The 54,633-nt window shown below is 69.1% G+C and carries 57 protein-coding genes (1 of these 57 only partly in view); 25 read left to right on the top strand and 32 right to left on the bottom strand.

What is annotated here, in order from left to right; genetic code table 11:
- The 3 genes from AB0L97_RS24480 to AB0L97_RS24470 form a co-directional block, all read right to left on the bottom strand.
- Positions 1 to 555: the start of a transcriptional regulator gene (locus AB0L97_RS24480; protein ID WP_364433460.1), read on the bottom strand. Its footprint begins 648 nt before the window's first position; 555 of the gene's 1,203 nt are visible here — the first part of the coding sequence; it begins with the start codon at positions 553 to 555; the stop codon falls past the left edge of the window.
- A 238-nt stretch (positions 556 to 793) separates the two neighbouring features.
- Positions 794 to 1,348, bottom strand: a complete 555-nt coding sequence (locus AB0L97_RS24475; protein ID WP_364433457.1) for a hypothetical protein — start codon at positions 1,346 to 1,348, stop codon at positions 794 to 796.
- A gap of 553 nt (positions 1,349 to 1,901) precedes the next feature.
- A complete protein-coding gene (locus tag AB0L97_RS24470; RefSeq protein WP_364433454.1) occupies positions 1,902 to 2,246 on the bottom strand; it encodes a hypothetical protein in 345 nt (114 codons plus the stop codon).
- A gap of 213 nt (positions 2,247 to 2,459) precedes the next feature.
- On the opposite strand from AB0L97_RS24470, the gene AB0L97_RS24465 reads away from it, so the two are divergent.
- Positions 2,460 to 2,972, top strand: coding sequence for a DUF664 domain-containing protein (locus AB0L97_RS24465; protein WP_355076339.1), 513 nt, complete (start codon positions 2,460 to 2,462; stop codon positions 2,970 to 2,972).
- Between the two features lie 938 nt (positions 2,973 to 3,910).
- Complete coding sequence (locus AB0L97_RS24460; protein WP_364433450.1) at positions 3,911 to 4,735, top strand: metallophosphoesterase; 825 nt, start codon at positions 3,911 to 3,913, stop codon at positions 4,733 to 4,735.
- Positions 4,736 to 4,751: 16 nt separating this feature from the next.
- On the opposite strand, the gene AB0L97_RS24455 is transcribed toward AB0L97_RS24460, so the two are convergent.
- Both AB0L97_RS24455 and AB0L97_RS24450 read right to left on the bottom strand, forming a co-directional pair.
- Positions 4,752 to 6,182: an AIM24 family protein gene (locus AB0L97_RS24455; protein WP_355076335.1), complete on the bottom strand. Its 1,431-nt coding sequence runs from the start codon at positions 6,180 to 6,182 to the stop codon at positions 4,752 to 4,754.
- A gap of 430 nt (positions 6,183 to 6,612) precedes the next feature.
- Positions 6,613 to 6,909, bottom strand: a complete 297-nt coding sequence (locus AB0L97_RS24450) for a hypothetical protein (RefSeq protein ID WP_355076333.1) — start codon at positions 6,907 to 6,909, stop codon at positions 6,613 to 6,615.
- Between the two features lie 407 nt (positions 6,910 to 7,316).
- Here AB0L97_RS24450 and AB0L97_RS24445 point away from each other — a divergent pair, with 407 nt between their 5' ends.
- The gene (locus AB0L97_RS24445; protein WP_356965312.1) at positions 7,317 to 7,511 is read left to right on the top strand and encodes a hypothetical protein; all 195 of its coding nucleotides are present in this window, start codon (positions 7,317 to 7,319) and stop codon (positions 7,509 to 7,511) included.
- Positions 7,512 to 7,617: 106 nt separating this feature from the next.
- Here AB0L97_RS24445 and AB0L97_RS24440 read toward each other — a convergent pair whose 3' ends face one another.
- From AB0L97_RS24440 to AB0L97_RS24425, 4 genes are all read right to left on the bottom strand, one after another.
- Positions 7,618 to 8,322 carry a DUF6081 family protein gene (locus tag AB0L97_RS24440; protein WP_364433444.1) on the bottom strand — a complete coding sequence of 235 codons (705 nt, stop codon included), beginning with the start codon at positions 8,320 to 8,322 and terminating at the stop codon, positions 7,618 to 7,620.
- Positions 8,323 to 8,337: 15 nt separating this feature from the next.
- Entirely contained in the window at positions 8,338 to 9,258 is a 921-nt protein-coding gene (locus AB0L97_RS24435; protein ID WP_356965310.1) for an SAM-dependent methyltransferase, read from the bottom strand.
- A 173-nt stretch (positions 9,259 to 9,431) separates the two neighbouring features.
- The gene (locus tag AB0L97_RS24430; protein WP_364433440.1) at positions 9,432 to 9,899 is read right to left on the bottom strand and encodes a hypothetical protein; all 468 of its coding nucleotides are present in this window, start codon (positions 9,897 to 9,899) and stop codon (positions 9,432 to 9,434) included.
- A 27-nt stretch (positions 9,900 to 9,926) separates the two neighbouring features.
- Positions 9,927 to 10,760: an SAM-dependent methyltransferase gene (locus AB0L97_RS24425; protein WP_355080513.1), complete on the bottom strand. Its 834-nt coding sequence runs from the start codon at positions 10,758 to 10,760 to the stop codon at positions 9,927 to 9,929.
- A gap of 254 nt (positions 10,761 to 11,014) precedes the next feature.
- On the opposite strand from AB0L97_RS24425, the gene AB0L97_RS24420 reads away from it, so the two are divergent.
- Entirely contained in the window at positions 11,015 to 11,911 is an 897-nt protein-coding gene (locus AB0L97_RS24420) for a helix-turn-helix transcriptional regulator (protein WP_355080511.1), read from the top strand.
- Positions 11,912 to 12,476: 565 nt separating this feature from the next.
- Here AB0L97_RS24420 and AB0L97_RS24415 read toward each other — a convergent pair.
- From AB0L97_RS24415 to AB0L97_RS24405, 3 genes are all read right to left on the bottom strand, one after another.
- Positions 12,477 to 13,487 carry a zinc-binding dehydrogenase gene (locus AB0L97_RS24415; protein WP_355080509.1) on the bottom strand — a complete coding sequence of 337 codons (1,011 nt, stop codon included), beginning with the start codon at positions 13,485 to 13,487 and terminating at the stop codon, positions 12,477 to 12,479.
- Between the two features lie 58 nt (positions 13,488 to 13,545).
- Positions 13,546 to 14,295 carry a hypothetical protein gene (locus AB0L97_RS24410; protein ID WP_355080507.1) on the bottom strand — a complete coding sequence of 250 codons (750 nt, stop codon included), beginning with the start codon at positions 14,293 to 14,295 and terminating at the stop codon, positions 13,546 to 13,548.
- A 304-nt stretch (positions 14,296 to 14,599) separates the two neighbouring features.
- On the bottom strand, positions 14,600 to 15,481 hold the full coding sequence (locus AB0L97_RS24405) for a LysR family transcriptional regulator ArgP (RefSeq protein ID WP_355080505.1): 882 nt from the start codon (positions 15,479 to 15,481) through the stop codon (positions 14,600 to 14,602).
- Between the two features lie 74 nt (positions 15,482 to 15,555).
- On the opposite strand from AB0L97_RS24405, the gene AB0L97_RS24400 reads away from it, so the two are divergent.
- Positions 15,556 to 16,179 carry a LysE/ArgO family amino acid transporter gene (locus AB0L97_RS24400; RefSeq protein ID WP_364433433.1) on the top strand — a complete coding sequence of 208 codons (624 nt, stop codon included), beginning with the start codon at positions 15,556 to 15,558 and terminating at the stop codon, positions 16,177 to 16,179.
- 9 nt (positions 16,180 to 16,188) lie between these two features.
- Here AB0L97_RS24400 and AB0L97_RS24395 read toward each other — a convergent pair whose 3' ends face one another.
- Positions 16,189 to 16,995, bottom strand: coding sequence for an LLM class flavin-dependent oxidoreductase (locus AB0L97_RS24395; RefSeq protein ID WP_356965300.1), 807 nt, complete (start codon positions 16,993 to 16,995; stop codon positions 16,189 to 16,191).
- 470 nt (positions 16,996 to 17,465) lie between these two features.
- Between AB0L97_RS24395 and AB0L97_RS24390 the strand changes: the two genes are divergently transcribed.
- Positions 17,466 to 18,482 (top strand): NADP-dependent oxidoreductase, encoded by a 1,017-nt coding sequence (locus AB0L97_RS24390; protein ID WP_364433429.1) that lies wholly within the window; start codon positions 17,466 to 17,468, stop codon positions 18,480 to 18,482.
- Here the strand turns inward: AB0L97_RS24390 and AB0L97_RS24385 are convergent, their stop codons facing one another.
- From AB0L97_RS24385 to AB0L97_RS24375, 3 genes are all read right to left on the bottom strand, one after another.
- Positions 18,483 to 18,836 (bottom strand): hypothetical protein, encoded by a 354-nt coding sequence (locus AB0L97_RS24385; RefSeq protein ID WP_355080497.1) that lies wholly within the window; start codon positions 18,834 to 18,836, stop codon positions 18,483 to 18,485.
- Positions 18,837 to 18,909: 73 nt separating this feature from the next.
- Positions 18,910 to 19,737, bottom strand: a complete 828-nt coding sequence (locus AB0L97_RS24380; RefSeq protein WP_364433425.1) for an SAM-dependent methyltransferase — start codon at positions 19,735 to 19,737, stop codon at positions 18,910 to 18,912.
- A gap of 145 nt (positions 19,738 to 19,882) precedes the next feature.
- The gene (locus tag AB0L97_RS24375) at positions 19,883 to 20,632 is read right to left on the bottom strand and encodes an IclR family transcriptional regulator (RefSeq protein ID WP_355080493.1); all 750 of its coding nucleotides are present in this window, start codon (positions 20,630 to 20,632) and stop codon (positions 19,883 to 19,885) included.
- Between the two features lie 257 nt (positions 20,633 to 20,889).
- On the opposite strand from AB0L97_RS24375, the gene AB0L97_RS24370 reads away from it, so the two are divergent.
- Genes AB0L97_RS24370 through AB0L97_RS24335 form a run of 8 tightly spaced genes read left to right on the top strand, consistent with a single transcriptional unit; the run spans position 20,890 to position 28,522 of the window.
- A complete protein-coding gene (locus AB0L97_RS24370) occupies positions 20,890 to 21,924 on the top strand; it encodes an NrtA/SsuA/CpmA family ABC transporter substrate-binding protein (protein WP_364433421.1) in 1,035 nt (344 codons plus the stop codon).
- A 1-nt stretch (position 21,925) separates the two neighbouring features.
- On the top strand, positions 21,926 to 22,765 hold the full coding sequence (locus tag AB0L97_RS24365) for an ABC transporter permease subunit (protein ID WP_356965292.1): 840 nt from the start codon (positions 21,926 to 21,928) through the stop codon (positions 22,763 to 22,765).
- Positions 22,762 to 23,541 carry an ATP-binding cassette domain-containing protein gene (locus AB0L97_RS24360; RefSeq protein ID WP_364433417.1) on the top strand — a complete coding sequence of 260 codons (780 nt, stop codon included), beginning with the start codon at positions 22,762 to 22,764 and terminating at the stop codon, positions 23,539 to 23,541. Before AB0L97_RS24365 ends, AB0L97_RS24360 begins: the two co-directional genes overlap by 4 nt.
- Entirely contained in the window at positions 23,538 to 24,563 is a 1,026-nt protein-coding gene (locus AB0L97_RS24355; RefSeq protein WP_364433414.1) for an ABC transporter substrate-binding protein, read from the top strand. The genes AB0L97_RS24360 and AB0L97_RS24355 overlap by 4 nt, the downstream gene beginning before the upstream one ends.
- A complete protein-coding gene (locus tag AB0L97_RS24350; protein ID WP_364433411.1) occupies positions 24,560 to 25,660 on the top strand; it encodes an LLM class flavin-dependent oxidoreductase in 1,101 nt (366 codons plus the stop codon). The genes AB0L97_RS24355 and AB0L97_RS24350 overlap by 4 nt, the downstream gene beginning before the upstream one ends.
- Positions 25,657 to 26,826 carry an LLM class flavin-dependent oxidoreductase gene (locus AB0L97_RS24345; protein WP_364433407.1) on the top strand — a complete coding sequence of 390 codons (1,170 nt, stop codon included), beginning with the start codon at positions 25,657 to 25,659 and terminating at the stop codon, positions 26,824 to 26,826. Before AB0L97_RS24350 ends, AB0L97_RS24345 begins: the two co-directional genes overlap by 4 nt.
- Before the next feature lie 14 nt (positions 26,827 to 26,840).
- The gene (locus AB0L97_RS24340; RefSeq protein WP_355080481.1) at positions 26,841 to 27,548 is read left to right on the top strand and encodes a class II aldolase/adducin family protein; all 708 of its coding nucleotides are present in this window, start codon (positions 26,841 to 26,843) and stop codon (positions 27,546 to 27,548) included.
- Positions 27,549 to 27,580: 32 nt separating this feature from the next.
- On the top strand, positions 27,581 to 28,522 hold the full coding sequence (locus tag AB0L97_RS24335) for an ABC transporter substrate-binding protein (RefSeq protein WP_364433403.1): 942 nt from the start codon (positions 27,581 to 27,583) through the stop codon (positions 28,520 to 28,522).
- A 65-nt stretch (positions 28,523 to 28,587) separates the two neighbouring features.
- Here AB0L97_RS24335 and AB0L97_RS24330 read toward each other — a convergent pair whose 3' ends face one another.
- A complete protein-coding gene (locus AB0L97_RS24330; RefSeq protein WP_355080477.1) occupies positions 28,588 to 28,743 on the bottom strand; it encodes a hypothetical protein in 156 nt (51 codons plus the stop codon).
- A 377-nt stretch (positions 28,744 to 29,120) separates the two neighbouring features.
- On the opposite strand from AB0L97_RS24330, the gene AB0L97_RS24325 reads away from it, so the two are divergent.
- Positions 29,121 to 29,402: a hypothetical protein gene (locus AB0L97_RS24325; protein ID WP_355080518.1), complete on the top strand. Its 282-nt coding sequence runs from the start codon at positions 29,121 to 29,123 to the stop codon at positions 29,400 to 29,402.
- On the opposite strand, the gene AB0L97_RS24320 is transcribed toward AB0L97_RS24325, so the two are convergent.
- Positions 29,380 to 32,610, bottom strand: coding sequence for a BTAD domain-containing putative transcriptional regulator (locus AB0L97_RS24320; RefSeq protein WP_364433399.1), 3,231 nt, complete (start codon positions 32,608 to 32,610; stop codon positions 29,380 to 29,382). The genes AB0L97_RS24325 and AB0L97_RS24320 overlap by 23 nt on opposite strands.
- 299 nt (positions 32,611 to 32,909) lie before the next feature.
- Here AB0L97_RS24320 and AB0L97_RS24315 point away from each other — a divergent pair, with 299 nt between their 5' ends.
- Together AB0L97_RS24315 and AB0L97_RS24310 are read left to right on the top strand one after the other, a co-directional pair.
- Positions 32,910 to 33,497: an NAD(P)H-dependent oxidoreductase gene (locus tag AB0L97_RS24315; RefSeq protein WP_356965285.1), complete on the top strand. Its 588-nt coding sequence runs from the start codon at positions 32,910 to 32,912 to the stop codon at positions 33,495 to 33,497.
- A 138-nt stretch (positions 33,498 to 33,635) separates the two neighbouring features.
- Positions 33,636 to 34,187 (top strand): dihydrofolate reductase family protein, encoded by a 552-nt coding sequence (locus tag AB0L97_RS24310; protein WP_355080473.1) that lies wholly within the window; start codon positions 33,636 to 33,638, stop codon positions 34,185 to 34,187.
- A 64-nt stretch (positions 34,188 to 34,251) separates the two neighbouring features.
- Here AB0L97_RS24310 and AB0L97_RS24305 read toward each other — a convergent pair whose 3' ends face one another.
- The 8 genes from AB0L97_RS24305 to AB0L97_RS24270 form a co-directional block, all read right to left on the bottom strand.
- Positions 34,252 to 34,494, bottom strand: a complete 243-nt coding sequence (locus tag AB0L97_RS24305; protein ID WP_355080471.1) for a hypothetical protein — start codon at positions 34,492 to 34,494, stop codon at positions 34,252 to 34,254.
- Between the two features lie 299 nt (positions 34,495 to 34,793).
- Complete coding sequence (locus AB0L97_RS24300; protein ID WP_364433393.1) at positions 34,794 to 35,774, bottom strand: DUF5996 family protein; 981 nt, start codon at positions 35,772 to 35,774, stop codon at positions 34,794 to 34,796.
- Positions 35,775 to 35,991: 217 nt separating this feature from the next.
- Positions 35,992 to 36,186: a hypothetical protein gene (locus AB0L97_RS24295; RefSeq protein WP_355080467.1), complete on the bottom strand. Its 195-nt coding sequence runs from the start codon at positions 36,184 to 36,186 to the stop codon at positions 35,992 to 35,994.
- Between the two features lie 249 nt (positions 36,187 to 36,435).
- Positions 36,436 to 37,563: a TIGR03364 family FAD-dependent oxidoreductase gene (locus AB0L97_RS24290; RefSeq protein WP_364433389.1), complete on the bottom strand. Its 1,128-nt coding sequence runs from the start codon at positions 37,561 to 37,563 to the stop codon at positions 36,436 to 36,438.
- Between the two features lie 469 nt (positions 37,564 to 38,032).
- The gene (lipB, locus tag AB0L97_RS24285; protein WP_364433386.1) at positions 38,033 to 38,668 is read right to left on the bottom strand and encodes a lipoyl(octanoyl) transferase LipB; all 636 of its coding nucleotides are present in this window, start codon (positions 38,666 to 38,668) and stop codon (positions 38,033 to 38,035) included.
- A 72-nt stretch (positions 38,669 to 38,740) separates the two neighbouring features.
- Positions 38,741 to 39,736 (bottom strand): sigma-70 family RNA polymerase sigma factor, encoded by a 996-nt coding sequence (locus AB0L97_RS24280; protein ID WP_364433383.1) that lies wholly within the window; start codon positions 39,734 to 39,736, stop codon positions 38,741 to 38,743.
- Between the two features lie 9 nt (positions 39,737 to 39,745).
- Entirely contained in the window at positions 39,746 to 41,152 is a 1,407-nt protein-coding gene (locus AB0L97_RS24275) for an MFS transporter (protein WP_364433380.1), read from the bottom strand.
- A gap of 201 nt (positions 41,153 to 41,353) precedes the next feature.
- On the bottom strand, positions 41,354 to 41,806 hold the full coding sequence (locus AB0L97_RS24270; RefSeq protein ID WP_355080459.1) for a hypothetical protein: 453 nt from the start codon (positions 41,804 to 41,806) through the stop codon (positions 41,354 to 41,356).
- Between the two features lie 151 nt (positions 41,807 to 41,957).
- Between AB0L97_RS24270 and AB0L97_RS24265 the strand changes: the two genes are divergently transcribed.
- Both AB0L97_RS24265 and AB0L97_RS24260 read left to right on the top strand, forming a co-directional pair.
- The gene (locus AB0L97_RS24265; protein WP_364433376.1) at positions 41,958 to 42,476 is read left to right on the top strand and encodes a MarR family transcriptional regulator; all 519 of its coding nucleotides are present in this window, start codon (positions 41,958 to 41,960) and stop codon (positions 42,474 to 42,476) included.
- Positions 42,477 to 42,478: 2 nt separating this feature from the next.
- Positions 42,479 to 43,330, top strand: coding sequence for a DMT family transporter (locus tag AB0L97_RS24260; protein WP_364433373.1), 852 nt, complete (start codon positions 42,479 to 42,481; stop codon positions 43,328 to 43,330).
- An 89-nt stretch (positions 43,331 to 43,419) separates the two neighbouring features.
- Here AB0L97_RS24260 and AB0L97_RS24255 read toward each other — a convergent pair whose 3' ends face one another.
- A complete protein-coding gene (locus tag AB0L97_RS24255) occupies positions 43,420 to 44,706 on the bottom strand; it encodes a helix-turn-helix domain-containing protein (protein WP_364433370.1) in 1,287 nt (428 codons plus the stop codon).
- 168 nt (positions 44,707 to 44,874) lie between these two features.
- Between AB0L97_RS24255 and AB0L97_RS24250 the strand changes: the two genes are divergently transcribed.
- Positions 44,875 to 45,801 (top strand): AMP-binding protein, encoded by a 927-nt coding sequence (locus tag AB0L97_RS24250; protein WP_364433367.1) that lies wholly within the window; start codon positions 44,875 to 44,877, stop codon positions 45,799 to 45,801.
- Between the two features lie 36 nt (positions 45,802 to 45,837).
- On the opposite strand, the gene AB0L97_RS24245 is transcribed toward AB0L97_RS24250, so the two are convergent.
- Positions 45,838 to 46,560: an SDR family NAD(P)-dependent oxidoreductase gene (locus AB0L97_RS24245; protein ID WP_364433364.1), complete on the bottom strand. Its 723-nt coding sequence runs from the start codon at positions 46,558 to 46,560 to the stop codon at positions 45,838 to 45,840.
- A 25-nt stretch (positions 46,561 to 46,585) separates the two neighbouring features.
- Between AB0L97_RS24245 and AB0L97_RS24240 the strand changes: the two genes are divergently transcribed.
- On the top strand, positions 46,586 to 47,041 hold the full coding sequence (locus tag AB0L97_RS24240; protein WP_364433361.1) for a MerR family transcriptional regulator: 456 nt from the start codon (positions 46,586 to 46,588) through the stop codon (positions 47,039 to 47,041).
- 32 nt (positions 47,042 to 47,073) lie between these two features.
- Here AB0L97_RS24240 and AB0L97_RS24235 read toward each other — a convergent pair whose 3' ends face one another.
- Positions 47,074 to 47,829, bottom strand: a complete 756-nt coding sequence (locus tag AB0L97_RS24235; RefSeq protein WP_355080446.1) for a ZIP family zinc transporter — start codon at positions 47,827 to 47,829, stop codon at positions 47,074 to 47,076.
- Positions 47,830 to 47,960: 131 nt separating this feature from the next.
- Positions 47,961 to 48,773: a class I SAM-dependent methyltransferase gene (locus AB0L97_RS24230; RefSeq protein ID WP_364433357.1), complete on the bottom strand. Its 813-nt coding sequence runs from the start codon at positions 48,771 to 48,773 to the stop codon at positions 47,961 to 47,963.
- 72 nt (positions 48,774 to 48,845) lie between these two features.
- Here AB0L97_RS24230 and AB0L97_RS24225 point away from each other — a divergent pair, with 72 nt between their 5' ends.
- On the top strand, positions 48,846 to 49,436 hold the full coding sequence (locus AB0L97_RS24225; protein WP_364433354.1) for a TetR/AcrR family transcriptional regulator: 591 nt from the start codon (positions 48,846 to 48,848) through the stop codon (positions 49,434 to 49,436).
- 51 nt (positions 49,437 to 49,487) lie between these two features.
- On the opposite strand, the gene AB0L97_RS24220 is transcribed toward AB0L97_RS24225, so the two are convergent.
- Entirely contained in the window at positions 49,488 to 50,414 is a 927-nt protein-coding gene (locus tag AB0L97_RS24220) for an alpha/beta hydrolase family protein (RefSeq protein ID WP_355080442.1), read from the bottom strand.
- Between the two features lie 492 nt (positions 50,415 to 50,906).
- Between AB0L97_RS24220 and AB0L97_RS24215 the strand changes: the two genes are divergently transcribed.
- Positions 50,907 to 51,311 (top strand): heme-binding protein, encoded by a 405-nt coding sequence (locus AB0L97_RS24215; protein WP_355080440.1) that lies wholly within the window; start codon positions 50,907 to 50,909, stop codon positions 51,309 to 51,311.
- Between the two features lie 126 nt (positions 51,312 to 51,437).
- Here AB0L97_RS24215 and AB0L97_RS24210 read toward each other — a convergent pair whose 3' ends face one another.
- A complete protein-coding gene (locus AB0L97_RS24210; protein WP_355080438.1) occupies positions 51,438 to 51,944 on the bottom strand; it encodes a phosphoribosyltransferase in 507 nt (168 codons plus the stop codon).
- Positions 51,945 to 52,102: 158 nt separating this feature from the next.
- On the opposite strand from AB0L97_RS24210, the gene AB0L97_RS24205 reads away from it, so the two are divergent.
- Positions 52,103 to 53,800 (top strand): GMC family oxidoreductase, encoded by a 1,698-nt coding sequence (locus AB0L97_RS24205; protein WP_364433347.1) that lies wholly within the window; start codon positions 52,103 to 52,105, stop codon positions 53,798 to 53,800.
- A 51-nt stretch (positions 53,801 to 53,851) separates the two neighbouring features.
- Entirely contained in the window at positions 53,852 to 54,340 is a 489-nt protein-coding gene (locus AB0L97_RS24200) for a GNAT family N-acetyltransferase (protein ID WP_356965253.1), read from the top strand.
- Positions 54,341 to 54,633: the final 293 nt, after the last annotated feature.

Here is a 54,633-nt window from a genome sequence, read left to right as displayed (position 1 = left end):
CCAGGTGGTGGACAGGTCGAGTACGCCGAGCTGGCGACCGTCCGCGCCACGGATGGGTGCGCAGTAGCAGACCCAGCCGTGCAGTGCGGCGACCAGGTGCTCGGCGGAGAACACCGTGTGCGGCTGTTCGGTGCGCAGCGCCAGCGAGAGCGCGTTCGTGCCCATGTGCGCCTCGTCCCAGCGACCGCCCGGCGCGAAGTTCACCTGTTCGGCGCGGCGGCGCATCACCGGACCACCGTGCGACCAGAGGATGGTTCCGGTCTCGTCGGTGATCGCCGCGACGTAGCCCGCGCCCTCGGTGATGTCGCGCAACTGATCGGTCAACTCGGATACCGGTGTGCGCAAAGAAGACGCGGCCCAGCGCGCGGTCACGTCGGCGTCGGCGACTGGCGCGTGCTCGCAGGACGGATCGACGGTGCGCAGCGACCGCAGCCATGATTGCGCCACCTCGCTGCGCAGCGCGGAATCACCCTGCGGTGTCCCGGCCGGTATCCATCGGGACCACTCTTGTTCCAGTGCAGCGCGCCGCTGCGAGAGGGAACTGCGCTGTGCCATCTCGCGGATCCTGTGTCTCGCTCCGATCGTCTCCGTGCCATCCCATCATGCCCCAGCGCGCGGCCGGGCATTTGGTTTTGGCTCGCGGTCCACGGGGCTGGACGGCAACCATCGACGGTCGGATCGCCGCGTCCCCCTCGGCGAGTGGCGCGCGAGCGCACGCGCCAGGGAATCCCGGCGGTTCGACCGGCGATCGGTGTGCGGTCGCCCTGCGGCGGCCGCACACCGAACCGGCCGACTACGGCGTGGAGAAACCGATCAGCGCACCGATGCCCGCGCCGATCGGGATGGTGACCAGCGCGCCGACCCCGCCGAGGAAGAAGCCGAGCACGGCGCCGATCCCCGCGCCGATGAGGGCGCCGATCCCGGCGTTGTACTGCTTGCGGGCGAGCGTCTCGTCCTCACCGACGAACTGGTTGAGGCGCTCGGTGGTGGCGGGCGAACCCACCGGTGTCACCGTGAGGGTGCGGCCCGCGTCGGTGATCGCGGGGGCCAGCCCGTGGGTCGCGCCGGAGGCCTGGAACGCCAGCGGCAGCGTCGCGACGACCTGTCCCGTTTCGCTCCGCAGCTCGACCGCCGCGGCGTCGGCCGTCAACGCGAAGGTGCCCGCGTCGAGGGTGGTGACCACCCCTGTCCCGTCGGCGGCTGGAGCCGAGGTGAAACCGAGGCCCTGCTCGACACCGTGCACACTGACCTGCGCGGGCGTCGCGGGCTGGGCGTGCGCGACGCCCGTCGCAATTCCGGTGGCCCCGACCGCGAGTAGGGCGGTTGCGGCGAATCTATTGACTCTCATCGTATTTCCCCACTTAGTCGTGTCGGCCACGAGTGCCGACGAATCCCCAAGATGCCGGTTCTCGGCCCCACCATTCTGGCCGCAGTGGATTCCCGAAGCAATCGTTCTGCGAATTCCGTGGAAAAATCCGTGCCGCGCTCGCGACGAATGCGCGCATGAATTATGCGGGGACACTGGTGGTTTCGTCGATACGATGCTGCCGATTGCCGAATATGTGCTATTGGCCTGCGGCGCAGCAAAATTGGTCAAGCGCGTGGGGCGATTTCAGCAAAAAGTCCTGGTTCCGAGAGTGATTCAGTCAATAGCGACAGCTGGGCGCTGCGGGGATGCTGCGTCAATGCCCCCACTGCACTCAGGTGAGCGGTGGCCGCGGCGCCGGTAGTGCGCCGGGTCCGGTGTCGTAGCCGGTGACCGGGTCCAGATGTGGTCGGCGAGATAGCGCCCGCGCTGCGGCCGCCAGCCGTCTCGCCCACGGCGGCAGATGATTCCGGTTCCGCGCTCGTGATGCCGCGCGGAGCCGGGATCACCTGGCCGACTGTGCGGATCGTTGGTCTCAGAACGCGCTACCGGAGCCGGGCAGCAGCCAGGCGATGCCGGGCCAGACGCCGAACGGGCTGCCCCAGTAGCCGAACGGGCTACCCCAGTAGCCGCCGTAGCCGCCCCATCCGCCGTAGCCACCCCAGCCGCCGTAGCCGCCGTGGCCCCACCCGCCGTGGCGGTGCCAGCCGCCGTGGATCTCGTCGGCCTGGGCCGTCTGTGTAACGGTCGGCTGCGCCACAGCGGGTGCGGCGACCGCGGGCACGGCGGCCGCGGCAACGGGGGTCAGTGCGAGCGCGGCGACCATCGCCACGCGGACAACCGCTCGCCGGGCGCGTCCGGTCTCGACGTCGTGAATCATCGGTACTTCCTCACTTCGGTACGTCATCGTCCGGTCGGTGACCGATTCGGAAGGTCATCGACCCAATCTCACCACCACGCATCGTACCGTTGAATAACGGTACGTTCAATGTGGTTCGGTCGTGCGAAAATTCGCGGCACGTATGTCGGCGCTCGTGCCGGGCGGTCACGCTGGGTACCGTCGGGTCAGCGGACACTCGAGAGGAGTCGACTGATGGCGACCAGTGCCGACGTGCTGACCGACGCTTACGAGCGGATCAGGGAGGTGGTGCACGAAGCGGTCGACGGACTGGGGGAGGACATCCTCGCTCACCGGATCGATGCCGGCGCCAACTCGATCGCGTGGTTGATCTGGCATCTGACTCGTGTGCAGGACGACCACATCGCGGATGTGGCCGGTATCGAGCAGGTCTGGACCGCCCATGGCTGGTACGACCGCTTCGGGCTACCCATCGACAAAGGCGCGACCGGCTACGGCGACCAGCCCGCCGACGTGGCGGCGGTCCGAGCGCCCGCCGAGTTGCTCACGGGGTATTACGACGCGGTGCACGAACAGACGCTGCGCTTCGTCCGGGGACTGGTGGACGGCGATCTGGACCGCGTCGTGGACACCCGATGGGATCCGCCGGTGACCCTGGGTGTGCGGCTGGTCAGCGTGATCTCGGACGATCTGCAGCATGCGGGTCAAGCGGCATTTCTGCGCGGCGTGCTGGAACGAACGAGATAACCGGCACCGGGAAGTCGCCGGCCCTGCGCGGCCCGCGCTGTGACGTAAGTTGATGCCGCGCAAGCCGAATGTTCACAGAGAGTGCCGCCGTGGTCGTGAAGAGTGTTCTGGTCGGTGTCGCCGTGCTCGTTCTCGTGGGAGTCGTCGTGCTCACGGTGGTCGGCGCGCACTGGTATATATGGCGGCGACTCGTGCGGGACACGACCACAGCGGGTTCCCGCACGCGTCGCGTCGGCACCGCCGTTGTTTTGGCAGGACCCTTGCTGCTGTTGGGCACGACGGTGGCGGAGTTGGCGTCCGCTCCGTTCGCGTTGATCCGGATCATCGCCTGGCCCGGCTACCTGTGGGGCGCGTTGTTCATATACCTGCTGCTCGCGCTGGTGGCCGGCGAGCCGATTCGAGCTTTGGCGCTGCGCTGGTCTGATCGAGGCCGGGTGCCACGCGAACCGAAGACACATGCGGAAACCGGGTTCGCGTCGGAGTCCGTGGCGGGAGCCGGGTTGGGACCGGGTTCCTCGGCGGGAGCCGTGCAGGAGTCGTTGGCGGGGGCCAGGTCTGAGCTGGAGTTCCCAGCGGGAGTCGGGCTGGGGCCCGAGTCGTCGGCGAGGCCGGAGTCGCTGGCGAGGGCCGGGTCGGAGCTGGAGTTCTCAGCGGGAGCGAGGCTCGGGCCCGAGTCGTCGGCGGGGGCAGGGTCTGGGGCGGAGGCCCCAGCGGGCCCGGAGTCGTTGGCGGGGACCAAGTCTGGGCTGAAGCCGTCAGTGGGAGCTGGGTCAGCGCCGGATTCGTCGGTTGGAGCTGGGGCTGGGCCGGAGTCGCTGGCGAGGGCCGGGTCTGAGCTGGAGTCTTCAGCGGAAAGCGGTTCCACCTCGGCGAGAACCGTCTCCGCTCCGGAGTCCCCGCGGGGCACGACCGCTCCGGCCGAGTCCCCGCTGACCCGGGTGCCGCGCCGTGTCTTCGTCGCGCGGGTGATGGGTGGCGCCGCCGTCGCGGCGGCCGCGACCACGGTCGGCATCGGCGCCCATGACGTGCTGGCCGGACCCAGTGTGAAGCGGGTCGCCGTGCCGCTGGCGAAGTTGCCGCGCCGAGCGGACGGGTTCCGCATCGCGGTGGTGAGCGACGTGCATCTCGGCCCGACCCTGGGACGCGGCTTCGCCGAACGCGTGGTGCGCACCGTCAACGACACCCGGCCCGACCTCATCGCGGTCGTCGGCGACCTGGTGGACGGCAGCGTCGAACACCTCCGCTCGGCCGTCGAGCCGCTGGCCGGACTGCGTGCCCGCCACGGTGCCTTCTTCGTGACCGGGAACCACGAGTACTTCTCCGGCGCCGAGCAGTGGGTGGAGCATGTTCAGGAACTCGGCATGCACCTGCTCGCGAACGCCCGTACCGAACTGCCCGGCTTCGACCTGGCGGGCGTGAACGACGTGCAGGGCGAGCGAACCGGACAGGGCCCGGACTTCGGCAAGGCGCTCGGCGACCGCGACCGCACGCGCACCGCCGTGCTGCTGGCGCACCAGCCCGTGCTGATCGAGGACGCGGTGGCGCACGGCGTCGACCTGCAGCTGTCCGGCCACACCCACGGCGGCCAGCTCTGGCCGGGCAATTACCTTGCGGGCCTGGCGAATCCGACCGTCGCCGGGCTGGAACGGTACGGCGACACCCAGCTGTACGTCACGAGAGGGGCCGGGGCGTGGGGCCCGCCGGTGCGGGTCGGCGCACCGTCGGACATCACCGTCGTGGAACTCGTATCGCTCCAGGCTTGAACGCCGAACTCGCGGGTCAGCCGAACAGGCCGCCCAGCACACCGCCGCTCTGGCCGGCCTCCTGCCCGCCGCCGGTGCCTCCGACGAAACCGCCCGGCGGCAGCTCCGACGGCTGCACGATGACGAAGCCGCGTCCGGAGAACGACAGCGTCATCCCCTCGCCGGTGCTGCGGCCCATCAGCCTGCCCAGCCCGAACGAATCATTGCGTTTGATGCCGGTCTGCAGGCTCGACGACCACGCCACCGCCGCCTGCGGATCGGCGTAGGTCGGCTGGTCGACGTTGAGCACCACGGGCGTACCGTGCGTGGTGATGGCGATGCGGCCGCGGCCGGTGAAGACGCAGTTGAACAACCCGGCGTTGCTCGCGAATCCGGCGGCGCCCTGCACCATCCGGATGTCGTAGCGCAGGCCGGAATCGAAGGCGAGCACATTGGCGCCGTTGATGGTGAGGCCGTCGGTGCCGTCCAAATCAATGGTGTGCACGTCGGCGGCGCCGTTGGCGACGAACAGGTCGCCGCGCCCGGACACCTTCATCAGCGGAACGCCCTCACCGGTCAACCGCTGCTGGATCGCCCGGCCGATCCCGCCCGCGCCGAGCGCCTGGAACTGCAGATCGCCCTGGTAGGCGACCATCGATCCGGCCCGAGCCATGACCTCGCCGTTGACGGCCACCTTGATCATCTTGCCGCCCTGCTTCTGGATGCCCGCGCCGGTGACTTCGGCGTGGCTGGGGGCGAACAGTTCGCTCTGCATCGGCAGCGCTCCTTGCTGAGGTGAGGGCATCGGTGGTGGCGGCACCGCGGCGGCCGGCGCGGAATAGGCCGGTTGCGGTGGATAGGCGGGCGGGGGCGCGGGCTGGTACGCGGGAGGTGGCGCAGGTTGTTGTGCCGGGGGCGGCGCAGGTCGGTATGCCGGTGCGGGAGCGGGTGACGAGGTCGGCTGGGCCGGTTCATCATCGATGTTCACACCGAAAGCCGTTGCGATACCAGCCAAACCGTTGTCGTACCCCTGGCCGACCGCACGCACTTTCCATCCGCCGCCGCGGCGGTAGATCTCCACGCACACCACGGCGGTCTCGGTGCTCAAACCCGTCATGGGAAAGGCGAGTGTGCTCGACGAAGACGCGATTGTCGCGCGCAGTGAGCCCGCGGCGGCGAAAGTCGGTGGCCCGCTGCCGTCGAGGCTCGCGGTGACCACGACGCGGTCCACGTCGCTGGGCAGCGCGCCGGTCTGGATGTCCACCACGTCGCCCGCGCCCTGGCCGTGCCGGTAGGTGACGCCCGGGGCGACCGGTTGATTGAAGAACACGAAATCGGCGTCGGAGCGCACGCGCCCCGCCGAGTTCAGCAAAAGCGCCGATACGTCGACGGGAGCCGAGCAGGTGACGGTCACCGCCAGCCGGTCGCCGGGCGCGGGGCGGTTCTCACCGCGGGCGAGATCGGTCACGGCAGGCCGTCCGATCCGCGGCGGTGCCGGGTTGACATGCGATTCACGGGCTCCAGTGTGTCGTGCGCCCGCAACCCGCGCCACACGCGTACCCGGAATGGGCAGCCACCAGGCGTTTTCTTGCCACGCAGCCCCATTCGCTCGGGCCGGGCTTGCTGGTCGGGTGCGGTACCGGCAACTGCTGCCGACCGGACCGAACAGGGACAACAGCGTCGCATGGCGCCCGCGTCGACGTGAGCCGGCGCGAGGTCGCCACGACGCGGGCGGATCGCCATCTGTGCGCGAGCGGCAGGGAACGTATCCGCGCCTTCATCGCGTGATGGGGGAGCGCGCGGTAGTGATCGAGCGGAGGTGCCGAATCCGCCTGGCTGCTACAGCGAATCCCCGTGACCCGGAAGAGCCCGGCCGGGTCTGCCGGGCTCGAGGCTGGTCAGAGGACTTCGGCGTACATGGTGCCGTCGAGGATGCCGAACTCGACCTGTCCGGGGAACAGGGGCAGCGCGCCGGTGGCGTGCTTGGTGTGGTTGAGGGCGATAGTTTCGGTGGCCCACCGGTGCAACGGCTCGGGTAGCCGCAGAACCCGGTGGTCGGTGCAGCGAACATAGGGATAGGTGATCTCGCCCGGCCGGGCGAGCGGGTTGTGGATGTCGAGCGCGGCGATGTCCAGGACCAGGCCGGTCTGCTTGGCGGAGGCGACGGTCGGTGGCTGCAGTTCGATGTCGTCCATGACCGAAGACGGTAGCTCGAAGGATGCCCAATGCGGGTGATTCCCACTGAATGTCCTTCGGATTTCATAGAAAATGGGGGACGGCGAGGTTCATCTATTCGGGTGAACCCCACCGCTACCACCAGCGATCGCGGCACGCTTGGGCGTGCGGTGCCGCGCCGGATGTCCCGGAGCCACCGGGACGGTGACGAGCCTAAGCGACGCTGAAGATTCGCGGAGGCGTTTCCGCGGATTCGGCAGGAGTTGCCGACCGGCCCGCATCCGGGGGCGACCGGTCGGTAACCGCCGTCGGAATGTCCGGTTTCCGGCAGCCAGGCTTACTATGCCAGCGGCGTGAAACAAGCTGTGCGCGTTGCTTATCCGGCACGGCTGCGTGCTGTTCGGTCTACTTCAGGAGGGTGGAAGACGTGCTCTATGTAGTCATCGCGGCCATTGTCGTGACCTTGTTGGCCGTGTCGGCCGTGGCGATGGTGTGGGATCCGCGCCGCCGTGCGGAGTCGGACGAATACGACTACGAGTACGACATGAACGAGGAGGACGCCCTGGCGGACGAGTACGCCCGCCCGCGCAATGTCGAATGGCCGCGCAAGGAGAGCGTCTGATCGGCGGCAGCGGCCGCCCCGCAGGCGGTGGCAACCCTGGCGCCCAGCCGAGTGTGGCTGGGCGCCATTCTTTTTCGGGGAACTCCGCGCGAAGGTTGGGATCCGGTCACGCCACGGTGAAGTCGCGCCACGACGCGTGCAGTCCCTGCCCGCGCAGCGACGTGCTGCGCCCGTCTTCGATCGGATGCAGGGTGATGATGCCGAAACCGATCTGCACCGTCTCCGGCAACTGCGGCGCGCGCGTGGTGTACACCGGGATGTCGTCGACGTACCAGCCTGCGGTGCCCGTGGCACGGTCGATGGTGACGCTGTAGCGGTGGAACTCGCCGGGTTTGATGTCGACCCCTGCCAAGGGAGCGTGCACGACGTGGGTGAACGCCTCCTCCGCGGGGACGACGCCCGGCACGAACAGCCGCTCGTGAATGGCGTACGCGTGCCTGCTCGTCGCGATGAGGTCGAAGACCTGGGCGCTGCTCATGTCGAGGACGTTGAACGCGGCGAAGCCGTCCCGGTAGTCCTCGCCGGTGACGCCGATGTTCTCCGCCGCCAGCTCGACCGCGAAGGTCCGTGGTCCGCCGGTGAGATCGAACGTTTCGGTCGACACCAGCAGATGCTTCGGGTTATCCAGAATCTGGACCTCGGCGTGGGATCGGGTGAAGGCGTCGATCCGGACCGATACCGCGCCCTCGCCGACCTCGCTGCGGGCGGCCGGGTCGGCGTAGCGCCACGTCTGGTCCGGTCCGAGGGGGACTTCGAGGAAGCGCCACCGGTCTTCGCGTAGATCCGGTCCGCTCAGGTCGTCGTATATCATCGCGGCAGTTACCTTTCAGCCGATTCGTTCGGGGGGATCCGATAGGTCGTCCTCGGTCGCCCGGCGGCGCAGGGGGGTCACGACGCCGTTCGACGATCCGGACTTGTAGCCGACGCCGCCGAGCAGCAGACGTTCCTCCGTCAGCCGCGGCCGCAGCGCGGGCCCCATCGGCCACCAGTCGTCGAGTTCGACCAGACCGGGCTCGATCAGTTCCAGATCGCCGAAGTACGAGGCGATCTGCTCCCGGGTGCGGTACCACCCGGAGCCCAGGCCCATTTCGGTGAAACGCCGTTGCAGCTCGATGGCCATCTCGTGCGCCTCGCCACCGTCGGCGGGATCGTAGAAATGCGTGATCGCGACGTAGGAGCCGGCGGGCAGCGCATCGATGTACTGACGCATGATCCCCGCCGGATCGAGATCGTCGTCGACGTGGTGCAGGATGCCACACAGGATCAGCGCCAGCGGTCGGGTGAGGTCGAGGTGCTGGGTCACCTCGGAGTTCGCCAGCAGGGTTTGCGGGGCGGTCAGATCCGCGGGCACGAAATGGGTGAACTCGTTGCGCTCGAGCAGTACGCGGCCGTGGATGTTGCACACCGGATCGTTGTCGACGTACACCACGCGCGCCGCGGGGTTCTGCTGTTGCGCGATCTCGTGTGTGTTGCCGACGGTGGGCAGACCCGCGCCGATGTCGAGGAATTGGCCGATGCCGACGGTCCCGGCCAGATAGCGCACGACGCGGTGCAGCCAGCGGCGATTCATGCGGGCCACGTCGCTCTGCCGCGGTGCGACTTCGGCGACTCGGTCGCGTACGTAGCGGTCTACTTCGTAGTTGTCCTTGCCACCGAGGGTGGCGTCGTAGACGCGGGCGATGCTCGCGCGAGTCGTGTCCACGCCTACCGGCGCGCGGACACCGGTCTGGGGAGCGGGATCGGACATGGAGACCTCTCTCTAGTTTCCGTCGCCTGGCTCACCAGCCTAGGGACCGCCGAATCGGGGAGCAATCCGTGCGGATGCATTCGGCCAGTGCTGCTTTCGTGAACCCATGGTGGTCTTGCCGAGCGCGACCGAGCATGGGAACCGGTCGGTATTCATCGGTTGCGGGCGATGACTCAGGACGCGCCGGGCCGGTACAGCACTCGTCCGGGCAGCCACCCGCCCTGGACATGCGTCACGCGCCACCAGTCGATGTGCACCTCCACCGCCTCGATGGGCGTGGACAAGAACGGTTCGATCTGTGGCTCCTTCCGTAACAGCGTCCGGAACGTCTCCTCCCGTTCGCTCGCGCCGGTGCGGACCACGGCCGTGCCGAGGCCTTGTGCGAACGGGTTGAGGAATCCGGCGGGGACGACCTTGACTCCGATGCTGGGATTGGCGCGCAAGCAGTCCAACGTCCGTCCGCCCGACTCGAGCACGAGCGTCAAGCGGAACGGATCGCCGTTCAGTTCGGCGAAGAACGCATTCGAGCACCAGCTCACGCCCGCTTTCGACGTGGCGAGGTCGATGCTGGTGAAGCCGAGGACACCGGTCAGCTTGTCCTGGATGTCCTGATCGGTGATCCGCACGTCGTTCGATGTCATGTCGGGCTCCGTGGTGGGGGGACGGGTTCAGGTTTTGCGGCCGACGCCGCCGAGCATGAGACGTTCATCCGGCCACGGCGTGCGCAGCGCTGGGCCGCCGGGCCACCATTCGTGCAACTCCACCAATCCCGGTGGAACCATCTCCAATCCGTCGAAGAAAGCCTGGATCTCCGCGCGGGTGCGCCAGCGTCCGGTGCCGAGGCCCCCGTCGTGCAGTGCTCGTTCGGCCAGTCTGGCCAGCGCGTGCAGTTGTTCGCTCTCGGCGGCCGGATCGAAGAAGTGGCTGATCATCACATAGGAACCAGGGGCGAGGCGATCGATATACCGCCGCATGATGCCCGCGGGGTCCCGATCGTCGTCGACGTGGTGCAAGGTGCCGCACTGCATCAGCAGCACCGGTCGGGTCAGATCGAGGTAGCCGTTGACCGCGGGGTCGTCGAGCACGTCGTCCGGCCGGGTCAGGTCCAGGTCGAGAAAGTGCGTGCGTTCGTTGGCTTCCAGCAGCTTGCGCCCGCGCGCGGCGCAGATCGGGTCGTTGTCCACGTAGACCACCGCGACTTCGGCGCCGAGTTCCTGGGCGACCTCGTGGGTGTTCTTCTGCGTGGGCAGCCCACTGCCCAGATCGAGAACCTGGTCGACGCCCGCCGACCGCGTGACGTACCGGACCACCCGCTCGAGCCAGCGCCGATTTGCGGCGCCGACGTCGTCCTGGTGCGGCACCGCCTTCTTCAAGCGCTGGTACACCTGCCGGTCGGACTCGAACCAGTCCGTCCCGCCGAGGGCATAGTCGTACACCCGCGCGATACTGGGTATCTCCGGGTCCACACCCGCTAGTCGGGTCGATCCCTCTGCCGACGTCATGGCGCTCCTCCTCCGCGTGGCCACCGTCGGGGGCGACTCTACGCACAGCCGTCTCGGCGCGCCGGGGAATCCGGCCCGGATATTGCGTTGGCGCTCTTGCGAATCCATTCGTGCGTATCCGATTCGCGGCGCGCGCTCGCGTCCGGGCCGGCGTTTGCGTGCGGCCGAGTAGGATCGTCAGCCGACGTTCCGACAGCTGTGATGGTGGAGGCACTACGCCGCGCGGTCTAACCCCCGATCGGCCGGAGGCATGCATGACCAACGACGAGGACAGTGGTGACAACGCCGAATTCCCTGCGGCAGAACGTGGTCCGACGGTACTGCGGATCGCGCTCGGCAGCCGGTTGCGTCAGCTGCGCGAGGGCTGCGGAATCAGCAGGGAGGCGGCGGGCGACGCGATCCGTGGATCGCATGCCAAGATCAGCAGGCTGGAGCTGGGCCGGACCGGGTTCAAGGAACGCGATCTGCACGACCTGCTGAACCTCTACGGAGTTGTCGAGCCCGCTGAACGCGAAACGTACTTCGAACTGGCTCGGCGGGCCAACGACCCGGGGTGGTGGCAGCACTACAGCGATCTGCTCCCGGCGTGGTTCGAGACCTACATCGGCCTCGAACAGGCCGCCACCACGATCCGCACCTACGAGGCGCAGTTCGTCCCCGGGCTGCTGCAGACCGCCGATTACGCACGGGCGGTGATCCAGCTGGGCAATACCGACGAGACCGAACGCCGCGTCGCCATCCGCATGCGCCGCCAGCAGATCCTCTACCGTGCCGCCGCTCCCACGCTATGGGCTGTCATCGACGAGAACGCGCTGCGCAGGCCGGTCGGCGGAGTGGAGGTGCTGCGCGAGCAGATCGAGCATCTGGTCGCGATGGCCGACCGTCCCAGCATCCGGATCCAGGTGCTGCCGTATGCGGCGGGTGGGCACTCCGCCGCGGGCGGCCCGTTCAGCATCCTCCGGTTTCCCGAGCCCGAGCTGCCCGACATCGTCTACACCGAGCAGCTCACCAGTTCCCTGTATTTCGACAAACAGCGCGATGTCGAGCTGTACATGTCGGTCATGAACCGGATCAGCGTGGAGGCGCTTTCCCCGGCCGAGAGCGTGCGCTTCCTGCGCGAGCTGCTCACCGAGCCGCAATCCGGCGAATAGGACTGACTCGATCGTCGTTTCCGAGTGCGGTATCCGTGCTCCACGTGTGTGCGCCCGGCTCGGCGCGGGAAGTTTGCCAAAAGGGTCGCGGGCGACCGAGGAGTCGCCGCGGCGTGCTGTCGATGGCGGGACGGCGTCGTGCGGTCGGAAACCGGTCGGTCGGCACGGAGCGGCGGAGAGCAAAGGCTCCGAATCGAATCCTCGCTGCGTGACGTGAAATCCGTTGTCGTCGGCGAGAACTCGGTGAAATGCGATCGGCGGAAGGTAACAGTTCGATATCGGCGCATTGCATCCGATACTGATTCGTTATCGATCAGCCTGCGTTCACCTCGATTTTCGCGGTTTTCGAGACCGGTGGCGCCAATGCACATGCACGCGCGCATGTACGTACCGATGGACGATCACCGATGCGACGCGGCCGCCGTGGTGTGGCAGTATCCCTGTCGAGGTCGGGGTCTGAGGATCGGCTCGGGCACTGGCTGGTTCGGCCACGGCGACCCCAACGCGAGTTGGGGTCGCCGGCGGAGCCGTCGCGAACCGCTCCGATGTCCGGATTGCCGATAGTTCACGGCGTCAGCACGATCCGGATCGGATTGCCCTCCTTGCTTTCCAACGCGTGTACCGCTTTGTCCGCTTCGGACAGGGGGAGCACGGCACTCACCGACTTGGCGAAATCGAGCCGATGCGCGCGGCGCAGGCGCACGAGTTCGAGCACATGGTCGGGCTCGGAGCCGTAATGCCCGCGCAGCTGCTGTTGCCGAAAACTGAAGATGGTGCCGTTGGTGATCGTGATCGGCTTGTCGGTGAGCCCGACCAGCACCAAGCGTCCCTCGTCGGCGAGACATCCGACGGCTTGTTCGCGCACGGGCGCGAAGCCGGCGAAGTCGAACGCGGCATCGAGTCCCGCTCCCGCGGTGGCGGCGTACACCTTTTTCGCCAGTTCCGGGTCGGACGGATCGAGTGCGAGGTCCGCCCCGAATTCGAGCGCGCGCTGCCGGGCGGCGGGCAAGGGATCGACCGCGATGATCGGCGCGGCGCCGATCAGCCGGAGCAACTGCACCCCGTGCGCGCCGAGCCCGCCCACGCCCCACACGCCGGCCGACTCCGCGGCCCGCACCTGACCGGTACGGGTGATGGCGGCCCACGGCGTCGATACCGCGTCGGGGATGAAACAGGCCTGCTCGAACGGTAGGTCGTCGGGAATCGGCACCAGGGTGTCCGCGGTGGCCAGCGCGTATTCCGCCCAGCCGCCGTCGTAGTCCACGCCGCGGGTGTAGGTTTTGCCGTCCCGGATCTCGCCCGCCTGCAACAACACCCGGTCGCCCGGCTGGGGACCCTGCACCTCGGGCCCGAGGGTGTGCACCGTACCCGCGACCTCGTGCCCGAGGGTGACCGCGTCGCCGGCCAGGTACATCGGCGACAGCACGCCCTCGATGAGGTGGACATCCGACAGGCAGACACCGGCGGCCGCCACCTCGATCAGTACCTGACCCCGGCCCGGGGTCGGCACCGGGACGTCCTCCAGGCGGAACCGATGCCCGTCGGCGGCACGCGGGAACAGTCGTCCAGCAAGCATGTTCAACTCCTCAGCAGGCCGATCGGTTGATGTGCGCCGCGCGTTCCGGGGCGATCGATCAGGGCGTCCATGTGAGGCGGCCGCCCTCGAAGTCCTGGGCTTTCCCGTTCTCGAAGTCGTACTCGTCGCTGGTGGGGTAGCCGTAACGCCCGGCTTCGCCCCCCGCGGCCTCCCAGTTCTCGCGGATGGATCCCCAGACGACATGGGCGCCGGTGCGCGGGGCGTAATAGATGGCGCCGCCGCCGAACAGGTTGTAGCGGCCGTTGCCCGCGCGGGCGGGGGATTCGTCGGTGATGGGGAACCCGAGCGGGCTGCTCTCCCAGCCGAAGGAACCCCACTTGTCGCGGATCACGCCGCCGATCTGATGCGCGGCGGTGCCGAGCGACCAATAGATCGACCCGTTCTGAAAGACGCTGTAGCTTCCCGGCTTCGATGGTGTCGCCACCTCCCGCGCCACGGGGTAGCCGAGCGCTCCGCCCTCGTAACCGAGATTGCCCCATTTGTCGCGGATGGCGCCACCGACCTGACGGGCGCCGGTGTCGGGGTGCCAGTAGATGGACGAGCCGCGCTCGAACGCTTGGTAGCGGCCGCCGCGCGCGGCGGAGTCCTCGGGTGTGACGGGGTCGCCGAAAAACGCGGGCCCACCGGCCTCGTCGTACTCCGCTTCGATCGCCCCGCCCACGTCGTAGGGGCCGATCGGGCGCGCCGCCGCATCGGGAAGGATGCCTGCGAGCAGAATGCCGAGCGCGGCGACGATGGCGAGCGCGCCGCGGGTGCGCGAGTGGTTCGGGCGACGGTGCCGTGCCAAAGTGAACTCCTGTGCATCTCGGGTGGGTGCGGGATGGAGCTGAAGCTTTCGGTCGGCGTGCGGAGATCAAGTTACCTCGCCGGGTCGCGATGCGGAGCGATACGAGGTACTCGAATGCCCTGGTGTCGTGCGGTGCGGTGGACGGCGGCCATCCAACTCATCCTGGGCTCCGAACAAACTGGCGGTGCTACCGTGCCCACGGTCGCGCCTTCTCGGATACGGTGCCGCCGGGGCAGGGTGCTCGCACCCTGCCTCGGCGGTGTCATGAACGGAACATGTTGCCGGGCAAGGGGTAAGTCCGATTTCAGCGGAGGACGTTCGCCGCCTCGGCGGCGATGGTCGCGGCGACCGCACCGAGGGCGGGGGAGTCCAGACGCCACTGCTGCCAGTACAGCGGGACATCGATGACGACGCCGGGATCGATCGAGACCAAGCGGCCGTCGGCTCGGCCGTCGCGGGTCTGCAGATCGGGGAGCATCCCCCAGCCGAGCCCGAGCCGGACCGCCTCGGCGAATCCGGTGGACGACGGCACATAGTGGCGTGGCGGATTCAGCGGTTTGCGACCGCGCCTGCGCAGCAGGCGATCCTGCAGGTCGTCTTTGCGGTCGAACAGCACGACCGGAGCCGCGGCGTAGGACTTCGCCGTCGCACCGTCGGCGAACCAGCTGGCGGCGAATTCCGGGCTCGCCATCGGCCGGTAGCGAATCGCTCCGAGTCGATCGACCTTGCAGCCCTGCACCGGCTGGGCGGTCGAGGTGATCGCCGCCATCACGGTGCCGTCGCGCAGCAGACGCGTGGTGTGTTCCTCGTCCTCGCGATGGATCTCGAAGCACACGCCGCGCGGTGCGCGGGCCAGCGCGGGCAGCACCCAGGTCTCCAGGGAATCGGCGTTGACCGCGATGGGCACCCGGATCGGGCCGTCGGAGGGTTCGCCGCCGAGTTCGCGTGCGGTATCGCCCGTCAACAACTGGATCTGCCTGGCCAAGCGCAGGACGGCCAGCCCCGATTCGGTGGCGCGCACCGGTTTCGTGCGCTGCACGAGAATCCGGCCCGCGGCGTCCTCCAGCGCCTTGATCCGCTGACTGATCGCCGACGGCGTGACACTCAGCCGTCGGGCCGCGGCGTCGAAGGTCCCCTCGGTGATCACGGCGTCGAGTGCGCGGAGCTGGTCGAGCTGGAGATCCATATTAAGGAAGCGTAATGATAGATAAGAATCTTTAGCTTGTCTGGGTATGATCCGCGGCCTTAGCGTCGCTGGACGTGAGCGTTTCCTCGGCGGTGGTGGCGGCCGTGTCCGGTTTGGGCTTCGGCCTGTCGTTGATCGTGGCGATCGGTGCGCAGAATGCGTTCGTGCTGCGGCAAGGGATCAGTGGCAGGCACGTACTCGCGGTGGTGACGGTGTGCGCGGTGTCCGACATCGTGCTGATCGCGGCCGGGGTCGGCGGGTTCGGCGTGGTCGTGCAGTCGGCCCCGGAGGTGCTCGTGGTGGCGCGTTACGCCGGGGCGGCGTTCCTGATCGGCTATGCGGTGCTGGCGGCACGGCGGGCGTTCGGCTCCGCCGCGCTGAGCGCCGAATCCGGGCGGACCACCGCGGCGCTCGGCGCGACGGTGGTCACCTCCCTCGCGCTGACCTGGCTCAACCCGCACGTCTACCTGGACACCGTGGTGCTGCTCGGCTCCCTCGCCAGCACGTACGCGAGCCCGGATCGCTGGTTCCTCGGCGCGGGGGCGATGCTGGCCAGCGTGCTGTGGTTCACCGCACTGGGCTTCGGCGCGCGCCTGCTCGGCCCGTTGTTCGCCCGTCCGCGCGCGTGGCGCGTGCTGGATTCGGTGATCGCGGCGGTGCTGCTCGTCCTCGGGCTGGGACTGTTGTGCATCGGGTGAAGGCCGCGCTCACAACTGCTCCTTGATCTTCGCGGCGAACTCGTAGCCGGCCTGCCACTCCGGGCCGGGAAGGGCGAGGACGACGCGCGCCGCGCCCGCCTCCGCGTAGGCGGACAGTTGCTCGGCGGCCTGACCGGGATCGGTGGCCAGCGGGGGCGCGACGACCGTCACAGTGAGCGGCGGACGGCCGTATTCCGCAGCGAGTGCGGACAATTCGGCTACGTGCGCGCCGATCTCGCTCGGCTCGAGTCCGATGGCGACCCAGCCTTCGGCATAGGCGGCGGCGCGCCGCCGCGCCCGTTCGGCGTCGCCCGCGACGAGCACCGGCGGCATGGTCGCACCTGGCGCCAAGGCGACCTCGGTGCCGTCCGGAAGGACGACCGGCCGCCCGGCGACCAGATCGGGCAGCAGACTCAACGCCTCGTCCGTGCGGCGGCCGCGCTCGGCGAAGGACGCGCCCGCAGCACGCCACCCGACATCCCCGTGCGCCGGGTTGCCGGTGCCGACACCGAGGATCAGCCGGTCACCGGAGACGTACTGCAGCGTGGCGATCTGCTTCGCGGCCCAGGCGACCGGCCGCAAGGCCAGCAGCATCACGCCGTACCCGATGCGGATGCGATCGGTCGCGGCGGCGGCGGTGGCCAGCACCACGGTGCTGTCCAGGATCGGCGCGCTGGCCACGAGATGATCGGTGGACCATACCGAGTCGAGGCCGCTCGCTTCGGCCAGGCGAGCGGCGGCTCGCACGTCGCCGAGGATGGGTTTCGCGGGGTCCGGCGTCGAGGTGGGCAGGATGATGCCGATTTCCAAGGTCATGCTTCCGACGCTACGAACACCTCGCGTCCGAGCCAATGTTCCGCTCGCTCGAGTCGATATCCCGGACGCTCACATCGATTCGGCTGCCGCGTAGCGAGTTTCGGCGACCGCCTCCGGTGCGGGCCGCAGGCGGGCACGGATGACGTGGGCCGACCGTATGTCGCGGACCGGCTGATGCGAGTCGGCGAGCAGTGTGGTCCGCGCGACATTCCGGATCGGTCGGACTCGCGGGAGGGCAGCGCATCGACCAGCGGGTCGGGACCGTAGCCCGGCCGAACGCGGTGTCGTGGCCGATATCGGCGTGGTCGCGGGCGTAGCGGGCATGACCGCGCTCGAGCGCGCTGGATCTGGAGCCGGACATTGGAGGCGAACGGCGGCTTCTTCCTCCGGTCGGAATCGCTGCGGCGGTGGTCGTCGGACACGAACCGACATCGGCGGGTGGCGCCCGCGCTCGAGGCTAGGGTGGGCGCATGGTCGAGTCGACGCGAATCGTGCTTGCTTCCCGGCCGGTGGGTGCGCCCACCGCGCAGAATTTCCGGACCGAGACCGCGGAACTCCCCGCTCCGGGCGAAGGCGAAGTTCTGCTGCGCACCCTGTACCTGTCGCTCGATCCGTACATGCGGGGCCGGATGAGTTCGGCGAAGTCCTACGCCGATCCGGTCGAGATCGGCGCGGTGATGGTCGGCGCGACCGTGGCCGAAGTGGTCGAATCCCGCGACCCGTCGCTGACGAAAGGCGATGTGGTCTTGGCCTATTCGGGGTGGCAGTCCCATGACGTCGTCCCGGCGCGCGGACTGCGCAAGCTCGACCCCGGCAGGGTTCCGGTCTCGACCGCCCTCGGCGTGCTCGGCATGCCCGGCTTCACCGCCTACGCCGGACTGCGCAAGATCGGCAGACCCCAGCCGGGCGAGACGCTCGTGGTCGCCGCGGCCACCGGACCGGTGGGCTCGGCCGTCGGCCAGATCGCCAAGATCGACGGCGCCCGCACGGTGGGGATCGCGGGCGGCCCGCGCAAGGTCGCATATCTGAACGAACTCGGATTCGATGTCGCACTCGACCACCGCGCTCCCGATTTCGCCGAGCAGCTCGCGGCGGCGGTCCCCGACGGCATCGATGTCTATTTCGAGAACGTCGGCGGCGCGGTGGCGGACGCGGTGTACCCGCTGCTGAACACCTACGCGCGTGTGCCCGTCTGCGGGCTGATCGCAAACTACAACGTCGCCGGCGCCCCGGAGGGCCCGGACCGGCTGCCCGCCTACTACAGCCGGATCCTGACCAAGAGCCTCACGGTGCGCGGGTTCATCCAGAGCGAATTCGTCCGTGAGCTGTATCCGGAATTCTTGCGCGAGATGGGCGAGTGGGTCGCCGACGGACGCGTGCGGTACCGCGAGGACGTCGTGTCCGGCTTGGCCGCCGCACCCGAGGCGTTCATCGGCATGCTCGAGGGCCGCAACTTCGGCAAGCTGGTGGTGCGGGTCGCCGACTGATCAGCTCGCCACCGCGCCGCCGCCGATTCCGAGGTAGACCACCATCAGCACGAACAGGAACCAACCCGCGCCCTGCCAGATGGGCCAGGTCCGGCCGCGGCGCCACTGCACGTAGGTTTCGACGAAGGCGCCGATGCCGCCGATCAGCAGCACCACCGACGGCCCGAGCACCACAGCGACCTGCGCGGCGGTATCGCACAGCAGGTTGTCCGCGTCCGCGCACTCGCGCTGCGCGGCCCACAGCACGGCCAGCAGGAAGACCAGCGCGGCGGTGGCGAGCACCGAAGCGACGTAGGTCGCGGCGCGCCGGAACCCGCGCGGATCGCGCCAGCGTTTCTCGACGTCTTCGACCATGTTCACCACCTCGCCGTCCCTGGCCGCCGGTTCCTCCGACGTGATTGCCGAACGGCGGCGGCTCAAACGCCGCTCAGGGTTTGCGTCCGACGCCGGCCAGGTACCAGGCGGACCGCGTCGCGGCCGGGGCGACATCCGTGTCCGGGCGCCACGCGTCCACCGGAACGATTCCCGGCTCGACGAGTTCCGTTCCGGCGAAGAAGGATTCGGTCTCCGCGTGGCTGCGCGGCTGGAACGCGATGCCGGCCTGCTGAGCGGCTGCCGCCGCGCGCGCCATCGGGCGCGGGTCGAAATCGCCGGTGAAGTGGGTGAGCACCAGATAGCTGCCGGACGGGGCCGCGTCCAGCAGTCGGCCGACGACACCGTACGGGTCGTCGCTGTCGCGGAAGAACATCATGACCGCGACCAGCAGGATCGCGATGGGCCGGTCCTGGTCGAAGGTATCGGCCAAGGCGGGTGCGTCCAGGATGGCGCTCGGATCGCGCAGATCCGCGTCCAGGAAGGCGATCCTGCCCTGCGGCGTGCTCGCCATCAGTGCTCTGGCGTGAGCGAGCACGAGCGGATCGTTGTCGACATAGACCACCCGCGCGGCCGGATCGGTGTGTTGGGCCACCTCGTGCGTGTTGCCCGCGGTGGGGAGACCGGGGCCGATGTCGAGGAACTGATCGATGCCCGCCTCGCAGGCCAGATGGCGCACCGCCCGGCCGAGGAACGCGCGGTTGGCGCGGGCCATGTCGCGGATACCGGGGATGTGCATGGCGACCGTGTCGCCGAGGGCGCGGTCGGCGGGGTAGTTGTCCTTGCCCCCGAGCCAGTAGTCGTACACCCGTGCCTCATGGGGGAGGCTCGTGTCGAGCTTGGTCGACGATCCGGCGCGCACTTGCGCGTGACCGTCCGGCATGGCGACTCCTTTCCCGGCGACGCAGGACCGGCGCCGCACCCCTGTCGCCTCCAAAGGCGACCTCGCGCTACGAATTACGCGTCAAGAATAGGGTGACGCATCCACAATGAGCGGTAATTCGGCCGATTGGTCCGTTTCCGGAGAGTCAGTCGGCGGCGGCGAATCTGGCCGCGATCTCCTGGGCGGTGACCTTCGCGAGTTCGACGAAGAACGGAACCCGTTCGGGAATCATCAGTGTCGTGGGGCCGCGCAGACCGAGTGCGAACCGGCAGCGGCCCGCCGGATCGAGGATGGGCAGGCCGATGGTGCGGAAGCCCGGATCGAGTTCCTCGTCGTTGTAGGCGTATCCGCGCTCCCGCGTGGTGACCAGCTCGGCGCGCAGTTCACCGGGGCCGGATACCGAGCGCTCGGTGCCCTCGTCGTAGGGGAGTTCGCGTAACTGCTCGTCGGTGGCCTCGGACCAGGCGAGCAGGGCCTTGCCGAGCGCGCTGGCGTGCAGGGGCAGCCGCACGCCCTGCAGTTTGTGCCCGTCGGTCTCCCGCCACCGGCTGGTGCCGAGCAGCACGGCGTGGATGCCGTGGCGGGTGGCGACCGAGCAGCTTGCCCCGGTGGTGCCCGCGAGCTGCTCCAGATACGGTTCGGCGAGGTAGATCCGGTGCTGGCGGTAGGCGATCTGCCCCCACTCGGCCAGCGCGCCGCCCATGCGGTATCGACTGGATTCGGCGTTCTTCTCCAGAAAACCCGCCTGCACCAGCGTGGTCAGCAGCCGGTGCGTGGTGCTGACCGCCAGACCCTGTTGCCGCGCGACCTCCGAGACGCCGCGCTCCCGGCCGTCACGGAAGCAGTCCAGCACGGAGAGGGCGCGGGTGACGGTCTGCACGCCGGAGGGTTCCACGACTGTGACGGTAACACAAGCATGCGGACCAGAGAGTTTGCTCTTTCCGTTATTTGGAAAACTCTCGTGTGAGCAGCGTGGCCCGATCGGCGATGGCGGGGTCCGATCCACATTCACAGTCGCATTAAGTCCGGGCAGTACAGAGAGCTCGATATGTCAAGCTTTCCGATCTACGGAAAGCATTACCTCGTGACCCCGCGCTGCCGTCCCTACTCTCCGAGAGCATTGATCGACGATTCGGACAAGGAGTCCTCACGATGTGGCGGCAAGCCCTCATGCGCATCGCGCTGGCGATCGTTCCCCTAGTCGCACTCGTCGCCGCGTGTGGTTCGGACACCGACCGCGACACCGGCGCAGGCGCTTCCTTCGTGCTCAAGGTCGCCGACCCGGGGAACTCCGGGCCGCTGGCGGTCGGCAAGCGCGACGGCACCTTCGATGCCGCGCTGGCACCACTCGGCGCGAAGATCGAGTGGGTCAGCATCACCCCCGGCTTCAGCTCCAACCTGAAGTTGTTCAACACCAAAGAACTCGACGTCTCCGGCGCGGCGTTCAGCCCCGTCGTCGGCGCGCTGTCCAAGGACGTCGGTGTGCGGATCGTCGCGGTACAGGATCCAGCGGGCAAGGATCAGAGCGGCATCATCGTCACTCCGGAATCGGGCGTGCGCTCGGTCGCCGAGTTGGTCGGCAGGCGCGTGGCGGTCAACCCGGCGGCCAAGGGCGAATACATCCTGCTCAAGGCGCTCGCGCAGGCAGGCGTCCCGGCCGACAAGGTGACCAGGGTTCCGTTGCAGCAGAAGGACGCCGCCTCGGCGTTCGCGACCGGCAAGGTGGACGGCTGGTCGTCGTTCCTGGTGCCCTACCAGGAGGCCAAGGCCAACGGCGGCGTCGAGATCGCCACGGAGAAGAGCATCGGCTCCAACGACAACTCGGTGGTGGTGTTCCGCACCGAGGTGCTCGATCAGCGTCCGGACATCGCGGCGAAATACCTCGAAGTGCTGCAGGACCTCACGGCGAAGCAGCGCGCCAACCCCGCCGAGTTCGAGAACGTCTTCGAGAAGACCGGCCCGCGCGCCCTGTCGGGCCAGCGGCTGTCGGACGCCTACCGGGTGGGGGCGGAGGCCACCGTGCCGCACCTGCCGAATGAGACCGACGCCACCGCGCTGGCCGACGTGGTGAACACCTTCTTCGACAACGGCGTCGTCACCCGCAAGGTCACCGCCGCCGACATCTTCTACGACCTGAAGTCGAAGCTGACGCCCGAGCAGCTGGCATCGGTGAAGGCGGGCAGCTGAGATGGCGGTCGTCGTGGCGGCCGGGCTGGGGCCGACCGAGCTCGCCCCGCCCCGCACGCGCGTCGGCAAGCGCAGGCCCGCATGGTTTTCCGTGCCGCTGCGGTTCCTGCTGCCGGCAGTGATCGTGGCAGGTTGGTGGGCGGGTTCCGCGAGCGGAGCGATCTCCGAGCGCGTGCTGGCGGGACCGCCCGCGGTGTGGACGGCGTTCACCGAATTGCTCGGCACCGGCCAGTTGTTCGACTTCGCGGTGGCGTCGTTCACCCGCGCCGCGTTCGGCGTCGGGATCGGCGTGGCCATCGGACTGGCGCTGGGGTTGGTCTCCGGGTTGTCCGGTCTCGGTGAGGAACTGGTCGATTCGACCATGCAGATCCTGCGGGCGGTGCCGTTCCTTGCGCTGGTCCCGCTGTTCATCGCCTGGTTCGGCATCGATGAGCTGTACAAGGTACTGCTCATCGCCGTCGCGACGGTCGCGCCGATGTACGCCTACACCTATCTCGGCGTGCGCAACGTCGATCGCAAGATGGTCGAGGCCGCCCGCAGTTTCGGGCTGATCGGGCCGCGGCTGGTGCTGGAGGTCATCCTCCCCTCAGCGCTGCCCGGCGTGCTGATGGCGCTGCGCGTGTGCCTGTCGATCAGCATCACCGGTCTCATCGCGGCCGAGCAGGTCGGCACCAAGGAGGGCGTCGGCTACCTGGTCACCTTGGCCCAGGAGTACAACCGCACCGACTACATGGTGCTGTGCGTGGTGTTGTACGCACTGCTCGGCCTGGTCTTCGACGGGTTGGTGCGGCTGGCGGAGCGCTTCGCCATGCCATGGCGCGGACAGGTGGCGATCCGATGACCACCATTACCGAACCTGGAGCCGAGGTGGTCACCGCACCCGCCGGGGAGGAGCCGGTCGCCGTCTCGATCACCGGCCTGCGCAAGTCGTTCGGCGCCAAGACCGTGCTCGACGGCGTCGAACTCACCATCCGGCGCGGCGAGTTCGTCGTCCTGCTCGGGCCCAGCGGCACCGGCAAGACCACACTGCTGCGCCTGCTCACCGGACTGGAGGCGCCGGACGCGGGACAGGTGCTCGTCCCGGCGCGGCGCACCACCGTCTACCAGGAGCCGCGGCTGATCCCCTCGAAACGGGTGCTGGCGAACGTGATCGTCGGACAGCGGCGTTCCCGGCACAACCGCGAAGCCGGGTTACGCGCACTGGCCGAGGTCAACCTCGACGGCAAAGCCAGGCAATGGCCCGCCACGCTCTCCGGCGGCGAGGCGCAGCGCGCGGCGCTGGCACGCGCCCTGGTTCGCGAACCGGAACTGCTGCTGCTCGACGAGCCGTTCGCGGCGCTGGACGCGCTGACCCGCCTGCAGATGCAGGATCTGGTGGGCGATCTCGTGGCCCGGCACCGTCCCGCGGTGCTCATGGTGACCCACGACGTCGACGAGGCGATCCGCCTGGCCGACCGGGTACTGATCCTGGACAAAGGGCGCTTCGCCGTGGACGTCGACATCGACGTGGCCCGTCCGCGCGACCGCGCCGACCCCGAAACCCTGCATTTCCGATCACTTTTCCTCAGCCGGCTCGGCGTGGGTAGCACCACGTCCGCTCCAAGGAGTGCCTCATGACCGACACCCTCTGGTACACCCGCTGCCCGGTGCCCACCGCGAGCGGGCTCGCGCACAGCCTCGGCTGGCTCGGCGACGCCGCCACCCGGGCCGGGCTCGAGTTCGGCGTCCTGCAGGACGCCGGGCCGGAATTGGCCGGCCACCATTTCCTGCACGATCTGTCCGGGCTGATCCGCGAGGGCGGCAACGTTCCGGCCCTGGCGGCGCACGCCCAGGGCTCGCCGACCCGGTTGATCGGACTGACCTGGATCGATGAGGCGCAAGCCATTCTGGTCGGTCCGGAATCCACCGTCGGGGGCCCCGCCGAGCTGGCCGGTCTGCGCATCGGCGTCCCGGCGTGGGCGCGGGACCAGCCGCGCAGCTTCCCCCGCGCGATGGCCTTGCACGGTTTCGCGAACGCGCTGCGTCTCGGTGGACATACCCTCGCCGACGTCCGCGTGACCGAGATCGGCGTCGAGCGGAACCCGCAGGTGCGCACGGAGCTACAGGCGAATCGCCGCGTGGTCACCTGGGGCGTCGAGGAGTTGCTGCGCGGCGAGGTGGACGCCATCTATGTCAAGGGGGCCCGGGCGCAAGAGGTCGCCAGGGAGCACGGCCTGCGCGTCGCGGTGGACCTGGATGCCACCGAGGCCAAACGCTTCCGGGTCAACAACGGCACGCCACGCCCCATCACCGTGCACGAGGAGCTACTCCAGGCGCGTCCGGAGGTGGTCGTCGAGTTCCTCGCGCAGAGCCTGCGCGCGGCGGACTGGGCCGCGGGCGATCTGAGCGGAGTGCGGGACGTGCTCCAGCGGGAAACCCTGTCCGGTCCGGAGGGGGTCGTCGCGGCGTACGGCGAGAACTTCCACCGGGATCTGCACCCCTCGTTGTCGGACGAGCGGATCGAGCTGATCGGCGTGCAGAAGCAATTCCTCTACACGCATGGATTCCTCGCCGCCGACTTCGACCTGGATTCCTGGGTCGCGCCCGAGCCGCTGGCCCGGGCCAGGGAGATCGTCGAGTCCGGGAAGGTCCCCGCATGACAGAGTTCTTGTGGCGCTTGCCTTCCCGTGGAGACGGCCGCCACGCCCGCCCAGATCGACGCAATCGCGGCGGATTCGGCGGGCCCGCGCCGGTGACGCCGGTGAACGACCTGCGGCCGGGGCGGTTCGGTCCGTTCGACGACCTCGCCCAGATCGTCGACGCCGCCGAATTGGCCGGGCTGGACGGCGTGCTCGCGCCCTACGATCCGCACGGCGAGGAATCGTGGATCGTGGCTGGCGGCGCCCTGCGCGGCACGCGGTACTCGCGCGTCGTCGTCGAATTCCAGCCCGCTTTCGGCACTCCGGTCTATGCCGCGAAGATGTCGGCTACCCTGCAACGCATTTCGGGGGGTCGCCTGGCTTGGCAGCTGGCCATGGACACCGATACCGACGACGCGCGAGCACGCGGTGATCGCGTCACCGGTGACGACCGCTACGCCAGGGCCGCGGAGTTCCTGACCGTCGCCCGTGGCGTATGGAACGACGCTCCGGTGCCGTCGGCGGGATTCGCCGGTACCGGATTCCACTACGAAGGCACGTACTACGACGTGATCGACGGCGGTTTCCGCGGCATCCTCTCCGGGCTGCCGTTTCCGGCGGTCTACTTGTCCGGCGATTCCGCGGCGGCGCTCGAGCTGTCGGCCCAGCACGGGGACGTGCACGTCTTCACCGAGACCGCGGCGGGCGTGGATACCGCGATCGCCGCCCTGCGCGAACGCGCGACGGCGGCGGGACGCGCGGTGCGCGCCGGACTGGAGCTGCCGGTCGTCGCGCGGGAAACCGAGGACGAGGCGTGGGCCCGCGTCGAACGTCAGTGGCGCGAGGTGCGCCCGGACGGCACCGGCGCGCGGCAACACGATCTGGGCGACGGCCGCTGGGCGGGGTTCGCCGAACTCGGATACGCCGCGAACATCGGCCTCGTCGGCAGCTATGAGCAAGTAGCGCAACGTCTTTCGTCCTATGTGACGGCGGGCGTCGACAGCGTGGTGCTCTCGGGACACCCGCACATCGAGGAACTGCACCGCGCGGGCGAACACCTGTTGTTCCTCGCCGACCCGGCCGGCCGCACGCTGACCGCGCAGGAGGCAACCGCATGACCATCGACATCTACTGGCGCATCGGCATGGAAGGCGACCACGCGTCGCTGCGCACGCCACGCCGCTACAACCGCGGCCACGCCAACGGTTACGGGCCGGGCAATATCGCACCGGCCATCCGCGACGGCGCGCTCGACGGCTACGGCTACATCGACCACATGGCCGCGGTCGCGAAGGCTTCCGAATCGGCCGGATTCCTCGGCGGCCTGCTGCCGTCGTTCCCCGTGACCGACGACCCGTGGGCGGTCGCGGCGGCCCTGGCCAGGGAGACCACCACCTACCGGTTCATGGTCGCCTTCCAGCCCGGCTTCCTGCATCCGGTGCAGGCCGCGCGGATGTCGGCGAGCCTGCAGCGCGCGACCGGCGGCCGGTTGGTCTACAACATCATCAGCGGCGGCGGTGGTCCCGCCCAGCTATGGTGGGGCGACAAGGTCGCCCACGACGACCGCTACGCCCGCACCAGCGAATTCCTCGACGTGCTGCGCGGCGTGTGGGACGGCGAGCCCTACGACCACGACGGCCGGTTCTTCCGCACCGAGGGTGCGGCGCTCGCGCCGGGCATCGCCGGTCAGCCTTTCCCCGAGGTGTACTTCTCGGGGTCGTCCGCCGCCGCGGTGCACGCCGCGGGCAGACACGCCGACTACTACCTGTCCTGGCTGGAGCCGTTCGCCGATCTGCGCGCCAAGTTCGACGGCGTCCGCGCGAACGCCGAAACCATCGGCCGTACACCGAAATTCGCCGTCCGCATCGACGTCCTGGCCCGGCACACCGAGGAAGCGGCGTGGGCGGAGATCGAGAAGGGCTGGGCTTTCGTCGACCGTGGCGCGGCCGAGCGCGCCGCCAAGGGCGATTCGGTCGGGGCCGCCCGCATCCAGGGCTGGGTGCCCGAGACCATCACCGGCTACCGGGACCTCGAGGTCGAACCCAACGTCTGGTGCGGATTCAGCCTGATCCGAGGCGGTCCCGCGTTCGGCCTGGTGGGCAGTTACGAACAGGTGGCGCAGCGGCTCGACGAGCTGATCGATCTCGGCGTCGACGCGTTTATCCTCGCGGGCAACCCGCATCTCGAGGAGGCCTACCGCGTCGGCGAAGAGGTGCTCCCGCTGCTCGGCCGATCCCGGCTCACCGCGTCCGCCGCCGCGGCATCCCTTTCCCCCGCTCGATAGATTCAGGAGAGACCATGACCACCACCGAGACCCGGTTGCCGGAGTCCGTCACCGCTTTCGTCGCCGCCGCTGTTCGCGACGCCGAGAAGGCATTCCGGGTGTTCCGGGAGACCGGCACCGTCGCGGGCAACGGCACCGTCAATTTCGTGGAGCGAGTGCCCGGCGAGGAGATCGCCGTCGCTCTGAACGAACCGGGCCCGTGGGCCGATGACCGCACCGTCGCGCCGGTGGTCGCCACCTTCGACGGCGAGGTGCTGTCCGGCACCGGCTCCGCGGGATTCGTCACCGGGTACGCGAAGGTGTTCCGCGCGCATCCGGAGATCACCTCCGTGGTGCACATCCACACACCGTGGCTCGGTGGATGGGCGCAGACCCATCGCACGCTGCCGATCCGCTACGCGGCCGCGCAGCGGCTGACCCTGTCCCGGGCCGTTCCGCCGCACATCGATCGCAGCATCGGCGCGGGCGATTTCATCCTGTCCAAGCTGGTCGACGACCCGGATCTGGTCGCGATCTTCGAGGCCAACGGCGGCGCGAACGTCATCGGACGCTCGGGACTGCTGGAGCTGGCGAAGTTCGTGGTGCTGCTGGAGGAGGGCGCGCAATATCAGGCGATCGCCGAAACTCTCGGCGGCTCGGTCGAATTCGACCCGTCCAATCTCGCGGTGCAGTGGGGCCGCACCGGTCTCGCCGACGAGGCGCGCCGCCGCGGCCTGATCTGACCGGCCCCGCACATCGAGATCGAGGAGCGATCATGACCATTCGTGTCGGCTACTTCCCGCACAACAACTCCCTGTTCGTCCTGCGCCACCGTGGCATCCTGGAAAACCTGCTGCCCGATGTGGAATGGGTCGACCTGCGCGAGCTGCCGCGCCCGGCTCCGGTCGACCCCGAGCGCGGACTGCCGTCGCTGCATTCGGATCATCTGTTCGACGGCGGCTACGACTTCATCGGCACCGGCTTCACGCCGCCGGTGACCGCGCTCGCCAACGGCCGCGACATCGTCTACGTCGGTATCTCCGGGCCGCGGGTGGAGAACGGCCGCCTGGTCGCCAAGGCCGATTCCGGCATCGAGACGGTGCTCGATCTGAAGGGCAAGCGGGTCGGCATCGCGCACGGTTCCTGGCAGACCACGCTCGCGCTGTTCGCGCTGGACCAGGCGGGCCTGGCCTGGAAGGACATCGAGCCGGTGGACGTCGACGTGCACGACGGCGGCGCGGCTCTGCTGCGCGGCGACCTCGACGCGTGGGTCGGCGCGTATCCGGGTCTGGCCGCGGTCGAGGCGGCCGCCGACCTGCGCACTCTCGTGGACACCGAATCGCTGTTCAGCCACCCCTCGCTGTGGTTCACCCGCCGGGACTTCGCCGAAGGCAACCGCCAGGCGCTGACGGCGATCATCACGGCTCTGCAACAGTCGGACGCGTGGATCAAGGCGAATCCGCGCGCGGCCGCCCAGTACTTCGTGGACGACGTGGTGGCTCGCGGCGGGACGGCGAGCCTGGACGCGTGGGAAGCCGCGCTGCGTGGCAGGCCCTTCGGTGTCGAACCCGTTTCCGAGGACTTCCTGGACGAACAGCAGCATGCGGCCGATCTCCTGGCCGCCAACGGCCTGCTGCCGCGGACGGTGCGGGTCCGGGACGCGGTCGTGCCGTGGATCGGCGACACGGTGCGCGCCGAATCCGGCGTAACGGCGTAAATCGGAGGAAACGGGCGGGCCGGGGTGTCGCAGCGATCCCCGGCCCATTCGGCTGTCCGGGAAGGTCAGCGCGGCGAGATATCCGGACGGCCGCCGTGCCTTTCGGTGGAGCGCAGCTCGAACCAATAGGCTGCGACGACGGTGGCGTAACCGGCCACAACGGCCGTCGCCGTGACGATCAATAGTGTGATGAGCAGTGGAATCAAGAAAGCGGTGTGCATTGTGCCCTCCCCGCGGTCACGGTGATCTCAGCGGAAGGTTCGGCGCCGCACTGCACCGATGTCATATCAGCCCCTGCACCTAATGAAATCCTAGAGGTCGCAGCCTTGTCCGGCACGGGGAAGGGCTGTGAGTTGAATCATGCGCACGACGGTGTGTCGCGCGGAACACCCCTTCGCAATGCGGTCTAATCGATCTTGTCACGCGTTTTCCGGCAATTATCCGGCAAACGGGATACGATCACGACGCGGAACCGCCGGAACGGCGGCCGTGGGCCTCGCAGTGCCCGTGGCGCGCCGAACGTCTCGGTAGCGCAGCTCTTTCTCTCGAATTGTCTCCGGCATCACCTCGGCATGCGAAAAGGAGCACGAACGTGAGCATGATTCTCGCCGCGCTGCACGACACAGTGATCGCGCAGCAATTCGATAATCCGACCGCCGAAGAGCCGCCGCTGGCGGACAAACTGATGCAGATGGGCCGCTACTTCACCTGGTTGGTGCAGCTGTCCGGCATCACGGCGATCACTTACGGCGGGGGCAGATTCGCGTGGGAGAAATGGAACGGCGGCACCCTGCAGTCGCCGAAGATGGTCGCCAGCGCGATGGCCGGTGGCGCGGTGGCCACGAGCGCGGGCACGATCATGAACTCGATCGTCGGCTGACCCCAACCGCGCGGGCCGCGAGGTCGCGCGCCTCGAGTGGCGTCGACCGCGTTCCCGCGGCGTGGCGCTCGGTGAAGGCGTGCTCGCCGAGCGCCACGGTGGCGCGGTTCGCCGGACGGTCGATGTCGGGGCGTTCGGCCGGAAGCAGCGCGATGCCGTTGGCCTCGCGCACCGCCGCCGCCGAGCCGAGCAGCTGTGCCGCGATCTCCGGCAGGCCCAGCTCGGTGAGCGCCGAGGCGAGCGCGGCCAGGGCGAAGGCGGTGTCGCGTGGTGCGCCGATGCGTTGCGCGCCGTCGAACGCGGTCAGATAGAGGTCGAACGCGGTGCTCGGTTCGCCGCGCTGTTCCAGGATGTAGCCCAGCTCGACTTGCAGCATCGGCAGGAACAGCGGCGTCTCCGCACCCGCGGCCAGCGGGAGGGCGAGTAGTTCACGCAGAATTCGCTCGGCGGCATCGGTTCGGCCGTCGCGGCGCGCGGTGAAAGCGAGCACGAGCGCGGCGAACAACCGGCCCGGCTCGTACCCGTGTTCGGCCGCGATGCGCTGTGCCTGTTCGCCGAGCGCCCGCGCCCGGCCGAAATCGGTGTGCTGCATGGCGATCCAGCCCAGCCAGCACAGATGGGTGCACGCCTGCCCCCACAGCTCCAGCTCCTGCGCCAAGCCGAGTGCTTCGGCGTGGATATCGGCGGCGGAGGTCAGATCGCCGGTGAGTTCGGCCAGGCCGCCGAGCCATTCGGCGGCCTGGAGCCTGCCCCAGCGGTCGTCGAGTTCGGCGAACAGCCGGGCGGCCGTGCGGGCGTGCCGCTCCAGCGCCGGGAGATCGACCCGATTGTGGGCTGCCTTGGCCAGCGCGACGTGCGCGGCGGCCACACCCCAGCGGTCGCCGAGATCGGTGCAGACCGGAAGAGCTTTGCGCAGCAGCGCTTCCAACTCCTGCACGTCACCGGAGTCCAGTGCGGAGAAGCCGAGGAAGAGTTCCGCGCGCGCCCGCCCGGCCGGATCGTCGACCATGTCGTACAGATCGAACACGGCGGCGCGCTTGGCCGAACCGTCCTCGAAATCGCCTTGCTGGAAAGCGAATCCGACGCTCCACGCCAGCGCTCGCGCCCGGTGCCGTGGCGAGCCGCCGAGCGCCAGCGCGGCGTCGAGCCAGCGCCGCGCCTCGGTCGGCCTGCCACGCAGCTGCCAGTACCAGGCGAGCGCGTTCACCAGCCGCAGGGCCTGATCCGCGTCGCCCGCGCGCACGAAACCGTCCAGCGCCGCGCGTAGATCGGCCGATTCGTCGTCCAGCCGACGCAACCAGCGACGCTGGTCGGCGCCGTACAGCTCGGGCTCGGCGCGCTCGGCCAGACCCAGGTGGTACCGATGGTGGGCGAGGTGCACCGCGTCGAACTCGCCCGCATCGGCCAGCCGGTCGAGGCTGAACGCGGCCACCGATTCCAGCAAGCGGTAGCGCTGTCCCGCCGGGTGCACCAACGACCGGTCGACCAGCCTGCCGATCACGTCGGCGACGAGCGACGCGTCCACCGCGGGCTCGGCGCCCGCCGAGCACACCGCCTCCGCGGCCGCCAGGGTGCAGCCGCCCGTGTGCACCGCGAGCCTGCGCAACACCGCCTGCTCGGTCGCGTCCAGCAGTCCCCAGCTCCAGTCGATCATCGCCGCCAGCGTCTGCTGCCGCGGCGGCACGCCGCGATGCCCGGTGGCCAGCAGCTTGAACCGGTCGTCGAGCCGGGCGACGATCTCGTGCACGCCCAGCGCGCGTACTCGGGTGGCGGCGAGTTCCAATGCCAGCGGTATGCCGTCGAGCCTGCGGCACAGCGTCGCGACCGACGTGGCGGCGTCGGCGTCGAGCGCGAAATCACGGGCGCCCGCGCGCGCTCGGGCTACGAACAGCCGCACCGCTCCCGCTCGGGCGATCTCGTCGAACGCCGCGTCCCGCGCGGGCACATCGAGGGGTCGCAGCGCGACGACGTCCTCACCGGGCAGCCGCAGCGGTTCCCGGCTGGTGGCCAGGATGCGCAGCCGGGGAGCCGCGCCGAGCAGCGTCTCGGCCAGATCGGCGGCGCGATCCACCACGTGCTCGCAATTGTCCAGGACGAGCAGCAGTTCCTGTTCGGCCAGCGCCTCGCACAACGACGCGGTGATGTCGGCGCCGTCGGCGGCGCGGATGCCGAGCACACCGGCCACGGCGTCGGCGAGGAACGTGGCGGCATCGGTCGCGGTCGGTTGCAGCGCGGCCAGTTCCACCAGCCAGGTGCCGTTGGCGAATCGCTGGGGCAGCACCGCCGCGGCGGCGAGCGACAAGCGCGTCTTGCCCACGCCGCCGGGCCCGGTGAGCGTGACCAGCCTGGCGTTCTCGACGGCGTCGCACAACTGCGCGAGGTCGCTGTCGCGGCCGATCAGCTCGGTGCGCTGCGCCGGAATGTTCGAGCTGCGCCGACGGGCGACCACGATCTCCGGCGGCGCGGCCTCCGGCAGATCCTGGGCCAGGAGCGCGCGCTGCAGCGCGACCAGCTCCGGGCTCGGGTCGATGCCGAGTTCGTCGGCGAGGTGCCTGCGCAGATCCTCGTAACCGTCGAGCGCCTCGGCCTGCCTTCCCGCGCCGTACAACGCGCGCAGGTGGGCCGCGCGCAGCCGCTCGCGCAGCGGATGCGCCGTCACGACTTCGCTGAGCTCGCCGGCCACTTCGCGGTACTCGCCCAGCGTCAGCCGCGCCTCCGCCAGTTCCTCCACCGCCACCAAGCGCTGCTCTTCGAGTTGCGCGATGGCGGGCTGGGCGAATGCCGCGTCCCGGAAATCGGCGAACGCGGGCCCGCGCCAGAGAGCGACCGCCGCGGCGAGCGCCCGGGCCCGCTCGGCGGTGTCGGTCGTCGCTCGCGCGGACGCCACCAGTGCGCGGAACTCCTGCGCGTCGGTGTCGGAGGCGGCCAGCCGATACCCGGGCGGCGGGGACACCACGAGGTCCCGGCCGCCGGGTTCGGCGTCTTCCAACGCCCTGCGCAGTTGCGAGGCCTTCGCCGCCAGCGTGCCCGCCGGATTGCCGGGCGGGTCGTCGGTCCAGATGTCGTCGATCAGCCGGTCGCCCGATACCGGTTGGCCGGGCGTGACCAGCAGGTCGGCCAGCAGTGCCCGCACCTTGGCCCCCGGAATCGGCACTACGGCGCCCGCATCCGTCCAGACCGTCAACGGACCCAGCACCCCGAAACGCATTGGGGCAGCCTATGCGAGCGGCGGCGGAAGGCGACCGCAAACAAATCGGAAGGTGGCGCGCCCACGATGAGAACGCCGAAGGCCGAACTCGTGGAAGGAAAGCACGATATGCCACTCATCGCGACTACCGCACGTCGAATCAGCGGTGGTGAGAGTCCTATCGAGGAGGCGTCTGCCTGTCTGAACAGACCGCGCGGGGACCGCAGGGTGCACCCGGTACCCGGACAGCGACGGGTGCCGGGCGACGCCGATCGACACACGAGGCCGGGAGCCGATGCGCCACCGGTGCGTGACGTGCGATGAGGGGACCCCGCCGGGTACGGGTGGCGCTGATCGTGGGCAGCACCCGCACAGGTCGCTTCGGCCCCACGGTGGCGGAGTGGTTCGCCGGGCGGCTGGGCCGCCGCCGCGATATCGACGTGGACCGGATCGATCTCGCGGAGACCGGGTTGCCCGATCGATTACCCGATCCCGACGAGCCGCTACCGCCCGCCGTCCGCGCGCTCGGCGAACGGCTGGCCGCCGCGGACGCGTTCGTCCTGGTCACTCCGGAGTACAACCGGAGCTTTCCGGCCGCGGTGAAGAATGCCGTCGACTGGTTCGACGCGGAGTGGGCCGGCAAACCGGTGACTGTGGTGGGATACGGCGGCGACGCCGACGGCGGTCACGCCGCCGCCCAGTTGCGTCCCGTCTTCGGCGAACTGAACGCGGTCCCCATCCGCCGCACGGTCACCGTGACCAAGGTCTGGCAGCGCTTCGCGAGCGACGGCAGCTGGCCGCGCCGCGACGCGGAACTCGACGAGGCCGTCGACGCCACGCTGGACCAGCTCATGTGGTGGGCCCGCGCCTTGCGCCAGGCGCGGGCCGAAACGCCGTTCGTGCGGTAGAAAGCAACCTCGAACACCGGTTCGCCCGAAACGACGGACCGACCGTAAACAAACCGTAAGGCGCGGCCAGCAGAGTCGTTGTCGACAGCGGCACCGGGCCCGCACCCGGCGACCGCCGCACCCGATGAAAGGAAAAACATGGGAACCATCGCAGTCCACGAGTTCATCGCCCTCGACGGCGTGTACGAGGATCCGTCCTGGACCTTCGAGTACGGGTTCGACCCGAAGATGGGGGAGACCCTCGCGGCGATCACCTCGGCGTCCAAGGCGATCCTGTTGGGCCGCACCACTTTCGAGATGTTCGCACCGGCCTGGTCGACCCGCACCGTCGAGGACGACCCGGGGGCGCCGTTCTTCAACGACACGACGAAATACGTCGTCGGTGCGAGCGAGCCGCAGGTGGAGTGGGCCAACAGCACCCGCGTCGGCGCCTACGACCCGGAGGTCATCCGCAAGCTGAAGGACGAGATCGACGGCGTCATCTACATCAGCGGCAGCGGCACACTGGTGCGGGCGTTGCTCGCCGACGGCTTGATCGATGATCTGCACCTGTTCGTCTACCCGATCGCACTCGGGAAGGGCAAGCGCTTGTGGAGCGACGGCGTCGACGCGACCAAGCTCGCGCTCAAAGAGCACGAGGTCTACGCCAATGGCGTCGTCCACCTGTCCTACGGTCCGGCCGAGGGCTGATCGCACGCGGACGGGCGGCCCGTTCGGGCCGCCCGGGCGATCCGGCTCGCCGCCGGTATGGGTATCAACGCCCTCCGGTGCAGTAGCCCTCTGGGGTGTACTGGCACGGGCGCTCGTTGCGTCCTTGGTATCCGCCGTGGTTGCTGCTCCGGGCGCGCTCGCCCACTCCGGAACCGCGCTTGTCGGCGGGGTTGTGGGAGTACCGGTCGGCTGTGGTGGTCACCGTGGATTCGGGCGAAGCGACTGCCGCCGCCATGACGACCGCTCCGCCGATCAGCGCCGAGGCCACCACTCGACGCACTGTCACGCGCTTGCTGGTGTTGTGCATTAGTTCATCCCGTCGATTAACGTGCCGTCATATAACGATACATTCATCGGTGATTCACTGGATAGCGCGTTCCCAATGGTGGGAAGCTATGTGTCGCGAAACGGCTGTGAACTGCGGCTTTGATCAAGTTGTCCTCGCGGTCGAGGAATCTCTACCCTGACCAACGTGCCGTTGTACGGGTCACTCAACGGTAGATCCATGCTGTCCTCGCGGACCGTAGAAGGCGGGCGTCACGCCCTCGCCCCGAAGGAATCGGCGACGGGCGGCGCCATGCCGGATCACTCGCCCGGCGGCCGTGGCGTGCCCATCTCGTGCGCTCGGCGCTTGTGCTTCCAGCGGTGCGGGTCGGCTTCCAGGGCGGCGCGGTCCCAGTGGCCCAGATCGGCGGCGGCCTCGTAGGTCGTCTCGAGGAATTCGAGCAGCGCGCGTTCCGGGGTGGGGGCGGTGCGAACGGCCTCGTACGGCAGGAGGAACTGGCCGTTCTCCCGGCTGTAGAAGGCTTCTCGCGGGCCGACCGGGTGTTCGGCGAATCCCGCGGGCTCCGGGTACGCGTAGGCGTAGAAGGCGCCCTCCGACCCGCCGCCAGGCCAGAAGCCGCAACTGCTCAGTTCGTGTGAGTAACCCTCGATCATGACCCAGTCGCCACAGTTCGGCGCGCCACCCGGGTGTCGCGGAGCCGCCCGCCCTGAGAAACGGGTGCACGCCAAGTCCATCGCGCCCCAGAAGAAGTGCACCGGACTCACTTTCCCGATGAAGCGCGCGCGGAACTCGTGCATGACCCGGTCGGCGGCCAGCAGTTGCCGCCAGAACAAGGTGGCGGCCGCGGCGTCGTAGGAGCGATGTTCGTAGTCGTCGGCGAACGGGATGGCGAGTTCGACCTCGTTGGGCTTGGCCTCGATTCGCACCGGAATCCCGAGTTCCTCTAGCGCCGAGACGGTTTCGGCGTAGAAGACCGCTACCGGTTTGGGTTCCAGCGCGACCTGCCTGCTACGGCCGTCGCTGGACCGGATGTGCAGTCGATGATCGAGGAAATCGAATTCGATGTCGAAGCATCCCGCCGGGTGCGGAATGGCGGAGGTGGTCAGCCCTCTCGGGCTGACGTAGAAGGTGACCTGCCACCAATGGTTGACCAGCGGGGTGTGTGAGAGCCTGATCTTGCCGATGATCTGCGTCCACATGTGCAGCGTCTCCCGTGTGGGAGTCCAGTCATCGACGCGCAACACCGGCCACGGCTCGGGCGCGGTTTCTGAGCCTGTCACTGCCGCACCTCCGTCGTCTCGGGATTCTCGGTGCCAGTGCCGCACGCGGACGCCTGCGAAGGCGCAGCGCAGCGCCCACCGTACCCGGTGCGCCTACGTCGTGAAGCAGAACATGCCAAACGGTTGGCAACTGTTTGGCAACATCGCGGGCTGTGGCGGCAGCTCGGACCGATCGGCTCGGCGGACCAGAAGGAACGGCTCGCGGCGGGGCGAAGCGTCAAGATCGCCGGGGCCACCTGTCGTGCGGCGATGGCATGCCCGCCAACGGCAGCGCTGCGCTCCGATCGGTCGCCCGGGCTTTCCGGCGGGGATTCGGATCCCACACCATCGCCGCGGCCGCACCGCCGAGCAGAACCACGACGATGGCAACGATCACCACCCACAGCAGTACCACCGCTATTTCTCCAGTCATCCTCGTCCGCTCCATATGGCGCGTTATCCCCAGGCGGACAATTACTTTCGTGATTGCGAGCATTCTTCACACGTCGCGTGCGCCTGCGCGAATCGACGCGCGGATTTCGTGGTGTGCCAGCACCCGGGCACACGGAATTTGGGATACGTCTGGTAACGCATAATGGCGCGACCGGACGCGCCCTCCCGCACCGCTCACCGCGGCGCGGCCCGGCCTCGAAACCGTCCCAGCAGAACCAGAATCCGTTCCTCAGAGTTCCAGTAGGTCGGCGGTTTCCTCGCCGAAGACGGGGCCGAGGGTCATGCCGCGACCGCCGGGTCCGGTGATCACCCAGACATGGCGTTCGGCTCGTACGCGGGTGACCGCGGCGCCGGGATCGGCGCTCTGGCTGTACACGCCTGCCCAGCGACGCACCACGGGTGGCAGTCTGCGGCCCAGCAACTCCTCGGTCACCGACGTCAGGTGCTCGTAAGGAGCGTCGTCCAGGTCGAATGCGAACGGCTCGGTGTACTCGTGGGTGTCGCCGATGGTCAATCCGCCGTCCAGGCGCTGGACGCACAGCAGTTGCATCGCATGCTCTGCGGCGGTCGCGGTCTGCGATTGCTCCCGGTTCAGCGCGTCGACCTCGGGACCGGCGAAGCCGGGGTGGTAGCGGAAAGTGTCGCCGTCGGCGACGGCCGTGGGAAGCGGCTCACCCAGCGGAGCGGTTTGCATCATCTGTAGCCGGACCCGCCGCACGGGCAGCGCTCCGGCCAGTTCCCTGGCCAGGCCCGTGTGTGCGGCGCCGGGGCAGACGAGCGCGAGGTCGGCATCGAAGAAACGATTACGGTCGTCGCGCACCCGCACGCCGGAACCGGTGTCGGCGACTTCCCTGGCTTCCGTGCCGGAATGAAAGGTGTAGCGCCCGCTCGCGGTGAGATAGGCGCGCAACGCCGGCAGCGCCTGGCGCGACTCTACGGCCGCGTCGGTCGAACAATGCAGTCCGGCAAGGAATTTGCCCCGCAGAGCGGGATTGACGGCGCGGACGCGTTCGGGGTCGAGCAAGGCGAAGCCACGTGCCTCGGCTCCGGGGCCGGCCGCCGCGGCCTCGGCGACGGCCAATTCCTCCGGGGCGCGCACCAAGGTGAGCGAGCCCGAGGGCCGGAAACCGACGCCGGGCACTTTCCCGCCGATCTCCTCCCACAGCCTCCGCGCACGCAGAGCGAGATCCAGTTCCGCGGCCGACCGGCCCGACACCCAGACCAGGCCGAAGTTGCGCACGGTCGCACCGCGCGCTTCGAGTTCCCGTTCCAGCTGCACGACCTCGTGCCCGCGGCGGATCGCGGCCATGGCGTGTGCGGTGCCGAGGATGCCGCCCCCGATGATCGCCAATCGCATGGACCGAGGATGGCAAATGGTCTGGACCGATCGGTGTGGTCCGCGCGAACGTGAGGTTAACCACCGCGAGCCCGTCGAGCGCGTCCGGTCGCTCGCCCGTGGTGACGGGATCGCCTTCCAGGGCCGCCTCGCCAACTGATCGGCATGCGCCGATCCTGGTCGTAATCGTCTGTGTCGGGGCTACTTTCGTTGCGGCGTTCGGCGGTCCGCCTGCGCCGGGTCCGGTGTGCGGATGGATGCGGGTAGCTCTCTGTCGATCCGGTCGCGTCGCCGTTTCGTGACTCCCCAACGGAGTTCGTGGTTCTGGAACAAATCCGGCAGCATCTCGGCAGCAGCAGGCCGCGCGCAGCTGGGTAGCCTGCTCGGCGGACTGGTGGAGCGCCGCTCCGAGGTGGCGCGGCTGTCGACCACGAGCGCGATCAGCCGTCGAGGTCGCCGCCGCGAGCGGCGGATCGTTCGCGGGCGGAGTTCAGCTCGCCTCGAAAGCGGTGGCGACCATGGAGCGCACCTGCTCCATGGTGGCCGCGCCGGATTCCCTGGCCACGGAGGACATATCGACGTCGGGGAGCCCGCACGCGACGGCCCAGTGCCATGGCTCGAGGTCGCCGTTCACATTGAGGGCGAAGCCGTGACTGGTGATCCCTCGGCTCTGGCGCATGCCGATGGAGACGATCTTGCGGCCGGTGTGCCGGGTCCACACGCCGGTGAGCAGTTCGGAGCCGGGCGGAGTGTCGCGGCGTTCGGCGGGCACGCCCAACCGGCCGAGTGCCTCGATCAGGCGGAACTCGACCTCGCGGATGTAGTCCACCACCCCTTCGCCGGAATCGAGCCGGACGATGAGATAGCCGACCAGCTGGCCGGGACCGTGATAGGTGAGCTGGCCCCCGCGGGTGGTCTGCACGACCGGGATGTCGTGTGCCGGGTCCGGCAGGTGCTCCTGCGGCGTCTTCCGCCCGATGGTGTAGACCGGCGGATGGCTCAGCAGCCACAGGGTGTCCGGCCGCGCGCCGCTGTGGCGTTCTTCGACCAGCTCTCCCATGCGTTCCATGGCCTTGTCGTAGTCGACGAGGTCGTCCTGGATCAAAGTCAACGGCCGGGCTCGCATGCTCCGACGATAGCGCTCCCCGCCGCACCGGGAATTCGACCCCATCGCCTGTGCAGTCGTCCGCACCGAGCATCACTCCGGTATGGAGTTCTCGTTCGGCCGTCGAAGCACCGTCGGCAACCCGAACGGCCGGAACAATTCGTCGCCGAGGAAGACAGTGATGCGTTCTATGGCGGTATCCGTGGTGCCGAGAACGTGGATGGAGTGCGCGCGGTGGGTCCCGTCCGCGTCGCGCAGGTAATAGGCGACGGCGGGCTGGGTGTTGGCGGCTGTCGGCACGGCGCGCCAGGTGTCGCCGTCCCGGGCCGCCTTGGCCGCGAAGAAACCCACTACGTGGGCGCGGCCCGCGAACCACAACAGGGCGGGCGGCATTTCGAGCACCACGTCGTCGCGCAGCAGCTTGCTCAACTCGTCCATATCGCCGTTGCCGAAAGCGGTGACGTAGCGGTCGATCATCGCGCGCTCACCGGGGCTCAACGACTCGGACGTCCGATCGATCATGGGGGTGGCCTTCTCGAGCTGGGCGCGGGCGCGTTGCAGCGCGCTGTTGACCGCGGCGGGGGAGGTGCCGAGCAGGTCGGCGACCTCTGCGGCGGACCAGGCGAGCACGTCGCGCAGGATGAGCACCGCGCGCTGGCGGGCGGGCAGATATTGCAGCGCGGCGATGAAGGCCAGGCGGATGCCGCTGCGCGCGGCCACCACGGTCGCCGGATCATCGGCCGAGCCGCCGAGCAGCGCGTCGGGAATCGGTTCCAGCCAGGACACTTCGGGATGCCGGGCCGGCCGGGTCCGGAGAGTGGCGGCCGGTCCGTTCAGATCGGTGGGCAAGGCCCGCCTGCCACGCTGTTCGAGCGCGGTCAGGCAGGCATTGGTGGCGATCCGGTACAGCCAGGTGCGCAGCGAAGCCCGCTGCTCGTCGAACCGGTCGGCGGCACGCCAGGCCCGCACCAAGGTCTCCTGCACCAGGTCCTCGGCGTCGTGGACGGACCCGAGCATGCGGTAGCAGTGCGCGAGCAACTCCGGCCGGTAGGCCATCGTCTCGGCCGTGAAGTCGGCGCCGATCGTCATGGCCGCAACCTACCGAGCCGCGACCGGCTGCGCGTCGGAGCGTGCCGCGACGGGCGCGCCCGCGGGTAGCAGCAGCCCGAGCGCGGCGCCGATCAGCGCCAGCAGCGCCGCCGTGCCGATCGCCGCGGCGAATCCGGTACTGAACGCAGCGGCGGATCCGAGTCCACCGAATGTCGCGAAAACCGCTGCGGGCAAGGCGATCCCGAACGTGCTGCCGAGCTGGCGCAAGGTGTTGAACGTGCCCGACGCCGCACCGACCGCCGCCAAGGGCACCGAACGCAGCACGGCGCTCTGGGCGGCGGGAATGGCCATCGAGACGCCGACACCGCAGAGCGCGAACGGCGCGATCATGGCCGGGTAGGACAACTGCGGCCCGGCCGTCAGCGCGAGCCAGCCGTAGCCCGCGGCCTGCATCAGCAGTCCCACGACCACCAGCGGCCGTTCCCCGAAGCGGTTGACCTGCTTGCCCGCCACGGGAGCGACGAGGAACAAGGTGATCGTCCAGGGCGCCAGCCGCACTCCCGCGCCGAGCGGGCCGTGGTGCTGGACCGTCTGCAGGAACTTTGCGAAGAAGAACGCCCCGCTGAAGATCGATCCGAACAGCAGGAAGCCCACCGCGTTGCCGACCGAGAAGCCGCGCGCGGCGAACAGCCGCATCGGGATCAGCGGGGTCGCGGTGCGCAGCTCCCAGCGTACGAACGCGACCAGCGCGATCGCCGCGAGCAGGAACGCGGCGACGACTTCGCCGCTGCCCCAGCCCGCTTCGTCGCCGCGCAGCAGGCCCCACACCGAGCCCAGCGCGGCGGCGCAGGCCAGCCCGATGCCCAGGTGATCGAGTCCGCGTGCCTCGCCACGGCTCTCCGGCAGCCGGGTCAGCATCAGCGGCACGAGCAAGGCGGCGATCGGCAGGTTCAGCCAGAAGATCCCCTGCCAGGTCGAGCCCTCCACCACCGCGCCACCGAGGAGCGGGCCGCCGAGCGTGGCCAGGCCGGTCACCGCCGCGAAAAGCCCGAGCGCGCGGGTGCGCTGCGCGGGCGGGAAGGCGGCCGACAGCAGCGCCATACCGACCGGCATGACGGCCGCCGAGCCGGCACCTTGCACCGCCCGGGCGGCGACCAGCCAGCCCAGGTTCGGCGCCGAGGCGCACGCGGCCGAGGCCGCCGAGAACAGCAGCACCCCCGCGACCAGTACGCGGCGCCGTCCATATCGCTCGCCGAGCGCCGCGCCCGCCATCAGCAGTACCGCGAAGCTCAAGGTGTAGGCGTTGACGGTCCACTCCAGTTCGGCCAGCGAGGCGCGCAGGTCGAGCTGGATCGCATGCAGGGCGGTGGTGACGACCAGCGCGTCCAGCATGATCATCAACGCGGCCACCGATGTCAGCGCGAGTACCCAGCGCTGTCCCGTGGTCGTTCTCATGGGCGAAAGTCCTCCTCCGATGGGTTCGCCGGTACATACCGGCGCCGCCGCCCCGATTCATCGCAGGTTCGGAGAAAACTTTGTTTCGTGCCGATCGCGGACGTACGAGCGGCCGGCAGGAGCCCCGCTTCGGAAGCGTCGTCCGGAGTTGCCGCCCCGGGTTCCACCGGGCTCGGCGGCGCCCGCGTCCGCCCCGGCCGACTAGGACGTGGCGAGGCGACCGGCGCGCCGACGTCGCACGGCAAGCGGCAACACCAGCATGTAGAGGCCGGAGAACAGCAGCAGAGCGAGCGGCAGCAGCGGCAGGTAGGACACCCAGACGATCGGTTCCTCCTGCGCCAAGGCGACGAAAGTGGCGAGAACGGTCGCGACGAAGCCGATACCCGACCAGCGATGCAGCTGCCGGACCCGCGGTGCGGGCACGACCCGCCGCGGCGAGGTGTTCCCGGCCGCCCGGCCGCGCCGCTCGGCGGACCACGACAGTCCGAATACGCCGAGACCGGAGAAGAGAAGCAAGGCGAGCGGTGGCAGAGGCACGTAGGAGACCCACACGGGCCCCTTCAGCGCCAAGGCGACGACCGTGACGACGACGGTCGCCGTGAATATGACGGCCAGCCACCGGTGCGTCTGCCTTATCCGTCTGTCCCAGTTCATGAGTCCTCCTCTGCGTGTGAACGGCTCGCGTCCCAACGCTAACGGCAGCGCGCTGACCAGCGCTTCTCGATTCCTGATCGTCTCACTCCGCACACCGCGCGGCCGGGTGAAGGGTTGACAGCGACCCGTCGGCGGATGTTATGCATGAGTCATGCATGATGCTCGACTGGAGAACCTGCTCGGAGCAGCGGCGCTTGCGATCAACGACGTGATGCTCGCCGACGTGCACGGCGCCGGTGCGGTGAGCGGCAGTAGCGCGGCCGCCTTGGTGACGCTCATGGAATCGCCGGGCATCAGCGTCACCGACCTGGGCAAACGGGTCAGGCTGACGCAATCCGCGGCCGTTCGCATGGTCGATTCGCTCGCGGCCGCCGGACTGGTCGGCCGCTCTCCCGGCGCCGGACGGCTGGTCAGCGTGAACCTGACGCCGTCCGGCCGGGACACCGCGGACCGAATCCTCGCCGCCCGCGCCCGGTCGTTGGCCGAGCTGGTATCCGCACTCGACGACGCGGAGCGCGAAGCCATGACGAGCCTGCTTGCGAAACTGCTGGCCCGGCTGTACGGGGAGATCGGCGATTCGAATGTGCTGTGCAGATTGTGCGACCGCGCGGGCTGTACGCGATCCGCGGTGTGTCCGGTGGGACAGGCCGAGCGCGACCGGAAGGCCTGATCATGGGGACGCTTCTGGCGCTGATGTCCGCGTTGGGCTATGGCCTGTCGGATTTCTGGGGTGGAACCGCGTCCCGCCGAGTCGGATTCGCACGCGTGGCGTTGCTCGGTCAACTCGGCGGGCTCGCCGTCACCGCGCTCGCAGGCCTGCTGGTATTTTCCGCCGGGCCCCATCCCGCCGATCTCGGCTGGGGAGCGCTGTCCGGAGTGGGCACCGGTATCGCGATGACCTTCCTGTTCCGCGGAATCAGCCGCGGCGCGATGTCCGTGGTCGTACCGATCAGCGCCGTGGGCGGCGCCGCACTGCCGGTTCTGCTCGGAACCGCTCTGCTCGGTGAGCGTCCGGCGGCGTCGGTATGGGCGGGTATCGCGATGGCTGTGCCCGCGCTCTGGCTCGTCGCGGGCGGTGCGACCGGCACCGGTCCGAATGCCAGGGCCGCTGTCGGCGACGGGCTGATCGCCGGTGTCGGCATCGCCGTGCAATACCTCGCACTCGCTCGCGCCGCCCCGGCCTCCGGTATCTGGCCGGTGACCGCGGGCCGGGCGGCGGCCGTCGTTCTCGTCGCTGCGTTCGCATGGACGCTGGCATCCGGATCCTCGGATACCGCGCCAGGCCCTGGACATCGGACCGACCTCACAGCCGTGTTCTCCGGCATCCTCGCTGCCGCCGCGCTCGTGTCCTATCTCTTCGCCACGCGGACCGAGTACCTGGCCGTGGCGGTCGTGTTGTCCTCGCTCTACCCGATCGTCCCCGTGGTACTCGGCGTGACCGCGCTGCGGGAGCGATTGCACAGCAGCCAGATCATCGGGTTGGTCGCCGCCTCGGCCGCCAGCATTGTCATCGCCACATCGTGACGACGGACTCGCAACCTGGCTCTACGCCGTGCGCGGTCCCGTGGAGCTGTCCCGCATAGCGCCGCGCCGCTGAGTTCCGGGCAGCCGGGTCACGCCGTACCGGGTCGCAGTATCGCCGGTCCGTACCAGTGACAGACGAGCAGTGCGAGCTCGACGTCCAGCCGGTCTTCGGCGATGGGCTTGCCGCGTCGCGAAACCGCCCGGCCCACCCGGTATTTCACCGAGTTCGAGTGGAGGTCGAGCTCCGCGGCGGCTGCCTTGTAGCTCGATCCGGTGCGCAGGAAGACCTGGAGCGTGTCGCGCAGCCGCGCGTCGTTGTCGGTGTCGGAGGCCAGGTCGCCCAGCACGTCGCCGACCCATTCCCGGACTTCCGCGATGCTCTCACCGAGCAGGGCCGCGACCGACAATCCGGGGTCTTCGGCCGCGACCACCCGGTGTTCGGCGTCCGCCCCCGCCAGCGCTACGGTGCGTGCGTCCTGAGCCAGGCGATGAGATCGGCGGAACCCGGACAGGCCCGGGACCATCGTGCCGATCGCCACGTTCGGGGCGTCGCGTTGCGCGGCCGCGAATGCACGGATATCGGCGACGGCATCGGGTCGCGCCGAACGGTAGGGCAGCCACGCCCAGCCGCTCAGCTGATCGTCGGCGACGAAGAGGGGCTGCCCGGAGGTTCCCGTGGTCTCGGCCGACCCACGAACGAACCGTTGCAGCTCGGCCAGTTCGTCACCGTGGGCTTCCGTGTCGGGATACCAGACGATGAGCGCCAGGTGATGCCAACGCAGGGGATAACGGATCTGCTCGGTGGCGCTGTCGACGTCGACGGACTCCTTCCCCTTCAGTAGCTCGCGCACACAGAGCGCTCGCACACTGTTGCGGGTGTCCAACCACTGCTCCCGCTCTCCTTCATAGACCGCGACGACCTCCCGGATCACCTGGTCGAGGTAGGTGAAGAGCCGGGTGGCGATGGCCCGGCCGACGACGAATCGATCGACCGGCCCGACGTCGGCGGCCTGCAACTCGGCGAAGATCAGTTCGGTCGCCCGCCGTTGTCCGATGTGATAGGCGCGCACCAGGGCGTTGAGCGGGACGTCGCGCTGCGCCAGACGCTTCGTGTACTCCGTGCCCGCCGACGGCAGGTGGATGCGGGTGGCGGGGATGTCGTGACGCAGCGCGTACAGCAGGGTGTCGACGTTTCCCTGCACACTGGCCCCGAGCAGTTCGACGGTGTGGACATCCGCGCGCAGCTCGGGTATCTCTTCCTCGAGCGCGCTGTGGATGCTCGCGCTGATGTCCGTCACCCGCTCGTTCATGCGGGCGGCGATCGTCGCGACACAACGGTCGACCTCGGCTTCATCGTTGCGACGAGAACTCGTCACGAGCCGATCGTATTACCTCGCCGTGCGCGCGGCGGCGGATCTCGCCGGTCGATATTGTCTCCAGGCGACAAGACAGGCGACGAATTTGATCCTTGCGCGACGGTGGCGAGAGGAGCTCTGCTTCCTACCGTTGTTATCGAACAACTACGCCGTTGCCGAGGACATCGCATGATGCTTTCCACTCTTCCGGACCGTCGCGCCGCAGCCACCCCGCAGGCACCAGCCCTTGCCGCTGACGGCATCGAACTGAACAACAGCGAGTTCCTGTCCGCCGTCCAGCGTGCCGCGTCCCGCCTGCGCGCCGCGGGCGTCACGACCGGCGACGTCGTCGCGACCATGCTGCCCGGCGCCGTCGACCTGGTGGTGTCGCTGTTCGCGATCTGGCGCCTGGGCGCCACGGCCGCCGTGATCGACCCGACGGCGTCCGACGAGGAGGTGAGTCAGCGGATAATCGACGCGGACCCCGAGGTCCTCATCGTCATCGAGCATCCGTCGGCGATCGACGCTCCGGTCCGGGTCCTGCCCGCCGCGGCGCTCGGCGCGGCGGAACGCGACCCGACACCGGCGGTGCGGCCCGGCGGGGAGGCGCTGGCGCTGATCACCTACGGCGGCGGCATCCGGGCGATGCTCGATCACCGGAACCTGGAGGCCATGTGCCGATTCGTGATCGAGGTCTTCGCCCTCACCGATGCCGACCACAGCCTGTCGACGCTGCCGATGCGGCAGCTCTGCGGCATCTTGCTCGGCGCACTGTCGCCGTTGGTCGCGGGAGGTCGCACTACCTTGGCAGGCCCGCTGGACCCGGAATCGTTCCTGGAACGGGTCGAGCGAATCCGGCCCACCTACTCCTCCGCCTTCCCGAGCCTGTACGCGGCACTGACCGATCTGCCCGCCCGGGCGCGGTGGGACACCTCGTCGGTGCGTTTCGCCCTGTGCTGTGCGGCACCGGCCGGAAGTGAACTACGAAGCAGGTTCGAACACCGCTTTGGTGTACCCATCGTCAACGGATACGGGCTGAAGGAGGTCATCGCGCGGGCCCACGCGATCCGTTCACCGGCGGCAGGGGAGTCGCACCGCGCGTCCGTCGTGTCTTGACCCGCCACGGGTGAGCACCGCACGACCGACGTTCGGCTACCAGGGCAGGGCGCCGTCGGCGTCGAAGTATCCCCCCGTGGGGCCGTCCTGGCCCAGCCGCGCCATCCGCACGATGATCTCGGCGCCTTGCTCGACGCTCTGCAGGCCGGTGTTCCCGTTCAGATCGGTCTGGGTGAAGCCGGGCTCCACCGCGTTGATCCGGATGTTCGGAAACGCTTTCGCATACTGCACGGTGATCGCGTTGACCGCGGTTTTCGATGCCGGGTATGCGACGCCCGGGTAGGCGTACGCCCGGCTGCCGGGATCGCTGACCCGGGTCAGCGAGGCCAGCCCGCTGCTGACGTTCACCACGACCGGGGCGGTGGAACGTTGTAGCAGAGGGAGGAACGCGTGCAGGACGCGCACCGTGCCGAAGACGTTCGTCTCGAAGGTCTGGCGCATGAGGTCCGCGGTCACGTCCGCGGCGCCGATCACGGTGTTGGTCGCGGTGTTGGTCGCGGTCCATTCCGTGGCGATACCCGCGTTGTTGACCAGCACGTCCAGGCCGCCGTCGGCTTCGATGGCCGCGACGGCGGCCGCTACGGACGCGTCGTGGGTGACGTCGAGCTGGACTGTCCGTCCCCCCAACTGTTCGGCGGCCCGGCGTCCGCGCTCGACGTCCCGGCTTCCGAGGTAGACGGTGTGGCCCGCGGCGATGAGCCGGCGGGCGGCCTCGAAACCGAGACCTTTGTTCGCTCCGGTGATCAATGTTGTCGTCATGATCACGGACGCTAAATTCTAGAGCGTGCTCGAAGTCAAGCCGCAGCCGGAATCCGGTCCGCCACAGCAAGGTATGAGCATCGCCGAGGCCGCCCGGCGGACGGGGGTCAGCGTGCACACCTTGCGCTACTACGAACGCGCGGGCCTGGTCGTCACCCCGGTCGATCGCGCGGCCGGTGGCTGGCGGCGCTACCAGCAGTTGGACCTGGACTGGATCACCGTCTGCACCAAGCTGCGGGCCACCGGCATGCCCATCAAAACCATCCGCCGCTACGCCGAACTCGTCGCCGCCGGGCGCGGCAACGAATACGAGCGGCTCGCCCTCATGGAGGCGCATCGCGCCGAGGTGGCAGCCAAGATCGCCGAGTTGCACGAGAACCTCGACCTCATCGACCACAAGATCGACGTCTACCGCGGCAGGCTCGCCGTTGGCGACGCCGATCGGTTGTGGGCGCCCGACCGCCGAGCCGACGCACGCTGAGCAATCGGCTCCGAAATGCTTGCACCACAAGCCTAGTGGTCGAGCTGGGACAGGGCGAAGGCGGTGAGGAACCCGGCCACCGTGATCATTCCGACCCACAGATGGGCGTCCTCGAAGGCTTCCGGGATCATCGTGTCGGTGATCATGGCCAGGATCGCGCCCGCGGCCAGTGCGGTGATCGCGGCCAGCGCGGCGGGCGCGGCGTCACCGAGCAGTCCGTAGCCCGCCATGGCGGCCACACCGCTGATCACCGCTATCCCAGCCCACAAGCTGAACACGTAGCGCGGGCTGCGGTTCGCGCGGCGCATACCGGCCGCGCTGGACAGCCCTTCGGGAATATTGCTGATGAACACCGCGGCCACGGTGACCGCGCTGACGGTTTCGCCGCCGAGCAAACTCGCCCCGATGACGATGGACTCCGGTACACCGTCGAGCAGCGCGCCCAACGCGATGGCCGTGCCCGAGCCGGACTGCTCGGATTCGCTGGGTTGCTGGTCTCCCGAGCGCTTGCGGTGGCGAGCGCCGCGGCGGGCGAGGGCGACATTCGCCAGGGTGTAGATCCCCGCGCCGCCCACCGCGCCGAGGGCGGTGGGCGGCAGTCCGGCCTTCTCGTGCGCCTCGGCGATCAACTCGAACGACACCGCCGAAAGCAGTACTCCGCTACCGAATCCCATCACGCTGGCCACGATCTTCGTGGGAACGCGCGCCCAGAATCCCACGAGAGCGCCTATCAGCAGGGCGGATCCGGCCAGTAATCCCCATCCGCCCGCAGCCCACAACCCCGACACTCAACCGTCTCCTCACCGCTCGGAACGCGTCGACCAGCGCGGATCATCGCCGGCCACCTGTCCGAGCTACCCGCACCCGCCGGGACGGAAACGAAGCCCAGGAACAGCGGGGGAAGGGGCGGCGCATCGGGTCAGGGTGTGGCGGTGCGCGTCGCGGTGATCGCCACCGTCGTGTAGGGCAGGGTGAAACTCCCGCCCATCGCATCGATCGCCGCGCCGACACCGTCGAGCACTTGTGTCAGTTTGTCCTCCGGGAGGCGGGTCATGGAGCCGTGCGTCGGAAGTTGATCGAGCCACTCGTCGCGGGTGTAGGTGCGCTCCCACTGGAAACTCGATTCCAGTGGATCTTCGAATCGACCGGTCTCCCGGATGCCTTCGGCCGCTTTGTCCAGCATCTGCCGGTACACCTCCAAGGCTCGCGTGCCCGGCTGGAGGGTGAACGGCGAGTCGGGCGCCACCCGCCGGTACACCACGCCATACGCTTCCGCCACCTCGGTCGGGAGATGGAACACATGCCAGAATGCGGAGAGCACGCCTCGGGGACGCAGAACCTCCGCCGCTTTCGCCGCCCCCGCGACCGGATCGACCCAGTGCCAAGCCGTTCCCGCGATGACCGCATCGAAGACGCGGCCTGCGCCGTCCCAGGTTTCGAAGGTCGCCACGTCGACCTCCAACCCTCGGCCCCGTGCGAATTCCGCCATCCGCGGATCCGGTTCGACCCCCAGCACCGTGCAACCGGCCGCCTGGAACTGCCGGGCTTCGACACCGGTGCCGCAGCCGACATTCAGGACCGCGCGCCCGGGACTGATGGAAACGATGTGCTCTATCAGGGCTTCGGGATAGCTGGGCCTGGTCCGGTCGTAGCGTTCGGCATTCACCCCGAAGGACTCCGCGATCTGCCGGTGCCGGTGCGGCGTTTCCTCCGGCGAAGGTATAGTGGGCATGCGCCCACTTTAAATGGGCATGCGCCCACTCGGCAACGGGTGGGCCCGATCCGAACGGAAAGAGGCACCCGTATGCCCACCGGAGTCGCCCTCCGCGACGTGCGCGAGCAGTTGTTCGACGCCGCCGACCGGATCCTGCTCCGCGCCGGGCCGAGCGCGCTGACCAGCCGGGCGGTCACCGCGGAGGCGGGCTGCGCCAAAGGCGTTCTGCACCGGCACTTCACCGACTTCGACGACTTCCTCGCCGAACTGGTGACCGCCCGTATCGTCGAGATCGAGCGACGGGCTGCCGCTCTGCGGGAATCCGCCGGGAGCGGCGCCGTGGTCGAGCACCTCACCACCGCGCTGACGGACGTGTTCGGCCCGGTCACCACGGCCATCGTCGGCTTGATCACGTTCCGGGACGAATTGCGCGCACGCCTGCGCCGCGACCGGCCGACCGGCGTCCCCGTCCTCGCGGAAGCGACCGCCATGATCGCCGGGTACCTCACCGCAGAACGCGACCTCGGCCGGATCGCCGCGACCGCCGACGTCGACTCGCTCGCCCCCATGCTGATCGGGACCGCGCACCTGTTGTTCGCCGATCGGGACGCCGGTCCGCCCTCGCGTGAGGCGGTCGGCGGCGCGGTGAGCGCGGTCGTCGCGGGAGTACTGTCCGGCTAGTGCGAGCGCCGAGGTGAAGTCTCCGGCCCGGTGCTCGGCGTCGGAGCTCGGTCAGTGCGCGCCGAGCGCGTCGAGGATCATCGGACGCGCGGTCGCGAGTGCTTGCTGCCAGTAGGGCCAGGTGTGTGTCCCGTCGACGGTGTCGACGCGGGCGGTCATCCCGAGTTCCGCGAGCCGATCACGGAACATCTGGGCGGCGATCGTCGTCATCGACTCGAGGCCCATCGCGTTGACCGTGTTCCCGACTCCGAACGGCACGTCGAGCGGGCCGGGCAGCCCGTTGCCGGTCGAGACGTATATCGGCAGTCCGCGCAGCAATTCGGCCTGTTCGGTGGCGTCGTTGCGGCTCCAGGCAGGGTCCCCGACCGGCCCCCACATGTCGTCCACATTGAAATTGCCTTCGTCCCGCATGGCGGCGCGCATCGCTTCGTTCCAGAGCGGGAACGTCGGGTGCAGGAACCCGGAGAACGATCCGGCGAACTTGAACTGGTTGCGATGGTATCCGGCCAGGATCAGCGCGGCGTTGCCGCCCATGGAGGCGCCGACGACGGCATCGTTGGTTCGCGACACGCCGAACCGCTGGAGGTAGGCGGGCAGTTCCTGGGTGAGGAAGGTCTCCCATTTGTACGTCGTCTCTTGGCCGTTCGTGCTGCTCGGCTGGTACCAGTCGGTGTAGAAGCTCGAGTGGCCACCGACCGGCAACACCAGGGTGACGTTGTCGTCCGCGAATTGGGCCAAGGCGTCGGTATCGGTCGTCCACTGACTGTGGTCGGCGGGCGCGCGCAGGCCGTCGAGCAGGTAGAGCGCCGCGCTTCCGCCGCGGGCCGCCCATTGGACCTGGACTTTGATCGGTCCCATGCTGGACGGCACGGAGAGCTCGCTGAAACCGCGCGCCGGTGCGCGCAATATCGGCGCGTGGATCGGCGCGGCGGTAGCGACGGCTCCCCCGAGGGACGACATGAGCACGGCTGTTGCCATGACAGCGCCGGTCTTCCTCATTCGACCGCGAATACCCCGCTGTTTTCCGGACCGCGCCGCTGCGCCCACCCGCATACCTCCTACCCGTTCCTCGCTCGAAAACGAGATCCAATTCATTTGTAGTTCAGTACGATTCGCTTTCCCGGCATGCGCCTCCGCGCCCATGATCGCGAATTCATCCTACGTTGCGCCGTATTGGCTACCGGATCCATTCCAGTCAAACCTGGGAAGTCCGGGCTGCCCACCGGTGCGAGTGGTGTGGGCAGCGCACCGACGTCGGCCGGCTGCTGTGGCCCGGTCGGGCGACGAATCGCCGGTCGGGGAAACGCTGGTGAGCGCCTCGCTCTAATGGTAGCTCGACAGTTGCTATGCGACGGACCTTCGGCGTGTTCGAAATGCGGCGTGTCGCGACCGGGAGCCCAGTCGTCGGGATCCCGCAGTAGGACCGGGCCGTTGCGCGCTGCCGATCCGGTGCGGGGCGAGAATGGTCGCATGGCGATCTCGCTCGACCAGGCAGACTCGGTCCTCGCCGCGGCCCGCGAGGCGGCGACCGGACTCGGCGAGGCCGTGTCGCTGGCAGTGGTGGAACCCGGCGGAATCGTGGTGGCCGTCGCGCGGATGGACGGTGCGCCTGCGCGGGCGAGCGAAATCGCGAAACACAAGGCGGAGGCGGCCATCGCGCTGGGGTTCGACACCGTGCACGTGACCACCGCGCCGCGAGAACAGTCGCTGTTCGGCGAACCTCGGCGACCGGACGCCCACGCATTGGTGCCCAACGGCGGTGGCGTCCTCATCCGGATCCGCGGTACGGTCCTCGGTGCGCTGGGAGTATCCGGCGCGGCCTCCTCGATCACCGATCACAAGATCGGCGCAATCGCTGTCGCTCAACTGAATTGATCGCTCACTGCCCTCCATCCGGTGACACGGGCGCGTTCTTCGGCGGCAGCCCACCGGAAGCGATCGGACGGGGCTTGTCCTGCGCGCCTTCGAGGCCGCTGCGACCGAGGCGGGCATGCCCAGCGGTCAGGCGTCGAGCGCGCGCGGCTGCCGTCGCACCACCGGTGGCTCGGTGGACCACGGGAAATTGATCCAACGGTCGGTGCGCCGCCACACGTATTCGCTGTCGACTTCCGACCACGGCTTCTGGTAGATCACCGCACAGCGCACCTCGGCGACCTTGCCGGAACAGAAGTCGCGCACCAGCTTCAGGGTGGCGCCGGTGTCGGCGACGTCATCGGCGACCAGCACGGTGGCGCCTGCCAGATCCACCGCCTGCGGCACCGGCGGCAGCATCACCGGCAACTCCAGGCGCTGGTCGACGCCGGTGTAGAACTCGACGTTCATCACGTGCAGGTTCTTCACGTCCAGGGCGTAGCCGAGTGCGCCCGCCACGAACAGCCCGCCCCGCGCGATCGAGAGGATCAGATCGGGCTCGAAGCCGTCAGCGGCGATGGTCGCGGCGAGTTCCCGGCTCGCGGAACCGAACGACTCCCAGGTCAGTACTTCGCGATCCGTCACAGGCTCTCCCATCTCGCTGGCGCGACGCAGCGAGCATACGAGTGGCCGCGCAGGTTTCCCGGGCGGTTGCTCACTGCCATGGGAAGCCGGAGGCAAGATGGCCGGAAATCTCGATATCACGTCCGTATCTCTCGTCCGGCCTGTGTGTTCGCCGCCATACGCTCGAGCGCATGGACAGCCACTACGACGTGCTCGTCATCGGTTCCGGCTTCGGCGGCAGCGTCGCCGCGCTGCGTGCGACCGAGAAGGGATACAGGGTCGGCGTGCTCGAGGCGGGCCGGCGGTTCGCCGACCACGAGTACGCGAAGAACTCCTGGCATCTGCGCGAGTATCTCTGGGCGCCGAAACTCGGCTGCTACGGCATCCAGCGGATGACCCTGCTCAACGACACGTTCATCATGAGCGGGTCGGGAGTCGGCGGCGGGTCGCTGGTGTACGCCAACACGCTGTACGAGCCGCCGGAGAAGTTCTACCGCGACCAGCAGTGGGCGCACATCACCGACTGGCGTTCCGAGCTGGCGCCGTACTACGACCAGGCGAGGCGAATGCTCGGTGTGACCGAGAATCCGGCGACCACTCCGACCGATCGAATCCTGCGCGAAGTCGCGCAGGACATGGGCATCGGCGACACTTATCGCCGCACGCCGGTAGGGGTTCTGTTCGCGGACAACGGTTCTCGGCCGGGAAAGCAGGTCGCCGACCCGTTCTTCGGCGGCGTCGGACCGGCGCGCTCGACCTGCACCCACTGCGGCGAGTGCATGACCGGCTGTCGGCACGGCGCGAAGAACACATTGGTGAAGAATTATCTCTACCTGGCCGAAAAGGCCGGAGCCACGGTGCATCCGCTGACGACGGTGACGGACGTGCGGCCGCGACCGGAGGGCGGCTACGAAGTGCGGACGGTGCGGACCGGGCGGTGGGCGCGCAAGGGCGAGCGGACGTTCATCGCGGACCAGGTGATCTTCGCGGCCGCCGCGCTCGGCACCCAGAAACTGCTGCACCGGTTACGCGAGAACGGCAGTCTGCCGCACGTCTCGTCGCGGTTGGGGCATCTGGCCCGCACCAATTCCGAAGCCGTGCTGGCCGCGCGGTCGCTGCGCAAGGACACCGACTTCACCAAGGGCGTGGCGATCACCTCGTCCATCCACCCCAACGAGCACACCCACATCGAGCCGGTCCGCTACGGCAAGGGCAGCAATGCGATGAGTTTGCTGGCCACCGTGCTCGTGGACGGGCATGAGGGCAGGGCGCGCTGGTGGCTGGGCGTGCGGGAATTGATCGCGCACCGCCGCCACCTCGTCCGGCTGCACGACCCCCGCCGCTGGTCCGAGCGCAGCATCGGCGTGCTCGTCATGCAGAACGTCGACAACTCGATCGTCACCTACACCAAGCGCGGCTTGTTCGGCAGGCGCATGACGACCAAGCCGGGCGACGGCGCCGCACCGCCGACCTGGATTCCGGAAGGACACGAGGTGACCAGGCGCATCGCGGAGAAGATCGGCGGCCTGCCGCAGGGTGGCTGGACCGAACTGATGAACATCCCGATCACCGGCCATTTCATCGGCGGCTGCGCCATCGGCGACTCGGCCGAGTCGGGCGTCGTCGACGCCTACCACCGGGTCTACGGACACCCCGGCCTGCACATCACCGACGGCTCGACCATCTCGGCGAACCTGGGCGTGAATCCATCCCTGACCATCACCGCCCAAGCCGAACGCGCCATGTCGTTGTGGCCGAACAAAGGCGAGGACGACCTGCGTCCACCTCTCGGTACGGCCTACCGCAGGCTCGCGCCGATCGAGCCGAAGAACCCGGTGGTTCCGGTCGCCGCGCCCGGCGCGTTGCGCCTGCCGATCACCCCGGTCTGAGCGGGCGGAAAACCGGTCGCGTGCGGCCGGTCCCGGTGCCAGGATCAGCGCATGCCCCGCCATGTCGTCCTCGAACCGCTCGACGAAGCGTTGCTCACCGATCTGCTGCACACCGCGGTGGCCGACGCGCATCCTGGCGAGGTCATGCCGGTGGAAGCGCCGGACGCGAGCTGGAATGCCGACCGAGAGGCGGATTTCCGAGCCTTCCACCGCGGCCGCGCGCTGGCGGAGCAGCCCGTCGAGTCGACCTACGGCATACGGGTGGACGGCGAGGTGGTCGGCGCGGCACGACTGTGCCGGTTGCCCGCCTCGGACGGCGCAGCCGAGGCGGGAGTCTGGCTCGGCCGCTCCCGCCGAGGCACGGGAATCGGCACCGCCGTGTTCGCCGCATTGATCGAGCGGGCAACCGCCGAGGGCTACTCGGGGCTGTTCGTGAGCACGACGCCGGACAACATTCCCGTACTCCGCCTGTTGACCGCACGCGGAATCGACTACGCCCTGAACGGCAACGAGGCCACCGCTTGGATTCGCTGCGGCTGAAGCCAGTGTCTCCGCGACTGAGTGAAGCGAGACCGAGCATGCGCCGTTCGCGGCCCGGCTCGCGTCCGAGATGCGACTGCATGAGCGGCAAACCACGCGCAGCCCGGTCACTTCAACCGCGCGCGACGTCGCAGCATTGATACCGACGCGCCCCGCGCACCTGCACCACGTCTTTCGAGCGAAGCGAGACCGAGCATCCGCCGTTCGCGGCCCGGCTCGCGTCCGAGCGGCCGCCGCGTCCGCGACGAAGTCGCCAGCGGCGGTCGCTCGGCGCCGACCAGGACTCGGGCCCC

The organism is Nocardia sp. NPDC051911, assembly GCF_040681035.1.
Lineage (GTDB): Bacteria > Actinomycetota > Actinomycetes > Mycobacteriales > Mycobacteriaceae > Nocardia > Nocardia sichangensis.
Note: the sequence above shows the minus strand (reverse complement) of the source record. Positions and strands in the feature narration are given on the sequence as shown.

What these genes read in the sequence shown, in the direction of transcription:
- AB0L97_RS24420 (WP_355080511.1), top strand. Translation starts at nt 11,015, where the DNA reads ATGACCAACGACGAGGACAGTGGTGACAACGCCGAATTCCCTGCGGCA.
- AB0L97_RS24380 (WP_364433425.1), bottom strand. Translation starts at nt 19,737, where the DNA reads ATGCCGGACGGTCACGCGCAAGTGCGCGCCGGATCGTCGACCAAGCTC.
- AB0L97_RS24275 (WP_364433380.1), bottom strand. Translation starts at nt 41,152, where the DNA reads ATGAGAACGACCACGGGACAGCGCTGGGTACTCGCGCTGACATCGGTG.
- AB0L97_RS24340 (WP_355080481.1), top strand. Translation starts at nt 26,841, where the DNA reads ATGACCACCACCGAGACCCGGTTGCCGGAGTCCGTCACCGCTTTCGTC.
- AB0L97_RS24290 (WP_364433389.1), bottom strand. Translation starts at nt 37,563, where the DNA reads ATGCGATTGGCGATCATCGGGGGCGGCATCCTCGGCACCGCACACGCC.
- AB0L97_RS24360 (WP_364433417.1), top strand. Translation starts at nt 22,762, where the DNA reads ATGACCACCATTACCGAACCTGGAGCCGAGGTGGTCACCGCACCCGCC.
- AB0L97_RS24430 (WP_364433440.1), bottom strand. Translation starts at nt 9,899, where the DNA reads ATGACATCGAACGACGTGCGGATCACCGATCAGGACATCCAGGACAAG.
- AB0L97_RS24200 (WP_356965253.1), top strand. Translation starts at nt 53,852, where the DNA reads ATGCCCCGCCATGTCGTCCTCGAACCGCTCGACGAAGCGTTGCTCACC.
- AB0L97_RS24350 (WP_364433411.1), top strand. Translation starts at nt 24,560, where the DNA reads ATGACAGAGTTCTTGTGGCGCTTGCCTTCCCGTGGAGACGGCCGCCAC.
- AB0L97_RS24325 (WP_355080518.1), top strand. Translation starts at nt 29,121, where the DNA reads ATGATTCTCGCCGCGCTGCACGACACAGTGATCGCGCAGCAATTCGAT.
- AB0L97_RS24385 (WP_355080497.1), bottom strand. Translation starts at nt 18,836, where the DNA reads ATGGTCGAAGACGTCGAGAAACGCTGGCGCGATCCGCGCGGGTTCCGG.
- AB0L97_RS24395 (WP_356965300.1), bottom strand. Translation starts at nt 16,995, where the DNA reads ATGACCTTGGAAATCGGCATCATCCTGCCCACCTCGACGCCGGACCCC.
- AB0L97_RS24425 (WP_355080513.1), bottom strand. Translation starts at nt 10,760, where the DNA reads ATGACGTCGGCAGAGGGATCGACCCGACTAGCGGGTGTGGACCCGGAG.
- AB0L97_RS24345 (WP_364433407.1), top strand. Translation starts at nt 25,657, where the DNA reads ATGACCATCGACATCTACTGGCGCATCGGCATGGAAGGCGACCACGCG.
- AB0L97_RS24355 (WP_364433414.1), top strand. Translation starts at nt 23,538, where the DNA reads ATGACCGACACCCTCTGGTACACCCGCTGCCCGGTGCCCACCGCGAGC.
- AB0L97_RS24335 (WP_364433403.1), top strand. Translation starts at nt 27,581, where the DNA reads ATGACCATTCGTGTCGGCTACTTCCCGCACAACAACTCCCTGTTCGTC.
- AB0L97_RS24370 (WP_364433421.1), top strand. Translation starts at nt 20,890, where the DNA reads ATGTGGCGGCAAGCCCTCATGCGCATCGCGCTGGCGATCGTTCCCCTA.
- AB0L97_RS24475 (WP_364433457.1), bottom strand. Translation starts at nt 1,348, where the DNA reads ATGAGAGTCAATAGATTCGCCGCAACCGCCCTACTCGCGGTCGGGGCC.
- AB0L97_RS24245 (WP_364433364.1), bottom strand. Translation starts at nt 46,560, where the DNA reads ATGACGACAACATTGATCACCGGAGCGAACAAAGGTCTCGGTTTCGAG.
- AB0L97_RS24315 (WP_356965285.1), top strand. Translation starts at nt 32,910, where the DNA reads ATGAGGGGACCCCGCCGGGTACGGGTGGCGCTGATCGTGGGCAGCACC.
- AB0L97_RS24465 (WP_355076339.1), top strand. Translation starts at nt 2,460, where the DNA reads ATGGCGACCAGTGCCGACGTGCTGACCGACGCTTACGAGCGGATCAGG.
- AB0L97_RS24415 (WP_355080509.1), bottom strand. Translation starts at nt 13,487, where the DNA reads ATGCTTGCTGGACGACTGTTCCCGCGTGCCGCCGACGGGCATCGGTTC.
- AB0L97_RS24265 (WP_364433376.1), top strand. Translation starts at nt 41,958, where the DNA reads ATGCATGATGCTCGACTGGAGAACCTGCTCGGAGCAGCGGCGCTTGCG.
- AB0L97_RS24220 (WP_355080442.1), bottom strand. Translation starts at nt 50,414, where the DNA reads ATGGCAACAGCCGTGCTCATGTCGTCCCTCGGGGGAGCCGTCGCTACC.
- lipB (WP_364433386.1), bottom strand. Translation starts at nt 38,668, where the DNA reads ATGCGAGCCCGGCCGTTGACTTTGATCCAGGACGACCTCGTCGACTAC.
- AB0L97_RS24435 (WP_356965310.1), bottom strand. Translation starts at nt 9,258, where the DNA reads ATGTCCGATCCCGCTCCCCAGACCGGTGTCCGCGCGCCGGTAGGCGTG.
- AB0L97_RS24320 (WP_364433399.1), bottom strand. Translation starts at nt 32,610, where the DNA reads ATGCGTTTCGGGGTGCTGGGTCCGTTGACGGTCTGGACGGATGCGGGC.
- AB0L97_RS24390 (WP_364433429.1), top strand. Translation starts at nt 17,466, where the DNA reads ATGGTCGAGTCGACGCGAATCGTGCTTGCTTCCCGGCCGGTGGGTGCG.
- AB0L97_RS24450 (WP_355076333.1), bottom strand. Translation starts at nt 6,909, where the DNA reads ATGGACGACATCGAACTGCAGCCACCGACCGTCGCCTCCGCCAAGCAG.
- AB0L97_RS24225 (WP_364433354.1), top strand. Translation starts at nt 48,846, where the DNA reads ATGCCCACCGGAGTCGCCCTCCGCGACGTGCGCGAGCAGTTGTTCGAC.
- AB0L97_RS24260 (WP_364433373.1), top strand. Translation starts at nt 42,479, where the DNA reads ATGGGGACGCTTCTGGCGCTGATGTCCGCGTTGGGCTATGGCCTGTCG.
- AB0L97_RS24405 (WP_355080505.1), bottom strand. Translation starts at nt 15,481, where the DNA reads ATGGATCTCCAGCTCGACCAGCTCCGCGCACTCGACGCCGTGATCACC.
- AB0L97_RS24230 (WP_364433357.1), bottom strand. Translation starts at nt 48,773, where the DNA reads ATGCCCACTATACCTTCGCCGGAGGAAACGCCGCACCGGCACCGGCAG.
- AB0L97_RS24365 (WP_356965292.1), top strand. Translation starts at nt 21,926, where the DNA reads ATGGCGGTCGTCGTGGCGGCCGGGCTGGGGCCGACCGAGCTCGCCCCG.
- AB0L97_RS24210 (WP_355080438.1), bottom strand. Translation starts at nt 51,944, where the DNA reads ATGGGAGAGCCTGTGACGGATCGCGAAGTACTGACCTGGGAGTCGTTC.
- AB0L97_RS24205 (WP_364433347.1), top strand. Translation starts at nt 52,103, where the DNA reads ATGGACAGCCACTACGACGTGCTCGTCATCGGTTCCGGCTTCGGCGGC.
- AB0L97_RS24470 (WP_364433454.1), bottom strand. Translation starts at nt 2,246, where the DNA reads ATGATTCACGACGTCGAGACCGGACGCGCCCGGCGAGCGGTTGTCCGC.
- AB0L97_RS24250 (WP_364433367.1), top strand. Translation starts at nt 44,875, where the DNA reads ATGATGCTTTCCACTCTTCCGGACCGTCGCGCCGCAGCCACCCCGCAG.
- AB0L97_RS24295 (WP_355080467.1), bottom strand. Translation starts at nt 36,186, where the DNA reads ATGACTGGAGAAATAGCGGTGGTACTGCTGTGGGTGGTGATCGTTGCC.
- AB0L97_RS24330 (WP_355080477.1), bottom strand. Translation starts at nt 28,743, where the DNA reads ATGCACACCGCTTTCTTGATTCCACTGCTCATCACACTATTGATCGTC.
- AB0L97_RS24310 (WP_355080473.1), top strand. Translation starts at nt 33,636, where the DNA reads ATGGGAACCATCGCAGTCCACGAGTTCATCGCCCTCGACGGCGTGTAC.
- AB0L97_RS24270 (WP_355080459.1), bottom strand. Translation starts at nt 41,806, where the DNA reads ATGAACTGGGACAGACGGATAAGGCAGACGCACCGGTGGCTGGCCGTC.
- AB0L97_RS24215 (WP_355080440.1), top strand. Translation starts at nt 50,907, where the DNA reads ATGGCGATCTCGCTCGACCAGGCAGACTCGGTCCTCGCCGCGGCCCGC.
- AB0L97_RS24280 (WP_364433383.1), bottom strand. Translation starts at nt 39,736, where the DNA reads ATGACGATCGGCGCCGACTTCACGGCCGAGACGATGGCCTACCGGCCG.
- AB0L97_RS24440 (WP_364433444.1), bottom strand. Translation starts at nt 8,322, where the DNA reads ATGATATACGACGACCTGAGCGGACCGGATCTACGCGAAGACCGGTGG.